This window comes from Vibrio sp. NC2, from assembly GCF_025195005.1.
In the GTDB taxonomy this organism is placed as follows: domain Bacteria; phylum Pseudomonadota; class Gammaproteobacteria; order Enterobacterales; family Vibrionaceae; genus Vibrio; species Vibrio splendidus.
In genome coordinates, this window is the sequence record NZ_JANVFC010000016.1 from 1 (window position 1) to 57,671 (window position 57,671).

A 57,671-nucleotide genomic window follows, 5' to 3' on the forward strand; every position below is an offset into this window, starting at 1 on the left:
GAGTGCGCTTAATGTAGTGTTTATTTGGAATGGTCATCATTAGTCCTCAATGTGTAAACACATTTCAGGACGGGACAGTTTAGGCAATAAAAAAGGCACTGTTATCAACAATGCCTTTGACGAAAATATATTTACTATTCAGTTAATTACGCTTTAAATCTCATGGATAGATCCATCGCTTTTAGATGCTTAGTCAGGGCACCTACCGAGATGTAATCAACACCTGTTTCTGCGAACTCTGCAATAGTGTCTAAAGTGACATTACCTGAGTTCTCTAATGCTGCGCGGCCAGCGTTGATTTTCACGGCTTCACGCATCATGTCAGTGGTGAAGTTGTCTAGCATGATGATGTCTGCGCCAGCGCTGATCGCTTGCTCTAGCTCTGCTAGGCTTTCCGTTTCAACTTCCACAGGTTTACCCGGGTTAAGTTCTTTTGCTGTCGAGATAGCTTTTTCAATACCACCACAGGCGATGATGTGGTTTTCTTTGATTAGGTAAGCATCGAAAACACCGATACGGTGGTTGAAACCGCCACCACAAGCGACAGCGTATTTTAATGCGCTGCGAAGGCCTGGAATTGTTTTACGAGTGTCTAACAGGCGGCATTCGGTGTGCTTAACTTTGTCTGCGTAGATCGCTGTTGTTGTCGCACAGCCAGATAGCGTTTGAATGAAGTTCATTGCATTACGCTCACCGGTTAATAGCGCACGTGCTGGGCCAGTTAAGCTACAAAGCGTTTGGTTTGGTTCAACCTTGTCGCCATCTTCTACGTTCCACTCGATAGTCACCTCACCGCCCAATTGGTTGAACACTTCATCAGCCCAAGCTTTACCACAGAACACACCGTGCTCACGGGTAATGATGGTAGCGCTGTTGATTGCGTCTGCTGGGATTAGACTTGCCGTAATATCAGCCGCTGGATCTAACGTCCCGCCTAGATCTTCTTTAATGGTCTCAGCCACTGAGCGAGCGATCTCTAGAGGCAGTTGCTCTTTTAAGTAGTCAAGGCGTTGGTGGCTGTTATGTGTGTTTTTCATCGCAAATCTAATCTTGAAAGGGAGTGGGAATGGAATGATACTCTTGCTTAACTTCAAATTAAAGAGGCTAGCGTGACTGCTCTATGGGTAAAGTCACATCTTATTGTGCTAGCAGAAAAGAAAGTGAGACCAAGATGACGATCAGCTTCAACGGATGGTATGACAACGCTCGGCATGTTCCTTCACCGTATTTTGATGTTAGACCTAGCGTCGACGATATCTCTCTGCTGGTGGTTCACAACATTAGTTTACCTCCGGGGCAATTTGGTGGGCCTTACATCGAACAGTTTTTTACGGGCAAACTTGACCCAGAAGAGCATCCATTTTTTCAGATGATTCACCAAATGGGTGTTTCTGCACACTGCTTGATTCGTCGTGATGGTGAGGTTGTGCAGTTTGTTTCGTTCCTTGATAGAGCTTGGCACGCTGGCCAGTCCAGCTTTGCCGGCCGTGAAAGGTGTAATGACTATTCGATTGGTATTGAACTGGAAGGCAGTGACTTTTTGGCTTACACCGAGCAGCAGTATCAAGCGCTTACCCAATTAACGGAAACACTGGTATCGAGCTTCCCTCAAATTACCACTGAACGAATCACAGGCCACCAATATATTGCGCCTTTGCGCAAAACCGATCCTGGCTTGGCTTTCGACTGGCAGAAATTTAAAGAAAAGCTCAAGGGCTAAGCCTCAACTTTAGATAGCCTTACTGCTGTTAGGCGTTGAATAGTCAACGCCTAGCATAATGACTTGTGAATTTTTGTTGTTGCTATGTAAAGAAAGTGGTGGAGAGGAGAGCATCAATAAATCGAGAGTGTGACGAGCTTATCAAACGCTAATTTATTAAAACTTATGAACAGAATTTCCATCCTAAATGTGCGCTTGGTTTGATTTTTAAACAAGTGGCACTAATCTTTCTGAAACAATTCATTTTTATCCTGAAACTTTCTAGCACGAAACCTCCCCAAAAGTATTACCCCTGTAAATGGTAAGACCAATTTGGTTGCTGTTTTAAATTTCATTTGTTAAATCATGGTTAATTCATGCTGTGTTCTATGATGCAGGTCAATTTTGCACTGGACAGTGGCGTTTTAATTATGTTAATTTCTGCCCAACTTAAAATTGGTATTACCAATTGTCAGCGAAAAAAAAGAAGAACAACAAACTATGGCTTATCAAAGGATTCGTCAGCCAAAACTCTCGGACGTTATCGAACAAGAGTTAGAAAGGTTGATAGTGGAAGGAACACTGGCTCCAGGGCAGCAGTTGCCGCCTGAGCGCGAACTAGCGAAACAGTTCGATGTGTCTCGTCCTTCAATCCGAGAAGCGATACAACGTTTAGAAGCAAAACGCTTGCTTACTCGCCGTCAAGGTGGAGGTACGTTTGTTAGCGAAAATATCTGGAAAAGCTTTTCAGATCCTTTGCTTAATTTGTTGTCGTCCCATTCTGAAACCCAACTAGACTTGTTGGAATCGCGTCATGCGATGGAAGGGATTTCGGCTTACTTTGCGGCATTGCGTGGCACTGATGAAGACTTTGCTCGAATTCAAGCATGCCAAGAAAAAATTCACGGCGCGCAAGATAAGGGTGATATTGAAGCCGAATCTGCAGCAGTGATGGCTTTTCTTATTGCTTTAACAGAGGCAGCGCACAATGTGGTGTTATTACACATTGTTCGTAGTTTGGCTCCGTTACTCGAACAAAATGTCTTAGAAAATTTAAAGCTGTTGCATCGTCGTAAAGACGTTGTGGAGAAAGTGAGTATACATCGAGCTAACATTGTAGATGCGATCGTTTCAGGGCAGCCAGAACAGGCGCGTGAAATGTCACATTCTCATTTAGCTTACATCGAAGAAACATTGATGGATTTGACCAAAGAAGAATCGCGCCGCGAACGTTCTTTACGTCGAATTCAACAGGGTAAATAGCCGTAATACTTCGGCTATTTACGTGTTTAGTAGAATCCAACTAACAAAAAGGATAGATCGCCATGTCTGACATGAAGCATGACGTTGATGCTCTGGAAACTCAAGATTGGTTAGAAGCTCTTGAGTCAGTAGTACGTGAAGAAGGTGTAGAACGTGCACAGTTTTTACTAGAACAAGTTCTAGATAAAGCGCGTTTAGATGGTGTTGATATGGCTACAGGCATCAACACAAACTACATCAACACAATTCCAGCAGCACAAGAGCCAGCTTACCCTGGTGACGTAACTCTTGAGCGTCGTATTCGTTCGATTATTCGCTGGAACGCAATCATGATTGTATTGCGTGCTTCTAAGAAAGACCTAGACCTTGGTGGTCACATGGCTTCTTACCAGTCAGCTGCAGCGTTCTACGAAGTATGTTTCAACCACTTCTTCCGTGCTCCAAACGAGACAGACGGTGGCGATCTAGTTTATTACCAAGGTCACATCTCTCCAGGTATCTACTCTCGTGCATTCGTTGAAGGTCGTCTAACTGAAGAACAGCTAGATAACTTCCGTCAAGAAGTTGATGGTAAAGGTATCCCTTCTTACCCGCACCCGAAACTGATGCCTGAGTTCTGGCAGTTCCCTACTGTATCTATGGGTCTTGGTCCGATCTCTGCGATCTACCAAGCGCGCTTCCTTAAGTACCTTGATGGCCGTGGCCTGAAAGAAACTTCAGCGCAACGCGTATACGCGTTCCTAGGTGACGGTGAGATGGATGAGCCAGAATCACGTGGTGCTATCTCTTTCGCTGCGCGTGAGAAGCTAGACAACCTATGTTTCCTAATCAACTGTAACCTACAGCGTCTAGACGGCCCTGTAATGGGTAACGGTAGCATCATCCAAGAACTTGAAGGCCTATTTAAAGGCGCAGGTTGGAACGTTGTTAAAGTTATCTGGGGTAGCAACTGGGATTCACTACTGGCTAAAGACACGACTGGTAAGCTTCTTCAACTAATGAACGAAACTATCGATGGTGACTACCAGACATTCAAATCTAAAGATGGCGCATACGTACGTGAGCACTTCTTTGGTAAGTACCCAGAAACAGCTGCACTAGTTGCAGACATGACTGATGACGAAATCTTCGCTCTTAAGCGTGGCGGTCATGATTCTTCTAAACTGTTTGCTGCATTTAACAATGCACAAGAGACAAACGGTAAGCCAACTGTAATCCTAGCTAAGACTGTTAAAGGTTACGGCATGGGTGATGCGGCTGAAGGTAAGAACATTGCACACGGTGTTAAGAAAATGGACATGACTCATGTTCAACACCTACGTGATCGCCTAGGCCTAGAAGACCTTCTTTCTGATGAGAAAATCACAGAGCTTCCTTACCTGAAGTTAGAAGAAGGCACGCCTGAGTACGAATACATGCACGCTCGTCGTAACGCTCTTCACGGTTACACGCCTGCTCGTCTTCCTAAGTTTACTCAAGAGTTCAAGGTTCCTGAGCTAGACGCATTCGCACCTCTACTAGGTGAACAGAAGCGTGATATCTCTACAACTATGGCTTATGTACGTACGCTAAACATCCTTCTTAAAGATAAGAACATTGGTAAGAACATTGTTCCTATCATCTGTGATGAAGCTCGTACATTCGGTATGGAAGGTCTATTCCGTCAGGTTGGTATCTACAACCCACACGGTCAAGAATACACACCTGAAGATAAAGGCATCGTTTCTTACTACAAAGAAGCAACGTCTGGTCAAGTTCTTCAAGAAGGTATCAACGAACTAGGTTCTATGGCTTCATGGGTTGCTGCTGCAACTTCATACAGCACAAACGATCTACCGATGATCCCGTTCTACATCTACTACTCAATGTTCGGTTTCCAACGTATTGGCGACATGGCTTGGTTAGCAGGCGACCAACAAGCTCGTGGCTTCCTACTAGGTGCTACTGCAGGTCGTACAACACTGAATGGTGAAGGTCTACAGCACGAAGATGGTCACTCGCACATTCAAGCGAACACGATCCCTAACTGTATCTCTTACGACCCAACGTTTGCTTACGAGCTAGCGGTTATCATGCAAGACGGTATCCGTCGCATGTACGGTGAGAACCAAGAGAACGTTTACTACTACCTAACAGTAATGAACGAGAACTACGCAATGCCAGCAATGCCAGAAGGCGCTGAAGAAGGCATTCGTAAGGGTATCTACAAGCTTGAATCTCACGCTGGTGCTAAGGGCAAAGTTCAACTAATGAGCTCTGGTACTATCATGAACGAAGCGCGTAAAGCCGCTGAAATTCTAAGCGAAGAGTACGGCGTAGCATCTGACGTATTCTCTGTAACGTCGTTCAACGAGCTAACTCGTGACGGCCAAGCGGTAGAGCGTGACAACATGCTTCACCCTGAAGCTGAAGAGAAAGTACCGTACATCACGACTGTTCTTGGTAAAGAACCTGCAATCGCAGTGACTGACTACATGAAGAACTACGCTGAGCAAGTACGTGCGTACATGCCAACTGAGTCTTACAAAGTACTTGGTACAGATGGTTTCGGCCGTTCTGACAGCCGTGCAAACCTACGTCGTCACTTCGAAGTTAACGCTGGCTACATCGTAGTTGCAGCTCTAACTGAACTGGCTAAACGTGGTGATATCGAGAAGTCTGTTGTTGCTGAAGCAATTGCTAAGTTCGATATCGACACTGAAAAAACTAACCCGCAATACGCATAAGACTGGCATTAAGGTAGGTAAATACAATGACAATCGAAATTAATGTACCAGACATCGGTGCTGACGAGGTTGAAGTAACTGAGATTCTTGTAAACGTTGGCGACAAGGTTGAAGAAGAGCAGTCACTGATCACTGTTGAAGGCGACAAAGCTTCAATGGAAGTTCCTGCGTCTCAAGCGGGTATCGTTAAAGAAATCAAGATTTCAGAAGGTGATTCTGTTTCTACTGGTTCTCTTATCATGATCTTCGAAGCGGAAGGTGCTGCAGCAGCACCGGCTGCGCCAGCAGTTGAAGCGGCGGCACCAGTTGCAGCTGCTCCTGTAGCGGCAGCTGAGCTTAAAGAAGTTCACGTTCCTGATATCGGCGGTGATGAAGTTGAAGTAACTGAAATCATGGTAGCTATCGGCGACGCAGTAGAAGAAGAGCAATCTCTTCTTACTGTTGAAGGTGACAAGGCTTCAATGGAAGTACCTGCACCATTCGCTGGTATCGTTAAAGAAATCAAGATCGCTTCTGGTGATTCAGTATCTACTGGTTCTCTAGTGATGGTATTTGAAGTGGCAGGTTCTGGCGCTCCAGTTGCAGCAGCTCCTGCTCCAGCGGCGGCACCAGTTGCAGCGGCTCCAGCAGCATCTGCTGAGAAAGAAGTGAACGTTCCTGATATCGGTGGCGACGAAGTAGAAGTTACTGAAATCATGGTAGCGGTTGGCGATACAGTAGAAGAAGAGCAATCTCTAATTACTGTTGAAGGCGACAAAGCTTCAATGGAAGTGCCTGCACCATTCGCTGGTACAGTGAAAGAAATCAAGATTGCAGCTGGTGATACAGTGTCAACTGGCTCTCTAATCATGACTTTCGTTGTTGAAGGCGCAGCTCCAGTAGCAGCTTCAGCTCCAGCACAAGCAGCAGCTCCAGCGGCGGCATCGGCTCCTAAGGCAGAAGCAGTAGCTCCAGCAGCTGGCGACTTCCAAGAGAACGGTGACTACGCGCACGCTTCTCCAGTTGTTCGTCGTCTTGCTCGCGAATTTGGCGTTAACCTTTCTAAGGTTAAAGGTACTGGTCGTAAGAGCCGTATCCTTAAAGAAGACGTTCAGTCTTACGTTAAAGATGCACTTAAGCGTCTAGAGTCTGGTGCTGCAGCATCTGGCAAAGGCGGCGACGGTTCTGCTCTTGGTCTACTACCGTGGCCAAAAGTTGACTTCAGCAAGTTCGGCGAAACAGAAGTTCAGAAGCTTTCTAAGATTAAGAAGATCTCTGGCGCTAACCTGCACCGTAACTGGGTAATGATCCCGCACGTTACACAGTGGGACAATGCAGACATCACTGAGCTAGAAGCATTCCGTAAAGAACAGAATGCAATCGAAGCGAAGAAAGACACTGGCATGAAGATCACTCCACTTGTGTTCATCATGAAAGCTGTTGCTAAAGCGCTAGAAGCATTCCCTGCATTCAACTCGTCTCTTTCTGACGATGGCGAAAGCATCATTCTTAAGAAGTACGTAAACGTGGGTATCGCAGTTGATACACCAAACGGCCTAGTTGTTCCTGTTTTCAAAGACGTGAACAAGAAAGGTATTTACGAGCTATCTGAAGAACTAATGGTTGTTTCTAAGAAAGCACGCTCTGGTAAGCTAACAGCAGCAGACATGCAAGGCGGTTGTTTCACAATCTCTAGCCTTGGTGGTATTGGCGGTACTGCATTTACTCCAATCGTAAATGCTCCAGAAGTAGGTATCCTAGGTGTATCTAAGTCTGAGATTAAGCCAGTTTGGAATGGTAAAGAGTTCCAACCACGTCTACAGCTTCCACTGTCTCTATCATACGATCACCGCGTGATCGATGGTGCTGAAGGTGCACGCTTCATTACTTTCCTAAACAGCGCACTATCTGACATTCGTCGTCTAGTACTGTAATTGAGAAAGTAATTATTAAGGTGACTTTCGGGTCACCTTAATTCTTTATATAAAGACTATTTTTAGAGAACAGTTTCCGGCATTTCTCATAAACTGCGGGGGAATTGTTGTCTAGCTCACAGGCTAACTTAAAGCTACTTTCACACTGTTAACATCTCTGTAAAATGTTTCCTGTTTGAAAGCCCAATAATTTTAAGAACATCTACTCAGCCTGTTAGGGATAATGACTACAAGAGGTCACAATGAGCAAAGAAATTAAAGCCCAAGTTGTTGTACTTGGTTCAGGTCCTGCTGGCTACTCAGCGGCATTCCGTTGTGCGGATTTAGGTCTAGAAACAGTACTAGTTGAACGTTACAGCACTCTTGGTGGTGTATGTCTAAACGTTGGTTGTATTCCATCAAAAGCACTTCTTCACGTATCTAAAGTAATTGAAGAAGCAAAAGCGATGGCAGAGCACGGCGTTGTATTCGGCGAGCCACAAACGGACATCAACAAAGTTCGTATCTGGAAAGACAAAGTAGTTGATCAACTGACTGGCGGTCTTGGCGGTATGGCTAAGATGCGTAATGTTACTGTTGTTAACGGTTTCGGTAAGTTTACTGGTCCTAACAGCATCGAAGTTGTTGGCGAAGAAACGACAACAATTAACTTTGATAATGCAATCATTGCAGCGGGTTCTCGCCCAATCAAACTTCCTTTCATCCCACATGAAGACCCACGTATTTGGGATTCTACGGATGCACTAGAACTAAACGAAGTACCAGAAAAATTGCTTATCATGGGCGGCGGTATCATCGGTCTTGAGATGGGTACGGTTTACCACTCTCTAGGTTCTAAAGTTGAAGTTGTTGAGATGTTCGATCAAGTTATCCCTGCTGCGGATAAAGACATCGTTAAAGTCTTCACTAAACGCATCAAGAACAAGTTCAAGCTAATGCTTGAAACTAAAGTGACTGCTGTTGAAGCGAAAGAAGACGGTATCTACGTTTCAATGGAAGGCAAAAAAGCACCAGCTGAAGCTGAGCGCTACGATGCTGTTCTTGTTGCTATCGGTCGTGTTCCAAACGGTGCACTTATCGACGCTGAAAAAGCGGGTATCGAAGTTGATGAGCGTGGCTTCATCAATGTTGATAAGCAAATGCGTACTAACGTTCCTCACATCCACGCGATCGGTGACGTTGTTGGTCAACCAATGCTTGCTCACAAAGGTGTGCATGAAGGTCACGTAGCTGCTGAAGTTATCTCTGGTAAGAAGCACTACTTCGATCCTAAAGTAATTCCATCAATTGCGTACACTGAGCCAGAAGTTGCTTGGGTAGGTAAGACTGAGAAAGAAGCGAAAGCGGAAGGCCTGAACTATGAAGTTGCTACTTTCCCTTGGGCTGCTTCTGGTCGTGCAATCGCTTCAGACTGTGCTGACGGTATGACTAAGATGATCTTCGATAAAGATACTCATCGCGTAATCGGTGGTGCTGTTGTTGGTACTAACGGTGGTGAACTTCTTGGCGAAATCGGCCTAGCAATCGAAATGGGTTGTGATGCAGAAGATATCGCACTTACTATCCACGCTCACCCAACTCTACACGAGTCTGTTGGTCTAGCTGCGGAAGTATTCGAAGGTTCAATCACTGACCTTCCAAACAAAAAAGCAGTAAAAAAGAAGAAATAATTCTTCTTTAGCCACTCGCTAATGTTTTTAAAAGCCGCTGATTCGTCAGCGGTTTTTTTATATCTGAAGTAAGGAACAGTAACGTTTCACTCCGAGATGCGAGTACGCTGCGCTTCGGGATGCGAAGAGCCATTCCATTCTACAAAAAAAGGGTTGACCGATTAGGCCAACCCTTAAATTATTTATCTCGAATCTACTTATAAATGCACAGCATGTTCAAGTAACTATCCGTTAAGCTTGAAAGCTCTTCTGGCGTTTCTACACGTTTCGCTTGAATGAACAGTGAGTAGCAGATGCCGTGGAATAGGTTCGCTAGATGTTTAGGATCGTGATCGTCGCAAACTTCGCCGCGTTCAATCGCTTTGCTAAACATGTTTTGTACTAACATTTGGTTAGTGCGGTTGGTGGTTACGAATAGAGGCCATACTTCATCACGAGTCGAAGCGCTCCATTCAAACCATACGTTCAACCAATGGCTATCGTGAGCCACTAACGTCACCATTTCAGTCGCAATATTATGTAGGTTTTGTTTTGCGTGAATATCCAGATCGATATTGTCTGAAAGGAAGTTAGAGAATTGTCGTACAACATGATTAAGCACTTCATCAACCAGATCTTCACGGGTAGGGAAGTAATTAAATACCGTTGCTACAGACACCTGAGCGATGTCTGCAATATCAGCGTGTCCACCACGACCAATACCGCGGCGAGAGAATACCTCAAGAGCGATTTCCATCAATTGAAGTTTTCTTTTTAAAGGTGAAAGCCTAGTTCTAGGTCTCTTAGATATTGAGTCCATTTTATTTTCCTTGCCAACGAAATTTTTATATTAATGATTTTATTATTATTTAAGCCAAGATGAGTGTAATGGTGCATATGCGAATGGTCAATCCTTTGAGCTTGTTTTATAGACAGTTACATCAAACTTGATACATAAAGCGTGATCAGGATTGATGTGAAAGGAAGCGAGTATTGGATAGGGCATCAGCGCACATTTAATTGAGAATCTCACAGTAAATTAGAACCATAAGGTGGTGTGGGTATTTGAGCAGTGCTAGACTTACTCACAAAATTGAGCGACACAACTGACGAAACTGTCAACATTCGTCGCAATCACCAAATAAAATGAGAGCAGTATGAAGCATACAGTTGAAGTCATGATCTCTGAGCAAGAAGTTCAGGATCGAGTGAACGTACTAGGCAAGCAGATCACGGAGCACTATAAAGGCAGTGAAGATCTAGTTTTAGTTGGCTTATTACGTGGATCTTTTGTCTTTATGGCGGATCTTGCTCGTGCTATCGATTTAACTCACCAAGTTGATTTCATGACCGCGTCTAGCTACGGCAACGGCATGGAAAGCTCACGTGACGTTCGTATTTTGAAAGACCTTGATGATGATATTCAAGGTAAAGATGTTCTGCTTGTAGAAGACATTATCGATACAGGTAACACACTGACTAAAGTGAAAGAGATTTTGAGCCTACGTGGCCCTAAATCTATCGAAATCTGTACGTTATTAGACAAGCCTTCTCGCCGTGAAGTGATTGTCGATACAAAGTGGATTGGTTTTGAAATTCCTGACGAGTTCGTTGTTGGTGTTGGTATCGACTACGCACAAAAATATCGTCACCTACCGTACATCGGTAAAGTAGTACCTCAAGAGTAATCACTGCTCTGTGAAGAAAAACAAAAAAGGCTCGCACAATGCGAGCCTTTCTTATATCTACTGGTTAGATGTTAAAGGTTAACCAAGAGTTGGAGACGATAGGATTTTTTCAAGCGCTTCTAAGTGACTATTTTCTAACGTGTCATTACTTGAACAACGAACGCCAAGGTCTTGTAGCTTGCCGTTACCAATACCATAAACTACGCCGTGGATTTCAATATCTTGTCCACGTTCCCATGCGGTTTGCATGATGGTTGAGTTGCCAAGGTTGTAGACTTGCTCTGCAACGTTAATTTCGCACAACTTGTCACCCCATTGTTCACGAGGTAGAGATTCAATTTGCTTACGGTACTTAAGGTAGTTATCGCGAATGTGGAGTAGCCAGTTGTTGATAAGGCCAAGTTTAGGGTTATCAATCGCTGCATTAACACCACCACAGCCATAGTGACCGCATACAATGATGTGTTTAACTTTGAGTACGTCAACGGCGTATTGCACAACGGATAAGCAGTTGAGATCGGTATGAACCACTTGGTTTGCTACATTTCGATGAACAAACAGTTCGCCAGAATACAAACCAGTGAGACGCTCGGCCGGTACTCGGCTATCAGAGCAGCCAATCCATAGAAAGCCAGGGCTTTGCCCTTCTTCAAGCGTTGTAAAATACTCAGGTCTTTGAGATCGAATTTCTTCAGACCATTTAGAGTTGTTTTCAAAAAGCTGTTTAATCTCTGGCATTTTGCGTCTTACATCCCTTCATTAAGAATTGTAACTATACACAATGTTACAAATTCAATCCCGTAAAAACTGCGTCAACACGTACTCATCTGACGTGTTCTAGTCGTTAAGATCATTAACTTAGCACAGAAACTACCATCTGGTTATAAGTCATGAATAATGTGATTGAATTAACACTTTCTGTCTGATTAACTCATTTGTTAAAGTGATAAGGTTTGTCATTTTCATCATCAGGAAGGTGTGTTTTGTTTGGAAGTCGTTTTGCGGATATCAGTCTCAAAGGAGACATGTTTGGCGGTGTCACCACAGCCATCATTTCATTGCCTTTAGCGTTGGCATTTGGTGTTGCGTCTGGTGCGGGCGCGGAAGCTGGCCTTTGGGGCGCCATCATGGTTGGCCTATTTGCCGCACTGTTTGGCGGCTCAAGCAGTTTGATATCAGAGCCTACCGGGCCGATGACGGTGATCATGACAGCAGTGATGACAAGCATGGTGGCCAAATATCCTGAAACCGGAATGGCAATGACCTTTACCGTGGTCATGATGGCGGGTGCTTTTCAGATACTACTTGGTACCTTAAAGCTCGGAAAATACGTTACTTTGATGCCATATAGCGTGATTTCTGGGTTTATGTCGGGTATCGGCGTTATTCTGATTATCTTGCAGTTATCACCATTGTTAGGACATGCGGCTCCATCTGGCGGGGTGATGGGCACGCTTTCCGCATTGCCTGATACGTTAGCCCATCTGAAAATAAGCGAACTGTTTTTAGGGGCATTAACACTCGGTATTCTGTTTGGTTTTCCGGCTAAATATCGTAAGTATGTGCCCGCTCAACTGGTTGCTTTGGTTGCTGTCACCCTTTTATCCGTCATTATTTTCGATACCGACTCTATTCGTCGTATCGGTGAGATCCCCGCTGGTTTGCCCTCTCTCGTTATTCCGACAATCAGTTCTGAACAATTTACGACCATGGTTATTGATGCCTTGGTGCTGGGTACGTTGGGTTGCATTGATACGCTTCTGACTGCGGTTATCGGAGATTCACTGACTCGTAAAGAACATGATTCAGATAAAGAACTTCGTGGCCAAGGCATCGCGAATATGATCTCTGGTTTGTTTGGTGCGCTACCCGGTGCGGGCGCAACCATGGGTACCGTAACCAATATTCAGGTGGGTGCTCGCTCTCCACTTTCTGGTGTTATTCGAGCCTTAGTTTTGGCATTGGTGGTATTGGTTGCTGGTGGCTTAACCGAACCGATCCCTATGGCGGTATTGGCTGGCATTGCGATGTATGTTGGTTTCAATATTCTTGACTGGAGCTTTATCCAGCGAGCACACAAGGTGAGTTATGCCGGCATGGGCGTAATGTACGGCGTGATGCTGTTGACTGTATTCGTGGACTTGATTATTGCTGTCGGACTGGGTGTTTTTATCTCGAATATCCTGATTATTGAAAGATTGAGCCGAGAGCAAGCCAGACAAGTTAAGGCGATCAGTGATGGTGATGATGAAGACGATATCCCATTGACCGATAGCGAACGTCAGCTACTGGATAGTGCCAATGGTAAAGTGCTGTTCTTTTACCTTTCTGGGCCAATGATATTCAGTGTTTCAAAGGCGATTTCACGTCAGCACTCTAGTATCTCTGATTACGAAGCGATGATTCTAGATCTGACAGATGTACCTATGATTGATGTGACGGTTGGGCTTGCACTAGAAAATGCGATTAAAGATGCGTTGGATGCGCAGTGTGAAGTGTACTTACTGTGTCCGAATGAGAATACTCGTCAGCAGCTAGAGAAATTCCACGTGCTTGATCTTGTGCCGGAATCCAACACTTACCGATTCAGATATGAAGCTCTGACAGCTGCAACAAGCTATGTTGATAGAGATGAACATCAATTTGAGTCAGTCTAATTTTCAGCAATAATCTGACATGAATCAGTTATAGACGCCAAATCTAGTATTGGTGATTAATGCCGTTAAGTGAATAACTTAACGGTATTTTTATGTTTGCTGAACACTGAATTGGTCTTTACGTAAGCTAATATTCTTGTTCGCTTTCGAAAGAAACCCTCACTCGGTATTTGTATTAATCGTTAATCAACGATAAACTTGTTTGCAAAATGGCCGAGTAAACAAGTTTGGGTTAGTTTTCTGCTAACTCGTTTTAAGCATTACTCTCTTCCTCAAGCCCGGTCATCAACATCTTATCTATAGCAAATGGCAGTCTATCTCTATGTATGCATTAGAAATTGAGCAATTAAGAAAAACTTATGCAGGGGGCTTTGAGGCTCTTAAAGGCGTTAGTTTACAAGTAGAAAAAGGCGATTTTTACGCTCTGCTTGGTCCAAATGGTGCAGGTAAATCAACCACCATTGGTGTTATCTCTTCACTGGTTAACAAAACTTCAGGCAAGGTTAAAGTGTTCGGCTACGACATTGATACCGATCTGGAGTTGGCGAAACAGAACTTAGGTCTAGTGCCTCAAGAGTTTAACTTTAACCCGTTCGAAACCGTTGAGCAGATCGTACTACAACAAGCGGGTTATTACGGTGTGCCAAAAGCACTGGCGAAAGAGCGAGCGAAAAAATACTTATCTCAGCTCGATTTGTGGGAAAAGCGTAGCGAACGTGCACGTAACTTGTCTGGTGGTATGAAGCGTCGCTTGATGATCGCACGTGCACTGATGCATGAGCCTCATTTGTTGATTCTTGATGAGCCAACGGCGGGCGTTGATATTGAACTGCGTCGTTCAATGTGGGGGTTCCTGAAAGAGATCAATGAGAAGCAGGGCATTACCATTATCTTGACGACGCACTACCTAGAAGAAGCGGAAATGCTGTGTCGTAATATCGGTATCATTAACCGTGGTGAGCTGATTGAGAATACAACAATGAAGTCGCTGCTGGGTAAGTTGAGTGCAGAGACCTTTATTCTTGATCTGGAAGAGGGCGCCACTGAACCTAAACTTGAAGGTGTGAATAGCCAAGTGATGGTTAATGGTTCGCTAGAAATCGAAATCGACAAGAACCTAGGTTTGAATACCATCTTTGCTCAATTGAGTGAACAGCAGGTGAAAGTCCTCTCTATGCGTAACAAAGCAAACCGTTTAGAAGAGCTATTTGTGAGTATTGTCCGTGAGGGGAGTAAATAATATGTACAGCCTATATTGGACCGCTTTCTGTAGCTTGTTGACCAAAGAGATCAATCGCTTTACTCGTATCTGGGTGCAAACGCTTGTCCCGCCAGCGATTACCATGACGCTGTATTTCATCATCTTTGGCAACTTGATTGGTGCGCGTATTGGTGAAATGAACGGCTTTAGTTACATGGAATACATTGTTCCCGGCCTGATCATGATGTCGGTGATCACTAACTCATATTCCAACGTTGCTTCGTCGTTTTTTAGTGCCAAATTCCAGAAGAACATTGAAGAGCTGCTTGTAGCGCCAGTCCCTAACTACGTGATCATTGCTGGTTTCGTAATGGGCGGTGTGGTGCGTGGCTTGTTAGTGGGTACCATAGTCACCTTCGTATCGCTTTTCTTTGTCGACCTGCAAGTTGACCATTGGGGCGTGATTATTGCGACAGTATTTCTAACGTCGGTTGTGTTCGCTCTGGGTGGCTTAATCAACGCTGTATTTGCACGCACGTTTGACGATATCTCTATTATCCCGACCTTTATTTTAACGCCGCTGACGTACCTTGGTGGTGTGTTTTACTCGATCAGTCTATTGCCTGAATTTTGGCAAGGTGTGTCGAAACTGAACCCAATTGTGTACATGGTTAACGCGTTCAGATATGGCTTCTTGGGCGTGTCTGATGTGGGTATTGTAACCTCGTTCGGTGTATTGGGTGTGTTTATCGTAGCGCTGTATGGCGTTGCACACTACCTAGTGACTAAGGGGATTGGCTTACGTAGTTAACCTTTGGTTAATCTAAGTAACAGGTAAAGAAAAGGTCGATATAACATCGACCTTTTTATGTTTTGCGTTTGGTGTTTTTGTTTTGCGTTAAGAGCAGAAGCCGACTATTCAGCCGTTTCTTCTTTTAATTCTTCTTTTGTTTCCGTAACCAAATCTAGAACTTGGTTATCGATAAGACGCGTCTTACCTAGGAAAGCTGACATCAGAATCACAGCTTGAGTCGTTTCTGACGTGATCGCTTGCAGCGTTTTCGCATCACAGATAAAGATCTCATCTGGTTGTAAGTCAGCTGCGCGTAGCTGGTCTGTCGCATCTTCAATCACTGACGCGTAATCATCGCGGCCACCACGAATAGCGCTGCTGATCCAACGCATAGTGCGCGCTAGAACTGGAGCTCGTTGACGCTCGTCAATAGTTAGGTTGCTATTGCGAGAGCTCATTGCCAAGCCATCCATTTCACGAACGGTCGCTACGCCGACAACTTCAATGTCTAACGCTAAATCTGTTGTCATCTGGCGAATAACAGCAAGTTGCTGAAAGTCTTTCTCACCGAAGCATGCAAAGTTTGGCTGAACGATATTAAACAGTTTAGCGACAATCGTTGATACGCCGCGGAAGTGACCTGGACGAGACGCGCCTTCAAGCATGTGAGATATGCCTGGAACTTCAACAAACGTCTGTTTATCTAATCCATCTGGATACATGACTTCTGGTGTTGGTGTAAACACGAGCTCAACACCTTCGGCTGTTAACCTACTTAAATCAGCTTCTAACGTACGAGGATAGTTGTTCAAGTCATCAGTACGATCAAACTGCATTGGGTTAACAAAGATGCTTACCACAACAATATCAGCCAGTTCACGAGCTTTCTTGACCAGAGTCAGGTGACCTTCATGCAGGTTTCCCATTGTCGGGACAAAAGCAACCGTACGTCCATCTCGCTTGAACTGTTTAATCTGCTCACGAAGAGCCGCTATTTCAGCAAAAGTTTGCATAGTTACTCCTAAGCGATTGTATGAGCATCATCAGGGAAACGTGCGCTCTCTACTTCTTCTTTGTATAGAGCGACGGCTTTACGCATATCACCTGTTTCAGCTAGGAAATTCTTAGAGAATTTCGGCATGTAGTTCGCAGAAATACCGAACATGTCATGCATAACCAAGATCTGACCATCGGTAACATTACCTGCGCCGATACCGATAACGGGTACGTCACAAGCTTCTGTAATTCGTTTTGCCAATGAAGCGGGCACACATTCAAGGAGAACGATTTGAGCACCTGCGTTTTGCAGTGCTAGAGCGTCAGCAACCATTTTGTCGGCTTGCTCGTCGTCACGACCTTGCACTTTGTAACCACCAAAAATGTTCACAGACTGAGGCGTTAAGCCTAAGTGTGCACATACTGGTACTGCACGTTCTGTTAGCATCTTCACAGTATCAACCAACCAGCTTCCGCCTTCGATTTTTACCATGTTCGCACCAGCACGCATCAAGGTTGCTGCGCTCTCACAGGCTTGCTCTGGCGTTGCGTAGCTCATGAAAGGCATGTCAGCCATAAGAAGACAGTTTGGGCTACCTGCGCGCACTGAGCGAGTATGGTAAGCAATGTCTTCAACGGTTACTGGTAATGTGTCGTTATGGCCTTGTAGAACCATACCCAGTGAGTCACCGACAAGCAGAACTGGCATTTCTTGGCTTTCGAATAACTGAGCAAAGCTCGCATCATAAGCTGTCGACGTCGCGAATTTACGGCCTTCACGTTTGCATTTGATCAGGTCGTTAATGGTTACTTTTTTCATTGGTTTTCCTTAATGCGCTTGGCTATTGTTGCCAAACATTGAGCCCGTTCTTATCAACTATTTTGAGTAGTTCTGTCAGCTCAGTCCCATCAGGGAGTTGTAAACTTGGTGCGATTTCAGCAAGCGGGTAAAGTACAAACTCTCGTTCTTTCATTCCGTAATGAGGAACGATTAAGCGCTCTGAATCGATCACCTCATTGCCGTATAACACAATGTCGAGATCCAAAGTTCTTGGCCCCCAACGCTCGTCTTTACGGACGCGCCCTTGCTCTAGCTCGATCTTTTGAGTGCAATCAAGCAGTTCAATTGGCGTTAATTCGGTTTGGATTGCTACTACCGCGTTGATGTAGTCAGGTTGGTTTTGCGGCCCCATTGGAGTGCTACTATATAGCTGAGAGGTCGCAATAAACGTTGTTCGCGGTAGGCTTTTTAGCGTTTCGATAGCCAAGTTTGCTTGGCTAACTGGGTCGGCAAGGTTGCTGCCGACCGCAATATAAGCCGTTATCATTCGGACTGCTTACTCTTTTTGTTTCGGTAAGTCTTACGGCGACGATGGCCTGACTTTGATGGTGCTGCAACGTCGTTAGCCATCGCTTGGCGCATGTTGCGGCCTGCGGTCTGATAACGCTCCCACCATTTTGCTAGTTCTTTGGTTTCGCCACCCTCAATCTCGCCACGCATTTCTAAGAAGTCGTAACCAGCACGGAACTTATTCAGTTCCATAAGACGAACAGCACGTTTACCGTTACGACGAGGCAGTCGCAATTGCAGTTGCCAAACTTCACGAACGGTCGCCGTGTGACGACGAGGAATAGCAATAGACTTAACTTGCTGGTCAAGAATGATGTTGCTCGCTTCCATGATCGCATCGTAATGCGCCATACCCTGTTCAGCGACAAGCTTGTCTGCGAGCTTGTTCATTGGGTACCAAAGAATCGCTGCAAACATGAATGCAGGGTTTACTCGCTTGCCATCTTCTATGCGAAGATCGGTTGAGTCGAGTACTAAGTCAAGCATCTGCTCTGTATGAGAGTCGTAACCTTCAGTGAAGTGCTCTGCAATTGCAGGGAACATCTGTTGGAACAGATTGTATTCACGCATTAGGTGATAGGTTTCTAAACCGTGACCTGATTGAAGTAATTTCAGAGACTCTTCGTAAAGGCGCGCTGCTGGGATATCTTTTAGCAGGTGTGCCAGTTCTTCGATAGGGTCTGCTGTGTCTTCTTCAATATCGAAATCCAGTTTAGCGGCGAAACGCATTGCGCGAAGCATACGTACCGGATCTTCACGGTAGCGAGTTTCTGGATCGCCAATTAAGCGGATCAGCTTGTCTTCTAAATCTTCCACACCACCCGCGTAATCGTGAATGCTGTAGTCTGCAATGTTGTAGTACATCGCATTAATAGTGAAGTCACGACGCTCTGCATCTTCATCAACATTGCCGTACACGTTATCGCGTAGCAGCATGCCTTCATCAGATTGCGCAGATACGTTTTTCGATGGCTCTTGGTGGTGGCCACGGAAAGTTGCCACTTCAATGATGTCACGACCAAACATGATATGTGCTAAGCGGAAACGGCGACCGATAAGGCGACAGTTTCTGAAGAGGTTTTTGATTTGCTCTGGTGTTGCGTTGGTCGCAATATCAAAATCTTTTGGCTGTGAGCCTAATAAGATATCGCGAACACCACCACCGACTAGAAATGCGTCAAAACCCGCACCATTCAGGCGATATAGCACTTTTAGTGCGTTGTCGCTGATCTGCTTGCGTGAAATATTGTGCTCTTGACGAGTATATATATTCAGAGCTAATTCGTGGAATCCGCGTTGTTCGCTTGGGGTATTGTCGTTTGTATTCATTAGTTTAGAACAAAGTAGGTATCGCCAACTTTGTTTTTCTCTTAGTCCAAAGTGGTAGTGCAGAGTTTAATTGCGGCTAATGATAGCTTAGCGCGAGCCATTTGAGAACATCGTCTGCTTAACCACTGCTGTTGGTTATGGCATTTTTATGTGTCGTTTTTGCTATTTGCCGTTAGTTTTGAGCTAATCGCTGTGCTCTTTTTGTAAACTATCAGGTAACTGACTGACGTTCCATTGCTGAGTTCCCCATAACAAAATCTCATCCATTGAAGCCTCACAGAGGGCATGCGGGATACCAAAACCTAAGAATCGCATAGCGTCGAGCAGCGTTGGTTTTGGGTTGTCGAGATCGATCGCGGTGGCATGGTTCTGTTTTGACAGTTTATTCCCCAAGCCATCGGTTGCCAATGGTAAGTGCAAGTAACTCACGGTTTTTTGCTTGAGTGTCTTATACAAACTGATTTGTCGACCTGTAGGTTCTATCAGGTCTGCGCCTCTTACGACTTCTGTTACCCCTTGCTCGATGTCATCAAGGACAACCGCCAAGTTATAGGCAAACAATCCATCTCTGCGTTTGATAATAAAATCTTCTTCAGCCAATGCTTTAGGGATTTGAATCGTGCCGTGACGAACATCGTCAAAAGACTCGACTGGAAAGTCCATGCACAAGCGCACGGCTTGTTCGCCTGAATCAATCAAACCTGCGTTTCGGCAGTGACCATTATAAAACCCACCCAGAGACTTTATCTGCTTGCGTGTGCATTGACAGTAATAGGCTTGCTTGTCAGCGACCCATTGATCAATTTGAGCTTGGTAAAGGTCATGGCGTTGGCTTTGGTAGACGACTTCGCCATCCCAAAATAGGTGGTAAGCCTCAAGCGTCTTAAGAATGAGGTCTGCAGCGCCGGCCATTTCTCTTGGTGGGTCGAGGTCTTCCATGCGAACTAACCATTGTCCTTGGTTTGATTTCGCTTGAAAGTAGCTACCAAGAGCTGCAACTAGTGATCCAAAATGAAGAGGACCTGACGGTGATGGTGCAAAGCGCCCGATATAATTCATAAGTGAAAAACCTAATCTTGATGGTACCGCAGTAGCCGATTCTTAAGACGTTTATCTATTGCTTTGGTTCGTTTAGTCATCGTATTAATACGTACAAACAAGCCAAAGCTGTTGATTTTCTAGCAAAATATTGAAATATTCAGCTTGGATAACAAACAAAAAAGGGAGCCAAAGCTCCCTTTTTTACATCCGCAAGAATTAACCTTGCATCTGTTTCTCTTTGATCTCTGCAAGTGTTTTACAGTCAATACAAAGGTCAGCAGTTGGACGAGCTTCAAGACGACGAATGCCAATCTCGACACCGCAAGAGTCACAGAAGCCGAAATCGTCTTCTTCGATCTTGTCTAGTGTCTTCTCAATTTTCTTGATAAGACGGCGCTCACGGTCACGGTTACGTAACTCTAGGCTGAATTCTTCTTCTTGAGAAGCACGGTCAACTGGGTCTGGGAAATTTGCTGCTTCGTCCTGCATGTGGTGCACAGTACGATCAACTTCTTCCCTGAGCTGGTTGCGCCAAGCTGCTAAAATTTTTGTAAAATGTTCCGTTTGCTCAGGTGACATGTATTCTTCACCTGGCTTTGCTTGGTACGGTTCAACACCTGCGATGGCTAGGATGCCTAGCGCTTTTTTCTTAGATTCTGGCATACAGCATCTCCTATTTACACCTAGTCAACTGCAAAGCAGCTAATTTTAAGGCGGGTATCTATAGCAGAAAGAACGAATGGTGGCAAATACTCTTGTTCAAACTTGCAATCAATGTGAATAGTTCAGCATTTTTGCTTAGCTATTGATAAATTCAACAGCTTGTTTTAGTTGTATTTGAGTACTGCTGAGCTCTGCTTTATAGCAAAGCACTTCAACACCAGCGTCTTGTGCTTGTTTAAGTAATAACGAATATTTGGCGTCTATATGGTGTGCCGCAGACACTTTTTCAATACCTGAATGCAAAACAGTGAATAAAAGTACGGCTCTATTTCCAGATTCGACCATTTCTGTGAGTTCACGCAGATGTTTCTGGCCTCTAGTGGTGACCGCATCAGGGAAAAAGCCTTGTCCTTTGGTTGACGTTTTTTGCTTAGTGGACGTTTGTTGTTCGTCGAGCAAAGTGACGCTTTTTACTTCGATATAGCAAGGCGGCTTTTCGTTATCTTCAAGCAGAATATCAATTCGACTATTCTCACTGCCATATTTCACTTCGGTTCGTAACGCGTTATAGCCTAAGAGTTCAACTATAGTATTATTTTCAATTGCTTCCACTGCCAACTGGTTTGCTCGCGCAGTATTTACACAAATACGGTGACCTTTGTCTGTTTCTGAGATCTCCCAGCTGTTTGGGTATTTTCTTTTTACATTATCTGAGGTTGAGTACCACACCGTATTGCCAGGGGTCGCACATCCCGTCATTGCTCCAGTGTTAGCGCAATGAATAGTACGTTCGCTGCCGTCTGGAAGTTGGATGTCAGTGAGAAAACGTTTATAGCGTTTAATAAGAGTCGCTGGCTCTAATGGAGGATTGAAGTGCATATTACTTATTTAGACAGGTAGGTTTTTATGTACAATGTTGCCAACATTACACCACAAGGTTCTCCCATTGCCACAACTGCCCATAGAAGCTGTGATGCCAGATCTGCTCGCTGGCGTAGAAACACACACTCAACTTATTCTAAAGGCCGCTCCCGGTGCGGGTAAGTCAACATTCTTCCCTTTACAGTTAGTTAAGACCAACGCCGTTCAAGGCAAAATCATTATGCTTGAACCGAGGCGTTTGGCGGCAAGGAATATCGCAACTTACTTAGCCAGCCAATTGGGAGAAAAAGTGGGAGAGAGCATAGGTTTTAGAGTTCGTGGTGAATCTAAAACCAGCAATGCGACTCGCTTGGAAATCGTAACCGAAGGGATTATGACGAGAATGATCCAAACCGACCCTGAATTGACTGGGGTTGATATGGTGATCTTTGATGAGTTCCACGAGCGCAGTATCCATGCAGATACCGCGCTGGCCTTTAGTTTGGAGATCCAAGAAGCACTGCGTGATGATCTAAAAGTGGTGGTGATGTCGGCAACCTTAGATCAACACGCGCTGCAATCTTTGTTGCCTGATGCCAAGTATGTTGAATCACAAGGGCGAACTTTCCCGGTCGACTTCCGTTATCAGCCATTAGGCTCGAATGAATATTTAGCTCCTAAGATGGCCAACGTAATTCGTTCTCTGATGGAGAAACAGTCAGGCTCACTTTTGGCTTTCTTGCCGGGTGTCTCGGCGATAAAACAAGTCGAATCTCAACTAGAACAACTCGCCAGCGATATCGATGTGTGTCCTTTGTACGGTCAGCTCAGCTTTCCTCAACAACAAAAAGCGATTGCGCCATCAGAGAAAGGGCGTCGAAAAGTGGTGTTAGCGACCAATATTGCTGAGACTTCTTTAACGATTGAGGGCATTCGACTGGTGGTCGATTCCGGGCTTGAACGTGTGGCAAAGTTCGATCTGAAAACCGGTATTACTAAGCTGGAGCAAGTGAAAATCTCGCAATCTTCAGCTGAACAAAGAGCGGGTCGTGCTGGGCGAATCGAAGAGGGCTTGTGTGTTCGCTTGTACAGTGAAACACAGTTGATGCAGCAACCTGCTGTGCCAGAACCTGAGATTCTTCATTCTGATTTGTCTTCGTTGGTGTCTGAATTGACACAATGGGGAGCCGCAAGTGCTGATGAATTGCAATGGTTAGACATTCCACCGAAAGCTTCAACAGAACAAGCTAAGCAACTCTTACAAAACCTGGAACTGTTAGACGGTAATGGTCAATTTACGGCACTAGGAAAACAGGCTCAACGCTTAGGAATTGAACCTCGCATCGCCAGTATGTTGGTTAAAGCGCAGCAAAGCAGCCAAGAGCTACTGAATGTCGCGATTGTTGCTGCCGCTTTACTTGAAGAGCCAGAGCGCAATGTGACGGATATTCAGCATTCGTTGCATCGACTGAAGCAAAGAAAACACTCAAAAAATAGCGTTGTGATGCAGCGAGCGAAAAGTCTCGCGAGCAAACTCAAACATCACTTAGATTTGTCACAAGTTGACGAATCATTGCTACCATTAGTGCTTTGTTTTGCCTTCCCAGACCGAATTGCACAAGTGAGAAGCGCAACCAGCAGTGCTTTCCTTCTTGCGAATGGCCACGGGGCTGAGGTTCGTGACGATGATTCATTGGCGAACAATGACTATATCGTAGTGATTGATTTGATGCGCAGCACAGGGCGAGCCAGTCAGATTTTCTTAGCCACCGCCGTTGATATTTCGCAGCTAGAAGTTGAATTCCCAAAACTGCTTGTGCGTTCAGATTACGCCGATTGGGATGAAAAACGTGGCCGCTTAGTGGCCGAGCAGCGAGTGTCTTTGGGCAAGTTGATTATCAGCACCAAAGCTTTACCAGAGCCTGATGCGAATCAGGCGAGCCAAGCGCTACTCAATTATATCGCTCGATGCGGGTTGGATCGCTTACATTGGACCCCTTCGGCTAAACAACTGGTTGAGCGGGTACGCTGTGCAGAACTTTGGATGCCTGAGCATGATTGGCCAGCGATGGATGAGGCGAGTTTAGTTGAACATCTTGATGAGTGGCTGTCGCCGTATTTAAATGGCATTAAGTCTGCTAAAGGGTTGTCGAATGTATCGATTGAACAAGCACTGTCGGCATACCTTGGTTGGCCGTTGAATCAAGAAATTGATCAATGGCTGCCTACCGACTATCTGATGCCGACGGGCAGTAAAAAAGCAATTCGCTACCAGTATCAGTCTGAGCCAGTGATCTCAGTACGAATGCAGGAAGTCTTTGGTGAACGAGACTCGCCATTGATCGCGCAAGGGCGTAAAAAAGTGGTGCTTGAGCTACTTTCTCCAGCACAACGACCACTACAAATTACTCAAGATTTAGCTGGCTTTTGGGCTGGCGCGTACAAAGAAGTACAAAAAGAAATGAAAGGCCGTTACCCAAAACATCCTTGGCCAGATGACCCTGCTAACCATGTAGCAACCACTAAAACCAAACGACAGTTGAATCGATGATGACCAAAATGTTAACGCCCAAAAAGGCACCACCTAAAAAAGCGCCAGCAAAGAAGTCACCAGCGACCAAAGCCAAGCCTAGAAAGCCAAGAGCAGCAGCAAAAAAGACTAAACCTAAAGCTAAGCCGTCTGGCAAGAGAGGTTGGTTGAAGATCCTGTGGGGCATTTCTTGGAAAGCAGGCTTGGCACTTGCTGCATTGCTGTTGTTCGTCGGTATTTATCTTGATTCCGTGGTCAAGCAGCGTTTTGAAGGTCAGTTGTTTGATTTGCCAACCGTGGTTTATGCGCGAGTGCTGGACCTGTCTCCGGGAACTCAGGTGAGTTTGGTGCAGGTTAAGAATGAGCTGGATGTACTCAATTATCGTAAGGTGAACGCTCCTCGTCACCCAGGCGAATACTCTTCTTCTTCAACCAAGATTGAAATGATTCGTCGCCCGTTCGAGTTTGTCGATGGACCGGAAGCGGATCGTCATGTGATGCTGCATTTCAACGGTAACGAGTTAACTCGTATTCAGTCGCTAGAGAAGAAAGGCGACATGGGGTATCTGCGTGTTGAACCGAAAATGCTTGGCATGCTTGAAAAAAGCAGCGATGAGCAGCGTCTGTTCTTAAAACGTAATCAGTTCCCTGAGGTGATGGTTGATGCATTGCTGGCAACCGAAGACCGAAATTTCTATCAGCACGATGGGGTATCGCCACTGGCAATCGCTCGTGCGATGGTGGTCAATGTAAAAGCAGGGCGAACCGTACAAGGTGGCAGTACGTTGACGCAACAATTGGCAAAAAACCTGTTCTTATCTAGCGAGCGCACATTATGGCGTAAGGTTCGCGAAGCCTATATTGCACTTATCTTGGATCATCGTTACAGCAAAGACCGCATCTTAGAAGCCTACTTAAACGAGGTTTATCTTGGGCAAAATGGTGGGCAAGCGATTCATGGCTTTGGGTTAGCATCTCGCTTGTACTTCGGGCAACCGATTCAAGAACTCCGAATCGATCAACTAGCACTGCTGGTCGGCATGGTCAAAGGACCTTCGTATTACAACCCGGTTCGTTACCCTGAGCGAGCTAAGACTCGACGTGATTTGGTTCTACGTTTGCTGATGCAACAAGACATATTGACGCCGAAACAGTACGAAGAAGCCGCAAGCCGAGACTTGGATATTCAAGATAACCCACGTATAGCGAGCCGTCAGCCCGCTTACTTCCAGCAAGTAAACATTGAGCTTAAGAGATATGTCGGTGACCGATTTGAAGCACAGAAAGGCATTCGAGTCTTTACCTCTCTGGATCCGGTGTCCCAAGACAAGCTAGAGAAGTCGATTGCTCGTAAGGTGCCTGATTTATCTAAAACGGCAGGTAACAAGCTCGAGGCTGCTGCTATTGCCGTGGATAGAAATACTGGTGAAATTCGTGCGATGGTTGGTGGTAAGCGTACTGGCTACGATGGCTTTAACCGTGCTTTGAATGCGAGTCGTCCTATTGGTTCCTTGGTTAAGCCTGCAATCTACTTAACCGCACTAGATCAACCCCAGAAGTACACGTTGGCGACAACATTGAAGGACACGCCACTGAGCTTGAAAGGCAGTAAAGGCAGCGTGTGGAGCCCAAGAAACTTCGATCGTAAGTTCCGTGGCGATGTGCCCTTGTATGTGGCGCTTTCTAAGTCTTACAACGTACCAACGGTTCGTTTGGGCATGCAGTTAGGTATTGATAGCGTTTCGGATACGATTGGAAAACTGGGTGTCGATAAAAACGAAATTCGTCCAGTGCCATCGATGTTTTTGGGTTCATTCTCATTGACCCCATTTCAGGTAGCGCAGATGTACCAAACCATCACCAACTCTGGCCGTATCGCACCTTTGTCTGCGCTTCGTTCAGTTGTTGATAACGATGGTGAGGTTCTATATCAGTCGATCCCTCGTGTATCACAAAGCGTTGACCAGCAAGCAGCTTGGTTGACAACTTATGCCATGAAACGTGGTGTGTCTGAAGGTACGGGGCGTTTCCTGCAAGGTCAGTTTGCATGGGCAGGATTAGCGGGTAAAACGGGAACCAGTAATGACAGCCGAGACAGTTGGTTCGTGGGTGTTGATGGTCGCGAAGTCACTACCATCTGGCTAGGGCGCGATGATAATAAGCCGACTAAACTCACGGGCTCTAGTGGTGCGCTACGTGTCTATGCCGATTATCTGAAACATCGAACTCCAGAGCAGTTACTGTTGCCTTGGCCGAATGGCATTACGACGGCAAGTTTTACTCGAACTTCTCAAGGGGCTTTAGAGTTTGACTGTGACGGTACGGTTAAACTGCCGGTATGGGATGAGAATGGAAACATTAAAAAGGGTTGTGAAAGTCAACCAAAACAGTGGCTAAAAAAGCTTTTTCAGTGGTAAAGTCGTAAAAGAAAAGAATGACAAGGATAGTTTAAAGAATGATTTCTCGTTGGATAGTGAGCAGCTTAGGCATTGTCGGTACTGTGATCAGTTTTCAGCTGTTTGCATCTACTGTGACACCGGTGGAACAATCTCAGCAAGCTGGACAAGCTCATAAAAGACCAACCGTTGCTGTTGTGCTTGCTGGTGGAGGAGCCAAAGGAGCGGCTCACATTGGTGTACTTAAAGCGCTAGAAGAGATGCAAATTCCGGTCGATTACATTACTGGTACTAGCATGGGTTCTTACGTTGGTGGGCTTTATGCGACAGGGATGAGTGCTGATGAGATTGAAAGTTTTATTTATACGGTTGATTGGAATCGCGGCTACCGTGATCGTGTTAACCGTAGTGATCGCCGAGTACGTGACAAAGAATATGAAGACCGTTACCAACTGAACACCGATCTCGGTTTAGGTTGGGGCGAAATCAAAGCTAGGAAAGGTGTGGTTCAAGGTCAGAACATGTTGCGTATTCTGCGTGAGACCACAGGTAACCTATCTCCACTCGACTCTTTTGACCATCTTGCTATTCCCTACCGTTCAGTCGCAACCGACATTATTGAGCTTGAAGAAGTGGTCATCGACCATGGTCACCTTGTTGATGCGATGATGGCCAGTATGTCAGTTCCCGGCGCGCTTCCCCCTTATGAATTAGATGGCCGAATGCTGGTTGATGGTGGTGTCACCAATAATATGCCAGTCGACGTTGCCAGAGCGATGGGCGCGGACATTGTCATTGCGGTGGATATCAGTACCAATTACAAAGGCAAAGAAGATTTCACGAATTTTCTAGCGGCAGCTGATCAACTCTCTAATTATCTGGTCCAACGCAGCACTCAAGAGCAAGCTGAAACACTGACGGATGATGATGTTTTCCTACGTCCTGATGTTGGGCAAATGGAGACGACTGACTTTGATAAAATGCCATCGGCTTTCCTCGCGGGCTATGAAGCCGCTAAGCAGCATACTGATGAGCTTTCTAAGCTGTCACTTTCTAACGCGGACTATCAGAAGTATATCGAGCATAAGCAACAAGCTCGAAAGCAGCTGAAACATGGCGATCAAACTGTCGTCGATAGGGTGGTCATCAACAACAACACCCACTATTCAGATAAGTTGATCGAAAACCGCTTAAACCTTGATTCTGGTGAGGTTTTGAAAACCAGTGAAATCGAATCTAAAGTGAAAGATCTCTATGCACTGGATAGATTTGAGTTGGTCACTTATGAATTTGACAACGTTGACGGTGAAGACCAACTTCAAGTCGATGTGAACGAAAAGTCTTGGGGCCCAAACTACCTCAACTTTCGATTCTTTCTTGAAGATGATTTCTCTACTACTAGTCAGTACTCGATCGGTGTCTCAGCCAACTTTACCGATATTAATAAGCATGGTGCAGAGCTAAGAACTAACGTCGAGATGGGTACTGACAAACGAATTGAAGCGGAACTTTACTCGCCCTTCTTTTCGAGTCAAAAACTGTTCACTTCTGCATCGATTGTTTACAGTAAGGAAAATAGAAACTTGTCCGTGGTTGAGGGGGAGATTGGAGAGCCGACATTAGAGGCGACTACAGACTATGTCCCACTGACTTATAGTGAATATGTCGGTGAATTGGCATTAGGCTATCAACCGACGTTGTGGCAAGAACTGAAATTTGGTGCTCGTTATACTGATGGGGGTTTGGAGGTTTCTTCGCTACCATCTTTTGGTAACGGAGCGTATACACGTATAGGCGGGTTTATTAGTTATCGGCTCGATACTTTAGATAATTTTAGTTTGCCAACGGAAGGTTACTTTGTCGATTTAGAATATCTTGTTTCCCATGATGACTTTGAGGACAACACGTCTGGAGATACCCCGGATCTAGGGGCTGAAAGCGATACGGTTTATGAGTTTTCGGCTAATTTCATGGCAGCAAAGAGTATTGAGAAGCATACTTTAGTCGCAAAGCTTGATTACGGTATTGTAGAGAGTAAGAACTCGATTTTTCCTATTGATCCCAAAGAGCTTGGCGGTTTCTTAAACCTGTCAGGTATTCCAAGGAATAGTATGATAGGTCAGAACTTGGCCTATACCAGCCTTATCTATCGTTATAAGTGGTTTGAAAATGACTTCGGCCTCTTTAAATCACCGTTCTACGTAGGTGCATCCATAGAACATGGTGGTGTTTGGTCAAACAATGATTTAACCATTGATGAAGCACCAATGTACACCGCAGGTTCTGTTTTTGCTGGTGTCGATTCGCCAATAGGACCGATCATTTTGGCTTATGGCCGAACTGAAGATAACTATGATTCGGTCTATTTGATTGTCGGTACTTCCTACAAATAATCATGCGTAGAGTAGCCGTTTAACTGCGTAATTAGGCAAAAATAGTGGGACTTTCGTCTTAACTTGCTATGTTGGTCAAAATGATAAGATTTTAATTTAACGTTAAATTTGCTATTCTATCGCCCACAGTTTGGCCTCTATGACGCCGCTCATCAATACAAATTGAATGACAAAAATGGCAATGGAGAGCCAAGTTTCCAAGGATGTTCACTTCTTTATTTTACTAACAATTATGAAGGTAAGAAGTGAACCGCAATGAGAGGAAAAAAGTCGTGCTTGAAGCCTACCGTAAACACGTCGAAGAACGTGCTGCCGAGGGAGTTGTTCCAAAACCACTAGATGCTGAGCAGGTAGCTGGCCTAGTTGAACTTCTGAAGAATCCACCTCAAGGTGAAGAAGAAATCATTCTTGACCTACTAGAAAACCGCATTCCACCGGGTGTAGATGAAGCTGCTTATGTAAAAGCGGGCTTTCTTACGGCTATCACTAAAGGTGAAGTGACATCTCCACTAGTAAGCAAAGCAAAAGCTGCACAACTGCTTGGTACTATGCAAGGCGGTTACAACATCGAATCTCTAGTATCTCTACTAGATGACGCTGAACTTGCTCCAATCGCTGTTAAAGCCCTTTCTCATACTCTACTGATGTTCGATGCGTTTTACGATGTCGAAGAGAAAGCGAAAGCAGGTAATGCTTCTGCACAACAAGTGCTTCAATCTTGGGCTGATGCTGAATGGTTCACAGCTAAAGACAAAGTAGCGGAAAAAATCACCGTTAAAGTATTTAAAGTCACTGGTGAAACGAACACCGATGACCTATCTCCAGCGCCTGATGCATGGTCACGTCCTGATATCCCAGTACATGCGAAAGCGATGCTGAAAATGGAACGTGATGGCATTACTCCTGACGAACAGGGTAACGTTGGTCCAATCAAACAGATTGAAGAAATGCAAAAAGACGGCATTCAACTGGCTTACGTTGGTGATGTTGTTGGTACAGGTTCTTCACGTAAATCGGCAACGAACTCAGTGCTTTGGTTTATGGGCGAAGATATCCCATTCGTACCAAACAAGCGTACTGGCGGTGTTTGTCTTGGTGGTAAAATTGCACCAATCTTCTACAACACAATGGAAGATTCAGGCGCACTACCCATTGAACTGAACGTACAAGACATGAACATGGGCGATATCATTGATATCTACCCGTACGAAGGTGTTGTTCATAAGAACGGTTCTGTGATTTCAAACTTTGAACTAGGCAAAGTTTTGCTAGACGAAGTTCGTGCTGGTGGCCGCATTCCACTGATCATTGGTCGTGGCCTAACAGGTCGTGCTCGTGATGCTCTAGGCCTAGCTGAAACAGACCTATTTGCTAAACCAATCGATCCATTAGCTTCTGATAAAGGCTACACGCTAGCTCAGAAGATGGTAGGTAAAGCGTGTGGTGTTGAAGGTGTACGTGCTGGTCAGTACTGTGAACCTAAAATGACGACAGTGGGTTCTCAAGATACTACGGGTCCTATGACTCGTGATGAACTTAAAGATCTGGCGTGTCTTGGTTTCTCAGCAGACCTTGTAATGCAGTCTTTCTGTCACACATCTGCATACCCTAAACCGGTTGATGTAAACACTCACCATACGCTACCTGATTTCATCATGAACCGTGCGGGTGTTTCACTTCGTCCGGGTGATGGTGTTATTCACTCATGGCTAAACCGTATGCTTCTTCCTGATACTGTAGGTACAGGTGGTGACTCGCATACTCGTTTCCCTCTTGGTATTTCATTCCCTGCGGGTTCTGGCTTGGTCGCATTTGCGGCGGCAACAGGTGTTATGCCTCTTGATATGCCTGAATCTATCTTGGTTCGCTTTAAAGGCGAAATGCAACCGGGTATCACACTACGTGACCTAGTACATGCAATTCCGCTTTACGGTATCAAGCAAGGTCTACTAACGGTAGAGAAAGCAGGTAAGATCAACGAATTCTCTGGTCGTGTACTAGAAATTGAAGGTGTTGAACACCTGTCTGTAGAGCAAGCATTTGAGCTTTCTGATGCATCTGCTGAGCGTTCAGCTGCAGGTTGTACCGTTAAGCTATCTCAAGAGTCTATCGATGAGTACCTGAACTCGAATATCGTTATGCTTAAGTGGATGATTGCTGAAGGTTACGGTGATGTTCGTACGATTGAGCGTCGTATTACGGCAATGGAAGAGTGGGTAGCGAATCCTGAGTTGCTATCTGCTGATTCAGATGCGGAATACGCGCATGTTATCGAGATTGATCTTGCTGATATTGACCAACCAATCCTATGTGCGCCAAACGATCCAGATGATGCTCGTCTTCTTTCTGATGTTCAAGGGACAGAGATTCAAGAAGTGTTCATCGGTTCTTGTATGACCAACATTGGGCACTTCCGTGCTGCAGGTAAGATGTTAGAAGAGTTTAACGGCTCACTAAATACTCGCCTATGGGTTGCTCCGCCAACGAAGATGGATAAAGACCAACTGACAGAAGAAGGCTACTACGGCATCTTCGGTCGTGCTGGGGTACGTATCGAAACTCCTGGCTGTTCACTATGTATGGGTAACCAAGCTCGTGTTGCTGATGCTTCGACGGTTATGTCGACGTCAACACGTAACTTCCCGAACCGTTTGGGTAATGGTGCGAACGTTTACCTAGCTTCTGCTGAGCTTTCTGCTGTTGGTGCGATTCTTGGTCGTATTCCAACGAAAGAAGAGTACTTAGAGTACGCAGAGAAGATCAATGCAACCGCTGCTGATACATATCGTTACCTGAACTTCCATAAAATGGGTCAGTACACGGAAAAAGCAGACACAGTTATCTTTCAAGAGCCTGCATAAGCGCTTTATAGATAATCAGTCAGTCGCTACTGCATTGCAGTAACGTACTCGCTGCTAATACAACGCCTTCTCTATACGAGAGGGCGTTTTTGTTTGTGTGCGTTCTTGGTGATTTGCTCTTGCTGATTTTTTATTGGTGGTTTAGTGCAGCATTAAACGCACTCGATCTCTCGTAGACTTCGCTATATACTCTCGCCTCATTTTTTACCCTATCTGTCATTAGTGCGCGGAGCCTTTATGGAATTTGAATTTACACGAAACACTTTAATGAGCGAGTACTATGTAAAGTGCAGCATGGGTCATGAAATTGTTGGCCGCTGGCTTCAAGAAGAGATCGGGAAAGATAAGCAGAAACTGGATCACGTGATGGCGTTGATTGAACAATCTCGACAGGATCTGAGTAATGAAGTGACGCTGCTTGGCAAAGAGATCAGCCTTGCTATCAATGAAGATGACGTAACGATTCAGGAAAACGTGTTAGCGCATGAGCAAGAGATGGAAGAGGGCAGTGAATTTGACTTCTACAACTGTGAAAGCCAAGCAAGCTGTGGAATCGATGATTTCGAGCGACTTATCGAACGCTGGATGGACTTTTTAGGCTATTAAGGTTTAACTTTCTACTCGCTAGTTAGCCCCTATTCTTGAGTCATTTAGAGCTTTGAAGGCTTGGTTGCCCAAAACTGGAGCAACAATAGCGCAACGCATTAAGATAGTGAAAAGGCCGCACCATATTGGTGCGGCCTTTTTCGTTATTACGAACTTATTATCTTCATGTTGTTTAAAATCAATGATTTAACTTTTTGGCACGCTACTTGGATTGTAATAAGAGAATTAACGGATTAAGTAAGAATTTAAGGAACGAATATGAAATTAATAAATGCCATTGTTAAGCCATTCAAATTAGACGATGTACGCGAAGCGCTCTCTGATGTGGGTATTGAAGGTATGACTGTTTCTGAAGTGAAAGGCTTTGGTCGTCAGAAGGGACACACTGAATTGTATCGTGGTGCGGAGTACCAAGTGGATTTCCTACCAAAAGTGAAGCTAGAGATTGCTACCCAAGCTGAAAATGTTGACCGAGTTGTTGAAGCGATTAGCCAAGCAGCACATACCGGAAAAATCGGTGATGGCAAAATTTTTGTGTATGACCTAAGCCAAGCCGTACGTATTCGTACTGGTGAAATGGATGCTGAAGCACTTTAAAGAATTACAAGGACTGGAGACTTTAATATGGAACTTACGACAACAGTAATGGAACTACGTTACGCACTAGACACTTTTTTCTTCCTCATTTCAGGTGCGTTGGTCATGTGGATGGCAGCAGGCTTCGCAATGCTTGAAGCTGGTCTAGTTCGTTCAAAGAACACCACAGAAATTTTAACTAAGAACATCTGTTTATACGCTATTGCTTGTACGACTTTCTTAGTGGTTGGCTACAACATTATGTACGTAGATAACGGTGAAGGTGGTTGGTTACCTTCATTTGGTACTTTAATTGGTACTCAAGGTGAAGGCGCAGACCATTCACTAGAATCTGACTTCTTCTTCCAAGTTGTGTTCGTTGCAACGGCAATGTCGGTCGTTTCGGGCGCAGTGGCTGAGCGTATGAAGCTTTGGTCATTCCTTATCTTCTCTGTGGTTCTAACAGCGTTTATCTATCCAATGGAAGGTTACTGGACTTGGGGTGGTGGCTTCCTATCAGAAGCAGGCTTCAGTGATTTCGCAGGTTCAGGTATCGTACATATGGCTGGTGCTTCGGCTGCGCTTGCTGGCGTATTGTTACTCGGTGCTCGTCGAGGTAAATACGGTAAAAATGGTGAAATCTACCCAATCCCTGGTTCAAACATGCCGTTAGCAACATTAGGTACGTTCATCTTATGGTTTGGTTGGTTCGGCTTCAACGGCGGTTCTCAGCTAATGGTTTCAGATTTTGAAAACGCGACAGCGGTTGGTCAGATCTTCCTTAACACCAACGCAGCAGCAGCAGCAGGCGCAATCGCAGCATTACTAGTATGTAAAACAACTTGGGGTAAAGCAGACTTAACAATGATTCTTAACGGTGCGTTAGCTGGCCTAGTAGCAATCACTGCAGACCCTCTATCACCATCACCTTTATTTTCTGTAGCGATTGGTTCGGTATCTGGTGCCTTGGTTGTATTTAGCATCATTGCTCTAGATAAAGTGAAGATTGATGATCCAGTGGGTGCTATCTCAGTTCACGGTGTATGTGGCTTCTTCGGTCTAATGGCTGTGCCTCTAAGCAACGCGGATGCAACGTTTGGTGCTCAACTATTGGGTGCAGCAGTAATCTTTGCATGGGTATTCGGAGCTAGCCTAGCGGTATGGGCAGTGCTTAAAGCAACAATTGGTATCCGTGTAACCGAAGATGAAGAACTAGAAGGTATGGACATGCACGATTGTGGTGTTGGCGCTTACCCTGAATTTGTATCAGTCAAGTAATCAAAGAATAAAGCTTAATGTAGACAAAGAGTAAGCTAGTTTAAGAAACCCCATAACCATTGGTTATGGGGTTTCTTGTTATTTATGTCTAAGCAACAATGATCTTTCAAGAGAGAGTGAGCGAGTATTTTGAATAGGAGATGATATGAATATCTCTTGAAATACATTGTTACAAAAGTGCGAGCTTGATGGTGCTGAGTAGACGAATTTTTTGTCGGACATCATTGTAATTATGTTACTGATGAATATAATAACGCAACTGATATAGATTATCATTTCGATATAAAGGATTTTACAATGAAAAAACTGCTAACACTTTCAGCTCTAGCGTGTAGTGTGATTGCCCCGACAGCAATGGCTGCGGAAGAAGTGAACGTATACTCTTACCGTCAACCTTTCCTAGTTGAGCCTATGTTCAAGGAATTCACGAAAGAGACTGGCATTAAAGTAAACGTTAAGTTTGCTAAAAAAGGTTTAGCAGAGAAGTTAGCTCAAGAGGGTGAATACAGCCCAGCTGACGTTGTATTAACTGTCGATATCAGTCGTTTATCTGAACTAACGAAACAAGGTCTAGTTCAGTCTGTTGAAAGTGATGTACTTGAAAAGAACATCCCTGCTCAGTACCAAGATACTGCTAACGAGTGGTTTGCTCTAACAACTCGTACACGTAGCGTTTATTCTTCACGTGACCGTGTTGGTCGTCTAGGTGAAGAGTTCACTTACGAAGATCTAACTAAGCCTGAATTTAAAGGCAAAATCTGTACTCGTAGCGGTAAGCACCCATACAATGTTTCTCTAGTATCTTCGATGATCGCTCACAAAGGTGAAGCTGAAACGAAAGAGTGGCTAGAAGGCGTAAAAGCAAACCTAGCACGTAAGCCTCAAGGTAACGATCGCGCACAAGTTAAAGCGATTAAAGAAGGTCTATGTGATGTTGCTCTTGGCAACAGCTACTACCTAGGTAAGATGGTTAACGATAAAGAGCAAAAAGCTTGGGCTGACTCTGTTTACATTAACTTCCCTAACCAAGAGACAACAGGTACTCACGTGAATATCTCTGGTATGGCAATGGCTAAATACTCTCCAAATGAAGAGAATGCCGTTAAGCTAATGGAATTCCTATCTGGTAACACAGCGCAAAGCATGTACGCAGAAGTAAACTACGAATACCCAGTGAAAGCAGACGTTAAACCTTCTGAGCTTGTTGCTTCATGGGGTGAATTCAAAGCTGATACAATTTCTCTAGACCAGATCGCTGACCACCACGCAGCAGCAATCAAGTTATTAGATGAAGTTAAGTTCGATCTTTAATTTATTACTGTAGGCTTCGGCCCAAGTAAAATGACAACCTCAAGTCACCATTTTCGGTCACTTGGGGTTGTTTGTTTTTGGAAAATCACTTTTTGATACAAAGCTCGTCGTTGATCCCTTGAGTTATTAGCATCTCACCTTGAAGTCGTTACAGTATATGGGTATAAATAACCCCACCATTAAAAGGATATGAGATGTATTTGCAAATGCATTTGTGTTTCATTAAGCCTCGTTGTAGTTAGGCGATGAAAGAAAAGAATTATTTATGGAACACCAGTAGCGGCATTATTGCAGTATTGCTGGTTTTACCGATCTTAGCGATTTTTACGACGGCTGTTGGAGAAACAGATGAGCTATTTTCTCATCTGATGTCCACAGTGATGCCCACCTATGCTTACAATACGGTGGTTTTAGTCATAGGAACCATGTTCCTGTCTTTAGTTTTTGGTATTCCGTCTGCTTGGATTATGGCAATGTGCCGTGTGCCGGGTGAGCGTGTTTTACAGTGGGCACTGGTACTGCCATTAGCTATGCCAGGTTATATTGTCGGGTATATCTTTACCGATTGGTTCGACTTTGCAGGCCCTGTTCAAGTGCTACTGCGAGATCTGACTGGGTGGGGACCCGGTGAGTATTGGTTCCCGGACATTAGAACCTTATCGGGTGCCATTATTGTTTTGTCCCTCGTTCTTTATCCGTATGTTTACTTGTTGTGCCGCGCGGCATTTATGGAGCAAAACGTCTCCTTATTGCAATCCGCTCGGTTGCTAAAATGTTCACCTTGGGAAAGCTTTCGTCGTATTTCTTTACCGCTTGTTCGTCCTTCTATGGCGGTAGGTCTATCGCTTGTCGCAATGGAAACCATCGGTGACTTTGGTACCGTGAGTTACTTTGCAGTCAACACCTTAACGACAGCGGTTTACGATACCTGGTTAGGTTATTCAAGTTTAACGGCTGCAGCGAAAATATCGGCAATTATGCTGGTTATCGTGATCCTACTGTTGAGTTCAGAGCGCTATAGCCGTCGTAAACAGAAACTGTTCCAGAATCAATTCAGCAGTCGTGAAGACTTTCGCTACGACTTGTCCGGTTGGAAAAAATGGTTGGCACTGTTCTGGTGCTGGGGATTAGTGTGTGTTGCATTCTTGTTCCCTCTTGGCCAGTTGATGATCTATGCCTACAAATACTTTGCGCAAAGTTGGACGCCTGAATTCAGAGAGTATGCGATTAACAGCCTTTATGTGTCAGTAGTCGCGGCGATTATTGGCGTTATCATTGCGATGATTGTGAATTTTAATCAGCGTGTTAGCCCAAGTAAGAAAAATCAGGCTTACATGCGTATTGCTTCGATGGGCTATGCCGTTCCAGGCACCGTGTTAGCGATTGGCGTGATGGTACCCGTGTTGTTTATGGATCACTTGGTCAATGACATCGCTAAAGTGATGGAGTGGGGACGACCTGGTTTGATCTTCTCTGGTTCCATGTTTGCGCTTATCTTTGCAATGGTCGTGCGTTTTTCTGCAGTGGCGATCGGCAGTATCGAAAGTAGCTTGAGTAAAGTATCTCCTTCATTGGATATGGCTTCTAAAACCATGGGTTGTAATACCAACCAGATGTTACGTCGTGTCCATTTGCCTTTGATTAAACGCGGCGCGTTGATCGCAGGTTTACTGGTGTTTATCGAATCAATGAAAGAGCTAAATGCGGCATTGCTGTTACGTCCTTTCAACTTCGAAACATTGGCGACCTATGTTTATAACTATGCCTCAGATGAGCACCTAGAGTTGGCGGCAATGCCTGCTGTATTATTGGTGTTGGTGGGTTTAATTCCTCTGATCATCGTTAACCGTTCTTTGGAGCAGAAACACTAATGAGTTGTGCATTATCAATTAAAGATCTGACTTGTAAATATGAGTCGCAAACCATCTTGGAATCGCTCTCGTTAGAAGTTGAGCATGGTGAAATTGTTTGTCTTCTTGGTGCCAGTGGCTGCGGAAAAACGACTTTGCTTAAGGCGGTTGCAGGCCTGCTTCCATTAAGTAGCGGAATCATGAGCTTGAACTGTCAAACCATTGATGATGGTGATAATTGGTTGCCACCAGAGCAACGAAACATCGGTATGATTTTCCAAGATTACGCCCTGTTTCCGCACCTGACGGTAAACCAGAATGTCGGTTTTGGCCTTAGAGATCTCTCTGATCAGCAAAAGAAAGAGAAAGTCCAAGAGATGTTGGAGCTGGTTCATTTAGATGAATTCGGTGACCGATACCCACATCAACTTTCTGGTGGTCAACAGCAGCGCGTAGCGATTGCTCGTTCTTTAGCATACAAGCCAGATTTATTGTTATTGGATGAACCTTTCTCAAACATCGATACTCAGGTTCGCCATGAGTTGATCTCTCAGATTCGTAAGATCTTTAAAAAGCAGGGTGTGACAGCTATTTTTGTGACTCACAGTCGTGAAGAGGCGTTCGCGTTTGCAGATAAGATGGCAGTAATGAACCATGGTGTGATTGAACAGTATGGTTCGGCATCGGAGCTTTATTTCCATCCATCGAGTAAGTTCGTTGCAGACTTTTTGGGCGGCGGCAGTTACCTCAATGCACAGCGTATTTCAGAGCTGGAGTTTGAAACCAGCTTGGGTGTGGTTGAAGCTAAACCACAAACGGAGATTGAATTTGGCAGTGCGTGTGAGCTTCTTTTAAGACCACAGCATATCCAAGCTAGTTACGAACAAGACAGTGCTATTTCAGTGCTAGAACAGCAATTTATGGGCGACCACTGTCGTTATGTTATTGAAGCACATGGTCAAAAGCTATTGGCAACCTCGTCAGAAGCGCTTGAAGTTGGTATGCCGGTCAACGTAAAAGTGGATACCAAAGGCGTATTGGCTTTCTAATTAGGTACAACTCATAGTACCGATAATTCGTGATGAACCATAAAAAAGCCCAGCACTTTAATCGAAAGTACTGGGCAAAAGTTCTTCATCTATAGGGGTTAACAAGGCAGTGATTTGTTAAGTCCCATACAAGACTGCTGCGCTCTATAAGCCTATAGAGAGAGGAAGTCTTTCACTTTTTGAAGAACATGTTCTGCAGTGTCTTTATCTTCCATTTCAGCGAAGATTCGTAGCAATGGCTCAGTTCCTGAGAAACGAGCAATCACCCAGCCGCCATTCTTGAAGTACACCTTGGCGCCATCTTCATAGCTGACTTTTTCAATTTCGTATTCAAATTCAGGCAGTTGTTTCTCTACGTAAATCTTGGTGTAGAGCGCTTCCTTCTCTGAAGGTTTAAACTTGCAATCGCCTTCCGCCGTATACGCATAGCCATACTTAGAGTAAATCTCATCAAGCAGCTCAGACAGCTTCTTGCCTGTCACACTGATCATCTCAACCAGTAAGCTCGATGCGAACACGCCATCCTTACCTTTGATGTGACCTCGAATGGTTAAACCGCCAGAGCTTTCACCGCCAATTAGTGAATCATCGGCTTCCATTTGAGAGCTGATATGCTTAAAGCCTACAGGAACCTCAAAGCTCTTCTCACCATGATCTGCCGCTACTTTGTCGAGCAGATGTGTGGTGGCGATGTTACGCACGACAGAGCCTTTCCAGCCTTTGTATTTCAATAAGTAGTAGTAAAGAAGCAGTAACACTTCGTTAGGGTGAATGAAGTGACCTTTCTCATCGATGATGCCTAAACGGTCGGCATCGCCATCGGTACCAATACCAATGTCATAGCCTTCTGCTGCTACCAAATGCTTCAAGCGGTAGAGCGTAGCTGCATTAGGAGATGGCATTAGGCCCCCGAAATCTGGGTTCTTACCATCGTTGATCACGTCAACATCACAGCGACCATTGATCAGCACTGTTTGTAACGCGTTTTTCGCCACGCCAAACATTGGGTCAATCAGTACACGTAGGTTCGCTTTCTTAATCGATTCGATATCAATGGCGTTGATAATCGAGTCAACAAAGGCGTTCATTGGGTTGATGATCTCGATTTCTTTGTCGTTTAATGCTTGTTCGAAGTCGACTCGGATAACGTCTTCGCTGGTCAGTGTTGCGATTTGCTGTTCAATCTTCTCTGTGATGATCTCATCAGCATCACGGCCACCTTCAATGAAAACCTTGATTCCGTTGTAATCAGCAGGGTTGTGAGAAGCGGTAATACAGGCTGAGTAGACACACCCCATCTCTTTCGCTTGGAACATCACGATAGGAGTAGGAACGAATTTGTCGATAAAGCTTACTTTGATATTGTTAGCGGCCAACACTTCAGCAAACCAACACGCGGCTTTATCTGAAAGGAAGCGGCGGTCATAGCCGATCACAAATCCGTTCTTTGCCGCTCCTTCATTGTTGATGATGTTTGCTAGTGCTTGCGCTACTAAGCGTACGTTTTCTCTAGTGAACTCTTCACCAATAAACGCGCGCCAGCCACCTGTACCAAATTTAATCATTAGAAAATCCTTTTAGTCTCACTGTCTCAAACCGGAAGGCTTGAGACAGGAGCTGTTCGTCAAATTGAGTGACTAGCCTAGAACAACGATAACTTCGTTCACGCTGCCTTCCGCTTGTACTGGAATTGCACCTTCAACCTGTTCACCGTTGATAGTGATAGAGGCAACACCTTTGCTTACCGCATTCGGGTTCTGCACTGTGATGTTGTAAGTTGCGCCACGCCATTGACGAGTAACCTCGAACTCTGGCCAATCAGTCGGGATACATGGATCAACTGTTAAGCCTTCAAAGCCTGTACGAACACCAAGAATGAAGTTGGTTACCGCGAAGTAAGCCCAACCAGAGGTACCTGTTAACCAAGGGTGGTTTGCACGGCCGTGGTCTTGGTGATCTTTACCCATGATGAACTGCACGTACGAGTATGGTTCTGCGTAACGTGTTTCAATCATGTCGTTTTGGTTGTACGGGTTAAGTGCGTCGTAGAACTTCATAGCACGGTCACCACGACCTAGCTTCGCTTCTGCTACCCAAGCCCATGGATTCGGGTGAGAGAAGATTGCACCATTCTCTTTAACGCCTTGGTAAACGCGAGTTACGAAACCGATATCGTCGTTTGGTGTTGCGAATGAAGGAGAGTTTAGGTGCAGGCCGTATTCAGAGAAAAGGTTCTCATCGACAGCGTCCATCGCTTTCTCGCCACGCTCTTGAGATACCGCGCCAGATAGAACCGCTAGCGTGTTTGACTCAAGGTGCACACGACCTTCAGCTTGTTGAGCGGTACCGATCTTGTCGCCATTTTTAGTCAGACCACGGATGTACCAGCCACCCTCGTCATCCCAAAGGTGCGTTTCACACGCTTCGCGAACGTTCGCTGCCATTTCAGTGTATTTAGTAACGTCAGCATCGTTATTACGGAACTTAGCTAGGTCTAAGAATTCTTGTAGCGCCCAGAAGTGTAGGAATGAAACCATTGAAGATTCACCACCACCTAGGTTCAAACAGTCATTCCAGTCTGCGCGAAGACCTTTACAGATACCGGTTTGCCCTACGTATTCTGCAGAGAAATTCAGTGCGGCTTTCATGTGCTCGTAAACCGTTGCTTCGCCACCATCTGCGTATGGAATCACTTCATCAAAGAAATCGTGTTCACCCGTTTCCATTACGTATTTGATGATGGTTGGAACGATCCATAGGTGATCATCAGAACAGGTATCGTCAATGCCGTGGATCTTGTCGTCATCTGACGGTGTTGGAACAACCGTTGGTGATTTTGAAGGTTCAACGTCAGCTTTCTCGGGATCAAACCAGTCTGGATCGAACAAGTGTAGACCGTAGCCTGCTTTCACTTGGCCACGAAGCAGGTCGATAATGCGCTTCTTGGTCATTTGTGGGTTGGCATGAGGCACTGAGATCGCGTCTTGCGCCGTATCACGGTAACCAAGGCCAGTACGGCCACCGACTTCAATGAAGGATGCAAAGCGCGACCAAACCACACAGGTTTCCGCTTGGTATAGCGTCCACGTGTTGATCATGGTGTCTAAGCCTTCGTTTGGCGACTTAACTTGGAATTTGTTGCAACGCTCGTCCCAGTGATCTTTTATTCCTTGGAAAGCCGCATCTACGTTGGCTGTATCTTGGTACTTCTCGCGTAGGCGTTCACCGTTGCCTTTACCGATACCTAATACATACGCAAAGCGAACTTCTTCACCCGGTTGAATCGTAAATTGCTTGTGTAGAGAACCACAATGGTTGTAACAGGTTTGAGCGCTGTTAGAACACTTGCCATTTTCAACCGCAATTGGGTTTGCTTCATCTCGGTACATACCAAGGAAGTTGTCACGTTGGCCATCGTAGCTGTCTGGCGAGAAAGTTGAAGCTAGGTAGTAGAAGCCTTCAAAGTCGTTAGTGTTGTAGTACAAGTCATATTCCAGAACACCTTCTTGGTAAGACGTGCCCGCAGAGTACAAGGACATCTGATGGTTTTGATTGTCTGATTGAATATGGCTGAAAGAGAACTCAACAAACGAGAAAGTGCTGATAGTACGTGGCTTGTCAGTGTTGTTCTTCAGTACGACATCCCAAACTTCCGCATCTTCACCCTTAGGAACGAATAGCGTCTTCGTTGCGGTAATGCCGCTGTATTCACATTTGAATTTTGAGTATGACAGGCCGTGACGAACTTCGTAGTTCGCTTCATCTAGGCTCTTTGCCACTGGCTGCCAAGAGATAGACCAGTAATCACCTGTCTCATCATCACGCAGGTAAACATAGTGTCCTGGACGGTCGAATGTGCCGTTTGGACGGAACTTAGTAACACGGTTGTATTCCGGAGAATTGTAGAACGAGTAACCGCCCGCATTGTGCGAAATTACGGTACAAAACTTTTCAGTACCTAGGTAGTTGGTCCAAGGTGCTGGTACATCAGGGCGAGTGATGACGTATTCGCGATTGTCGTTATCGAAATAGCCGTATTTCATTGTCATTTCCTTTTTAACAAACTGCATCTATGCAGCTAATTTTTAAATAGTGATGCTGAGTCTTATCTGACTGAGCACCTTAATTTGAGTTAGCAACTTAATTTGAGTCAGCATCCACTCGATATGAGTGTCGCTTTGATTTTGTTTTATTGAGCTTTCCAAGGGCTGCGATAATCAACATTGAGTCTGTCGAGTAATGGCAGATGCCCCTTTAGGCGAGATAGGTAATCTAGCCAGTTTCGGTTGTTTTTATGTGTCCAACATCCTTCAGCTAAAGCGCTAATTCTTGGGAATACCATGTAATCCATACGCTTTTGGTTGGTGACGATCTCACACCATAGAGCACACTGAATTCCGCGGATCCGCTTACGAATTGGGTCGGTGTCGGATATTTCAGCAAGCGCTTCGTAGGTATAAGCTTGTTCTAATGGGATAACGGCAGCCCAATCTACGCCCGGTTCTTCCGGTGCATAATCTTGGGTCATGTCGAGATAGGTAAATTGTGCCGGTTGCAGCACCACATCAAAGCCTTGGCGAGCGCAATTCACTGCAGCTTCTTCACTGAGCCACGAGTAGATGATGGTCTCTTTACTGACTTTGTCGCCGTGTTGCGCTTCTTCCCAGCCCACCATGCGCTTGCCAAGTTGCTTGAGTTTGTTCTCGGCATAACGGAATAGGTGGCCTTGTAAGTCTTTGCTGTCTTGATATTGATGCTCTTTCATCAAAGCTTGAGCAGCAGGGCTGTTGGTCCACACGCCCGGTGGCACTTCATCTGCGCCCATGTGGATCAATTCGCTAGGGAAAAGCTCTGCCACTTCTTCAATAACGGCATCTAGGAATTGGTAAGTACCCGGTAAACCTGGATTTAGCACGTTGTCGTTGTAGTGCTGAATGCTCTTGTATTGTGTGGTGTCTGCTTGCTCAACTAGCATGTCTGGCAGTGATTTGATTGCGGCGCGACAGTGTCCCGGGATATCGATCTCTGGGATCACCGTGATGCTGCGTTGCTCTGCATATTCAATGACTTCGCGAATCTGTTGTTGTGTGTAGAAGCCGCCATAGTTGTCAGCAATGTGGGTGTATTGCGGTTCTAATGCATGATCAGGACCACGCCAAGCGCCAATTTCTGTTAGCTGAGGCAGGCTCTTGATCTCAATTCTCCAGCCTTCATCATCGGTTAGATGCCAATGAAAAACGTTGAATTTGTACTGCGCCAGTTGGTTGATCAAACGCTTCACTTGATCGACTGAGTGGAAGTGACGAGCGCAATCCAACATCATGCCGCGGTACTTAAATCGAGGTTGATCGGCGATTTTGCAACATGGTAGAGAGAAGTTCTCTGCGTCCAGTTGTTGAACTAATTGGATCAAGCTTGCCACAGCGTGTGTAAAGCCCGATTGGTTGCCTGATTCAGCAGTAATCTGTTGCGCAGTGATGGTCAGCTTGTATTCGGCTTCATCTAACGTCGGGTTGCTGCGAAATAGAATGCCGCCGCTTTCTTCTTTTGAAAGTTCAGTTGAAAGCGTGGTCGAAAGAGACAACTCAAAGGTCGAGAGCAATTCTTGTTGCAGCCAAGAGACAGCCTTATCAGCAAGATGAGATTGAACCTCAATTCTGCAGTCGTTATTTAGCGCGAAGCTACTTAGCGCGAAACTACCTTGCTGAAATTCGATCTGATTCGGCTGAGGAATCAATGCCACTTGAGCTGCGCTCACTTCAGGAATTTGATTGCGTTCACGGTATGGCGAAGCCAAAACAATGGGTGATATCGCGACAGGCAGTACCGATGTTTCTCCTTGGTGATGTGACTGGATAAAGGCATCGTTAAGGCCATCAGAATAGAAGCGGAATGGTGCGCTTTGAATACTGAATTCAAGGTAGAAATGGTTATTGGCTTTTAACACTGGCGAATTTGGTTTGAACGAGCAAAAGCTTCCTACTTGAGTCAATTCACCTTGCGACAAACTCTCAGGAAGGATGAATCGGTCAAAGGCAAAATGCAGTGACCAATCTTGTACGTCGAGGTCACTTAAGTTATGTACCGTAAGGCCGAATCGGCAGTTATTTTTTTGTTCAGAAAGAACAGCTAAGTCGATGCGATAATTCATATAACTTCCCTGCTAAGCCTGTTGATACAAGTTGTGTTGTGATTTTCCGGCAAACATCAATGCGCCTTCGATAGCGTCGAATTGAGGTTTAACGATCCATTGTTGTACTGGTGGTGATAGCCAGTTGAGAATACGCTCAGCGATACTTCCCATTAAGCACACCTTGTCAGCGCCTTTTCGGTGTAGTGCTAAGACAAACATTTCGATATCAGCAGCGGTTTGCTTGAGCATCTCGATAGCCAGTTCATCACCTTCATTTGCCAGTTGAAAAATAACTGGAGAAAATTGGCCGTAATCTTTTGGAATCGCGCCTTTTGACCACGCCACGATCGCATCAACATCATTATTGAAATGATTCATAACGTGTTTGGTCAGCGCGGTTTTGTTGCGAATACCATCTTCAGCGAGTAGAACTTGCTGAATTAAACGAAGGCCCATCACTGCGCCTCCGCCTTGGTCCGAAATTGGGAATTCACGACCGCCAACCACATGTTGCTCGCCGTTGTTCAGGTAGATACCACATGAACCGGTGCCACCGATCATGATTGCACCGTCTTGGCCATTGTGAGCACCAATGCAAGCGCCGTAAGCGTCGGTATTTAGTGTCATGCTTGCGAAAGGGTGTGTCTGTGCCATGAAGTCGAGCCATGCTGATTTTTGCTCTGCGCCAGCTAGCGCCAAACCAACATGCATATTAGAAAAATCGTTAGAGTCGAGTTGGCTTTGTTGTGCGGCTTTGGTGATGGCGTCAACGATAGAGTTCATTGCAACATCAACACCCAATAAAATGTTGGCACTACCACTCTTTGCTTCACCAACCAGCTTGCCTTGGTCATCGCGAATTCGAGCTCGACAAGAAGTGCCTCCACCATCAATACCTACGTAGTAAAGAGTCATGATTATTGCTCCTTACTTTGTGCTAGGAAGTTGAATTGCGCAGCCGTTGCCAATAGGAACCAAGCGCCGTGAGGGATCCATTGCTCACCCCAGCGCCAGTTTTGAAGCATGTCGTCTTTTTGAGCTGATGGATTGAATGCGATGTCTTGTTCGTCTTCGAAACCAGCCGTGATGCCGTTGCAGATCCCGCCTTTCGCATTGAAGAAACCAAGCTGTGGTAGATAGTCTGGGTTGTTATGACCGTGACCATCGAGCATGCACATGTGGTAAGGATTCAATCCTAAAATCCAATCAAGGCTGTTTTGTGAAAGCTGGATTAGACGCTGTTGAAGGTCATTATCTTTAATGTGCGGTTGAACTAGGTAAGCCATGGTTGCGAGTGAACCAAGGCGAGCATTTTCGCCTTGCCACCAGTAACCTGTCTCATTCTGTTGAGCGACGAAGAAGGCATCACGTTTATCACCATCGACAGATTTAACGTACTGTCTTGGGTAGCCGAATGGGTTGGTGACTTTGTCGGTAATGTTGATTTCGAACTGGCAAGCTTGCTCAACAGCTGTGCGAGCCTGTTCTTTTAATTCAGCATTGGTTTCGTTGTCGATGTATTCGCATAGCGCAATCACCGGAAGGCCAGCTTCTGCTGCATGAAAGTATGGGCGAGAGCCATCAGAATTTGCAGACCAGAAGTGCTCAAATGAATTATCTGACTGTTGGCGAGAGATTAAGCGAGTCGCCCAAGCTCTTGCTTCTGTTAGGTATTGCTGGTCTTGAGTTACGCGATACAGCTCATTGGCTGCGAGTAGGGCGCAATACTCATCGATGATGTTCTCTTCGCCATCGTTTAGGTACTGAAGGTTGTGTTCTTTAAGGTGCCAATAGCCTTTCGCAGCTGTATCAAGGTAGGTTTGGCTAGAGTAACTGCCAGAGGTTTCAAGCTCAGATGCAGCAGCCAGTGCTGCAATAGCAACGCCTGCACCTTGTCGGTAGCCCGCCTGTAAGTCTGTTGATTTATGACCTTCTTGAGTCGCATAAGCGCAGATGTCGCGCTGATTGATATCTTTGCTCCATTTGTCGAATACCGTCATATAGAAGTATCCGTCGGCGTCTTGCATACGCACTAAGAAGTCGGCACCGAACAAAGCCTCTTCCGTTAGACGAGTCATGGAGAATTTAGGGAAGTCTGGATTATGGCTAGTCAAGCGCACGCTTTTTAGCATGTTCCAAACGACCATTGGAATTTGTTGTGGGTTTAGGTAGTTACCATAAGACAGGTGGCTAAAATACTTACTGACATCACCTGATGCGTCATACCATCCACCGTGGACATCGACGTATCTGTCGGTACCTAGAATTTGTGCTTGTCGATCTTTTTTGTCGAAAATACCGCCACAGCGTTGTGACTTAAAGTAATGAAGCACATCAGAGAATGTGTGGTTCATTAATAGGTTGCTACCAATCTCAAATACTTCTGAACGCAGGTTGTCAAAACGTAGGTAGTAGCGACCAGATTCAGTAACTGAACTGAAATCGATAGTGAAGAATTGTCCTTGATGCCAATTTGCTACGCGGCCTTGTTTAACCACATCAAAGCTTCCGACAGTCATATGATTGTCTGCACAGACGAGTAAAGCCGTAGTGCTCGATAGACGAGCTTTCTTTGTTTGTAAGATAGCTTGCTTTGGGCCTGTGGACTCATAGCCAATATGGTTGGTCAATAACAGCATCAATACTCTCCGACAGTCCTAGTTTCTATTGGCTAGGTACTTGAATGTTTTGGATATAAATAGTTAGGGTCCGCAGACCCTAACTTGGACTTTATTGCTTAGCTTTCGTGTAGGTAACAACGTACAAAGTGGTTATCAGCTAATTGTGTAACTCCTGGAAGCTGTTCTTTACACTTGTCCATCGCGTGAGTACAACGGCCTGCAAATGGGCAACCTGCTGATACTGGTGTCCAAAGTGGGATCTCCCCTTTGTTACCTGCTAGTTGGTCGTGGATCGATTTCTTGGGATCTGGAACTGCCGAAACCAATAGCTGAGTGTAAGGGTGTTGAGGGTTAGCAATAACGTCATCGGTATCGCCCCATTCCACCATGTGTCCAACGTACATTACGGAAAGATCTTCAGCGATGTAGCGAGCCGTTGCGATGTCGTGAGTGATGTAAAGTAGAGACATTTGCTTCTCAAACTTCATCTCTTCCATCAGGTTCAAAACACCAGCACGAATCGATACATCAAGCATTGAGGTTGGCTCATCGGCTAGAACAACTTCCGCCCCTACCGCGATGTTACGTGCAAGGTTGACACGTTGACGCTGGCCACCTGAGAGTTGGTGAGGGTACTTTTCTGCCGTCGCTTGCGGTGGTACTAACCCCACTTGCTCTAGAAGATCGTATACACGTTCCTGTAACTCTTTCTTGTTGCCCGGAGATACTTTTTTGTGGATCAACAAAGGGCGAGCGATGTGGTGGAAGATATTGTGTGTTGGGTTCAGTGAACCAAACGGGTCTTGCCATACCATCTGCACACCTTCGCGGTAGTGCATGAGATCTTTTCTGCTTGAGATCTCTTGGATATCGCGACCTTTGTATTCGATCGTACCGCCCGAAGGCGCGTACATTTTTGCGATCATTTTTGCTGTTGTTGATTTGCCGGAACCAGACTCACCAACCACCGCTAGGCCACGGCTTTTGTACATCTTGAATGACACGTCGTTAATCGCACGCATCATTGGGGTTTGAATGGTGGTACTGCTTATTGGGAAGTCTTTTACGACATTCTTGCCTTCTACCAATAATTGACCGTAATCTTTGCTCATAATTGTCTCCAGAATCCTTGTTCGCTTTGCTTGCTTTTCGACGGTCGAGCCGCCTTATTCGTTATCCACGCTGATTCAGCGTGCAAGCTATAGCTTTCTTTGTACTATTGGGTCACCGTACAGGTGGCAGTTAGACAAGTGTCCCGGGTCGATAGAGCGCAGCTTGGTTGGCACCTTAGTACAAGCTTCATGTACACGGTCACATCGAGCTTGGAAACGACACCCTTCAGGGATCTCTAAGAGGTTCAGAGGGTTGCCCGGAATACCCGCTAGTTTTGTCTTTGGCCCTGTTAGTGGAGGGAAAGAACTACCCAGCCCTTTGGTGTAAGGGTGGTAAGGGTTTTCTAGAATATCTTGAGAGTTCGCGACCTCGATAAGTTCACCGGAGTACATGATGCCGATACGGTCAGAGAACTCGACCATCAATGACAAGTCATGGGTGATGAACAGAATTGAGAAACCAAACTCTTCTTTTAGTGCATAGATCTTTTGTAGGATTTCGCGTTGAACAACCACATCAAGCGCGGTCGTTGGCTCATCCATAATGATCAGCTTTGGATTCAATGCTAAAGCGATAGCAATAACTAAGCGTTGACGCATGCCGCCAGAGAATTGGTGAGGGTAGTCACTCAATCTGCTTGGGTGAATATCGACAATTTCAAGTAGACCTTCAGCACGTTGCTTAGCTTGTTCACGAGTCATGTTGGTGTGATGCATAATCACATCACAGAACTGTTCTTCCATTGGAAGTACAGGATTGAGTGCGTTCATTGCACTCTGGAATACCATCGACATCTCGCTCCAGCGGAACGCTTGCATGCGTTCGTCACTGTATTCAAGGATGTTCTCACCATTGAAGATGACTTCACCACCACTGATGTAAGCGGGCGGCTTATGAAGACGCATAAGAGAGAAAGCAACGGTTGATTTACCACAGCCAGATTCACCAGCTAAGCCGAATACTTCACCCGGAGCGATGTCAAAACTTACGTTATTACACGCGCGAACATCGCCAGACTCTGTGATGTAATCCACGCATAAGTTGCGGATTGAAATTAGTGGTTCAGACATGATTATTTATCTCCGCTCCAAAGTGCATTTTGTGGTGGTAGTTCTGGTTCACGTTCTTCTTTATCTTGAGCCGCTAGTTTTTTCCAACGCTTCATGCCTTTGTGAGAACGCAGTTGCGGGTTGGCAATCTCATCGACCGCGAAGTTAAGCAGAGCAAGGCCAGTTACAAGTAGTGTTAATGCGATACAAGGAGCCAACAGTTCCCACCAAGCGCCAATCAGCATTGATGAAGAGGTTTGAACGTTGTAAAGCATGATGCCCCAGCTGATTGTGTTCGGGTCACCAAGACCTAGGAACGAAATCGTAGCTTCCATCATGATTGCGTACATCACCGAACCGATGAAGCTCGCGCCAACGATAGAGATAAGGTTTGGAAGAATCTCTACGAAGATGATACGGAATGAAGATTCACCCAAAACTTCAGCGGCTTTTACAAACTCTTTTTCACGCAGTGCTAACGTTTGGGAACGAACAACACGCGCGCCCCAAGCCCAGGACATAAAGCCGATAACCAAGGTTATGGTGAGTGGCCCTGCCTCACCGATAAAGGCTGCAACTACGAACAGTAATGGGTATTGAGGAATAACCAACATGATGTTCATTGCGGCTGTCAGAATGTCATCGACACGTCCACCGAAGTAGCCCGCGGAAACACCGATAACCGTTGCTAGTAAACATACGGTAAGGCCCGCACCAAAACCTACAGCCAGAGATACACGTGCGCCGTATACTACTTGTGACCAAACATCACGACCCATACGAGTTGTCCCCAGTACGTGATCTGCCTTTTTAGACATGATAAGTGTGCGACGGTCGTCTGCTAGGTTTTGAGCAACCCAGCCATCAGGATTCGTTTGTGCAGACTTAACGACGAAGCCAGGGTACTCGTGTGGGTTACCTGTACGCTTGTCTGGTACATGTTTGGTGATCAATGGAGCCGCAATAGCACCAAGAATAAAAATACTTAGGATGATGACACCGGTTAGGGCCATCGGATTGCGCCAAATGAGTTTTAGAATATCTTTCATGATTATTTACCACCCTTACGAAGACGAGGGTCAAGAACAACGTAAAGCATGTCTGCAACAAGGTTAAAGAACAGCATGAATAGCGTCATGATAAGCAGTTGGCCTTGCAATACTTGGTAGTCACGAGCGTTAATTGCGTTGAAAAGTACGCTACCAAGACCTGGGTAGTTAAAGATGATTTCGATAATTAACTGACCGCCGATTGCCATACCTAGAGACATCGAAAGTGCTGTCACACTTGGCAGCATCGCGTTACGAGCTGCGTAATTGAATACCACTCGGTTTTCGCTAAGGCCTTTGCCTTTCGCCATGGTGATGTAGTCTTCTGCGAGTAGGTTGATCATGTTGTTACGCATGTTTACTAGGAAGCCACCAATTTGAACAACCGAAGCACATACCAGAGGCAAGAAAGCGTGGTAAGCAACGTCTTTGATGAATGCCCAACTTGTCCAATCAGGTATCGTACCAGCGGTATAGGCGTAGCCAGTTGGGAACCACTTCAAACCAATTGCGAAGGTAAATAGCGCAAGCATTGCAATAACAACTTGAGGAACGGCTTGTAGAATAAGCATCCCTGGAGTAACAAAGGCATCGTATTTACTGCCACGTTTCCACGCTGCAAAAATACCTAGGATTGAGCCAATCGAGAAAGAAAGAATAACGGCAGTGCCTGCTAAGAATAGCGACCAACCGAATGCGCCACCTAACAGTGTATTTACTGAAAGTGGGTAGAATTGAATTGATGTACCAAGCTCCCAGCTTAGAATGTTCTTCATGTATGCGCCGTATTGAACCAGTAAGCCGCCATCAACGAAGCCTAATAGTTCTTTCATTGCCGCAATACGCTCAGGAGTAACTTGAACAGAAGCGTTCGCAAACATCATGGTAACTGGGTCACCAGGCATTGCTCTTGGAATAATAAAGTTTAACGTCGCTGCAACTAATAGCGCGACAAAATAAAATGACAAACGTCTTAAAAAATAACCCATAACTCACACCTTACTCACCCAGATTGTTTCCCTGTTTCTGGATTCAGGTCGCTCCTAGCGAAATTTGGAACGAAAAACCCCCTGACGACTAGCGCCATACTTTCAATTGATAGTGTGGGGATTTTTATAAGCGGCGTAAGAAGTTACGCCGCAAAGATTGAACGATTACTTATTTAACTGGTTTTAGGTCCAGTACATGAAGTAGACGCTCTGGAATACCAGCCCAAATGTTTGGACGGCCTTTTGGATTTTCTTCGTTCCACCAACCAGTGAAGCGAGTCGTGTTGTATTGGTACATGTAAGCACCAGACATCACTGGGATTGTCACTTGGTCTGCAGCGATGATTTGCTGGATACCGTGTGCAATATCTAGCTGCTCGTTCTTGTCAGCTGTTTTGTAGAAGCTGTTTAGAAGACCATCTAGCTTGTCGTTTTGGTAGAAGTGCATCGCGAAACGAGGCATACCATCACCAGATTGTAGTGATGAGTTGTAAGCACTGTTCCAGTACGTGTATGGATCCGCACCGTGGAAGTAGTTTGTGTATGCTACGTCGTATGTACCTTCAAGCATTGCTTGGTTGTAAACAGAGAAGTCAGGTGTACGAGCTTTCGCTTTAATACCGATTTCGTTTAGCTGTTCTACCGCTAGTTGAACTGTGTTGTTGAAGTCAGTCCAGCCGTTTGGCGATTGAATCATTAGTTCGAAAGACTTGCCTGATGGAGTATCAACAAAACCATCTTTGTTTACATCTTTGAAGCCAGCGTCAGCAAGAAGCTTCTTCGCGCCTTCAGCGTTGTAAGTGTTGAAGCCTTTGTACTTGTCATGAGTTTTTTCATCAGACCAAGCTTCAAATGCGTAGCCAAGACCCGATGCGAAATCGTTCACAGTACCGCCACCGTAGAATGCGATATCGATGATAGTTTGACGGTCAAGAGCCATAGAGAAAGCACGACGGAATTCAACGTTGCTCAATGCTTCATGCTTCGCAGCATCAGGGTGCTTGAAGTTAACGATGAATGCCTGTGTACCTGCTGGCGGGTACCAGTAGTGGTGTTTAGGGCTAGCTGCAGCGTATGTACGATCGATATCTGGAACGAAAGAAGACGTCCAGTCCATTTCACTGTTTACAACTTTACCTAGGAACTGGTCGTTGTTCGCAATTTGTGGAACACGTAGACAGTCAACATCTAGGTTGTCTGCATCCCAGTAGTTCGGGTTAGCACACTGGATGTATAGCTGAGCTGTAAACGTATCGATTTCTGTAAACGGACCAGAACCTACTGGGTTCTCATTGGTAAACGTTGATGGATCTTTCACGTCTTTCCAGATGTGCTTAGGTACTACTGGTACTTTAGCAATCTCGTAAGGTACGTTCGAGTTAGCTTCTGTTAGGCTGAACTTAACTTGGTAGTCGTTCAGTTTTTCTACAGAAGTTACCCAAGAGTTGATGCCAGATTGGTCAAGCTCTGGTTTCTCTTTTACAAGGTTGAAAGAAAAAACAACATCATCAGCAGAGAAAGTTTCTCCGTCAGACCATTTAACACCCTTACGAATGTCGAAAACTACGCTCATCAGATCATCTGACATTGTGAAGTTTTCAGCTAGACGGAACACAGGAGTGTTACCGTGCATTTCGTTAAATACTACTAGCGGCTCATAAAGGAAGTCGGTTGTAGTATGTAGGTTGGTAGCACCAAGGTACGGGTTAAAGTTACGTACGAATGTAGTGTACTCTTTCGGGTGAATAGTCAACTCACTGCGTTCTGCAGCTGTTGCTACTGATGCAAAACCTGTTGTAGCAGTTGCAATAATTGCTGTTGCTATTGCTGTTTTTTTTATATTGGCAAGCATAGCTGTTCCTTACTATTTGCTTTCATTTCACTAATGGATTGAATGTTATCTGTCGCTAAATTGTTTAGTAGATACACACTCTAGTTAAAGGCCTACCTCTTCTTCATTGCTCCAGATTCATCGTTGATTCTGAGAAGTGGTAAGAGTGGCCTGTAGGCCTTTGGCAGGAGTAAGAAAACACCTTATCGATGAATTAATCAAACTCGTTTCCCGTCAAAAACGTTAAAAACACACAATCCCACGTCATTAACGTCAAAACGGGGTGCTTTGGTGGTTTTTTGTGCGCAATTGTTAAGGTGATGTGACTCGCATTTGGTTTTGCTGTATCGGTTGGATGTAAGTGGTCACTAACTACCTGAGCTTTTTATTATAAAGCTTTAGGCTAAGGTTTTGTGATTGTAGATCTTGGTCACTTGCCGCTTTTACGTTAAATTTCCCTAGAAAATTAAATCTGCCGTTCTGTTGTGACTCGCTTCTCAAACTGCAACAAAGAGTAAGATAACGGTCAGATATGATTGAGAATAGAACGAAAAGTACTGATGGTTACGAGTACGCACTATGCGTAATTGGCGTGAATTCCTCCTTGTTTAAAGACGTAAAAAAAGTGCGTTGCAAGCGTTGGGATTCTACTTTTTGTGATTATTAGGCGTACAAAAAAGCCCACGCTAAGTGGGCTCCATTATTTACAGTATCGTGATCTTACTTCAGGGTTAGCTGGTCAGTAGTTTCTGTAGTTTATCCCTTAGCATCTCGATATGAGTTCTTTCTGGTGTTTGTTCTTTACAGTGCTCAAGTATGAATTCGATAGAGCTCAGTACCGTTCGCCAGCGAGGTGTTTTCGGTAGAGTTTCTACTCGTAGGTATTTGTCTAGCGTTCTAGTTTGTAGGGTACTGCGGTCTAAGTAGACTCTCCATAAGCCACTCTTTTCTGCGAAAGCAAACTTGGTCTCCCCAGTAACAGACTCCCAGTAGATAATGGCATTGGTCATGACATCGACTAGTACTTCACGCATCAGCTCTTGCTTGTTTTTACCCTCACCGGTTGCCTTATCAGCAAGGCGAGTAAATTCACCGCCAAGCTCCTTCAGTTGTTGAAGCTTATCTTTGTCACCTTCAAAGGCGTAGCTTGAAAGTGCCTCAACCGCTGTTTCGAGGTTATTGACTCGGTTTGAGTTAACGCCACCACCGACATTGAAGATATACATGGTGTCGAGCCCTGAGCCTTCAGGTAGTTTAAGGATATCACTTGGAATGCGCTGACGTGTGTCGTCTATATAGATATCAATATCACCACAGTAGTGAGCTTGTTCCACCTTCAGGTATTTAGGCGCGATGATCTCGTCGGCCATTGAGCGCTTGAGTTGTTCTTGCCCACGTCTAAACAGCTTAGCAGCCGCTTCGTTGGCGAAGCGAATACGTTGGTCATCACGAATACAGATGATGGCCTCAGGGGCTGATTCCAACTGCTCCAACAAGCGGCCTTGAGTTTCTAGTAGGTTAGCTTCAACCATAGCTCGGTGTTTAAGCTCTAGTTGCAATTGATCATTCTCAAGACGTCTTTGCTCAGCTTTGCTTGCTGATAGGTGCGCAGTAATTCGCGCCGCCAGTTCTTGTTTGTTGAAAGGCTTGGATAAATAGTCATTGGCACCCGCTTCGAAACCGCGAACCCGGTCTTCCGCTTGGTTGAGTGCCGTTAGCATGATGATTGGCAATTGTGCATGATCGTATTGTTTACGCAGTGCTTCACAAACCTGATAGCCGCTCATACCTGGCATCATGATGTCGAGCAGAAGTAACTCGGGTTTCTCTTTTTCAATCAGTTCAATGGTCTCAGGGCCGTCACAGGCGGTGCGAACTCGATAACCTTCTAGCTTCAAGAAGCTGTCTAATACGCGCAGGTTCACCGGCTCATCATCGGCGATAACCAATAACGGGCCATTTGGGTTTTCACTGATAGCGCTGTTTTCTTGCTGAGTGTTATCAATTAAATCCGGCGCTTGGAAGTGTGAGTAGCTCCCTGACTCACTGTAGCTATCCAGTTCTTCTTGGGTAGCTAAAGGTAATGTGAAGCTGAATGTAGTGCCAAGCATCGGCTGGCTACTTACATACAGCGAACCACCCATCAACTCGATTAACTGACGACTGATGGATAACCCAAGGCCGGCACCTTGGCGATAGTTACTTGCGTCTTGGCCAGCTTGAATCAATGGCTCAAAGATGTGTTCAAGATATTCAGCAGGTATACCTTGGCCGGTATCAACAACTTGTACTCGTATGTTGTCGTCGATGACGCTTGCTGAGATAACAATCTTACCTTCTGATGTGTACTTGATAGCATTGCCAACCAAGTTATACATCACTTGCTCAAGTCGTTGAGGATCCGATGAAACGAGACCTAAATCACTTGGCACTTGGTTAATGATGCGGATTGGCTTGTTACCTAACAGGTGATGAGATAACTCAAGTACTAAGCTGGTGGCTGCAGATAAATCAACAGCAGACTTCTTAATATCCAAGCTGCCATAGCGCATCTTGTGATAATCAAGCAGGTCATCAACCAGTGTCGCCAACCTCTGGCCACTATTGATGATGATATCCAGTTGGTACTTCTGGTTGGCCGGAATAGGACCGTTAGCACCAGATATTAGCGCTTCAGCGATACCAACCATGCCATGCAATGGCGTTCTCAATTCATGTGAGGTGGTGGCTAAGAATTCATCTTTAAGTTTGTTCGCCAGTTGCAACTCTTCGTTTTGCTTTTGAATGGTCTTAAGGTTGTCCTCAAGCTCACCGTTTTGGCTCTTGATGAGCTGCATTTTTTCACGGATCGATCGCTGCATTCTTTCGAAGCTAACCGCGAGTCGGCCTATTTCATCTTTGCGTTCGGTATTGATCATGGTTTCATCAAGATCACCTGCAGAGACTTTCTCGGCAGCCCATGTGAGCTTGAGGAGAGGAGAAGTGATGAAATTGGACAGATAATGCGATGCAACAAACACAAGAATGATCGCTGTGAGCATCACGATCACGAAGATCTTCTCTAACTGATGAATACGGGCAAACGCCTCTTTTTCTGGCAGCTCTACGACAAGAGCCCATGTTGCGTATTTCAGCTCAATTGGGGTATATGCTGCGATGATCGCTTGATCTTGAGTGTTGTTGAACGTACCAACGGCTGTTTCGCCAGCCAATGCTTTGTCGACAACGTCTAAGCTTAAATTAATCGACTCTTGCGAATGGGCGAGGCTGCGTGGCAGGTGATCATCCCCCACAAGCAGTGTTTGAATATTTGAACTCTTGTTGAGATCCGCAATTAGCTTCGTAATCCCATTGATTGGCAGCCTAAACATGGCGTAACTGTGCAGGTAGCCTTGTTGAACAATAGGCGCACCTAACCAAGCCGTCTGCTTACCGTTCTCATCTTTAAAGTCAGAAACGATAACCGGTGTATAGTCCTCGTTGGATTTACGTTTGTCTTTTACGTCTTTTGCTAAGCGTTGAAAGGTAACGCCTAGGTTTGAATCTTTGTACTTACCTGTTAGCAAGTTAGTGCCGTAATCATCACGCTTAAAGATTGAGTAAGCGACGTTACCGTTAATGTCGACTAATAGAATGTCATCAAAGTCTGAACGCTTAAGCAATTCTTGATATGAGTTATGGTAGCGCTTGTGAAGCAGTCGATAACGTTCGCTGCCAATAAAGCTACTAGATTCTGGAAGAATCGATGTCTTGATTTGATCGCCAGAGCCTTGAATGTAACGCTGCTGCGCATTACTGCGCGCTTCATCAATATCTAACCCTAAGCGTTGGAACGCATTAATTAAACCATAGAATCGCCCGCCACTGGCATTGGCAAGTTCTGAGCGAACAAAGCCCATGACTTGGGACTCTTGAGCTTGTAGGTAATCGACAATTTGCTGTTGCTTAGTATCACGGACCGAAACAAGGTGCGAAGTACTTTGTTCCTGAAGATCCTGACTGTGCGACTGGAGGAAAAATATCGCGATAAGTGTCACTGGGGTAATACTGAGGACAAGAAATGCCAGCATTAGGGTATTTTGAAGGCGCTTAAACTTCTGCTTACGATAGAATCTAAACATAAATTGGGTACTACTTTCCTTTGATGTACTGCTAAAAGGGCTGAAAACAAGTACAGAGAATAGAATTAACGGGTTCCAATTTAAC

At 45.2% G+C, this 57,671-nt stretch carries 40 protein-coding genes; 19 read left to right on the plus strand and 21 right to left on the minus strand.

What is annotated here, in order from left to right:
* Positions 1–146 precede the first annotated feature (146 nt).
* Positions 147–1,037 carry a carboxylating nicotinate-nucleotide diphosphorylase gene (gene nadC, locus NX845_RS17515; protein ID WP_065682539.1) on the minus strand — a complete coding sequence of 297 codons (891 nt, stop codon included), beginning with the start codon at positions 1,035–1,037 and terminating at the stop codon, positions 147–149.
* An 83-nt stretch (positions 1,038–1,120) separates the two neighbouring features.
* On the opposite strand from nadC, the gene ampD reads away from it, so the two are divergent.
* From ampD to lpdA, 5 genes are all read left to right on the plus strand, one after another.
* A complete protein-coding gene (gene ampD, locus NX845_RS17520) occupies positions 1,121–1,720 on the plus strand; it encodes a 1,6-anhydro-N-acetylmuramyl-L-alanine amidase AmpD (protein WP_065682538.1) in 600 nt (199 codons plus the stop codon).
* 480 nt (positions 1,721–2,200) lie between these two features.
* Complete coding sequence (gene pdhR, locus NX845_RS17525) at positions 2,201–2,962, plus strand: pyruvate dehydrogenase complex transcriptional repressor PdhR (RefSeq protein WP_004735446.1); 762 nt, start codon at positions 2,201–2,203, stop codon at positions 2,960–2,962.
* A 62-nt stretch (positions 2,963–3,024) separates the two neighbouring features.
* On the plus strand, positions 3,025–5,688 hold the full coding sequence (gene aceE, locus NX845_RS17530; RefSeq protein WP_004735447.1) for a pyruvate dehydrogenase (acetyl-transferring), homodimeric type: 2,664 nt from the start codon (positions 3,025–3,027) through the stop codon (positions 5,686–5,688).
* 26 nt (positions 5,689–5,714) lie between these two features.
* Positions 5,715–7,601 (plus strand): pyruvate dehydrogenase complex dihydrolipoyllysine-residue acetyltransferase, encoded by a 1,887-nt coding sequence (gene aceF / locus NX845_RS17535; protein WP_065682537.1) that lies wholly within the window; start codon positions 5,715–5,717, stop codon positions 7,599–7,601.
* 242 nt (positions 7,602–7,843) lie between these two features.
* On the plus strand, positions 7,844–9,271 hold the full coding sequence (gene lpdA / locus NX845_RS17540; RefSeq protein ID WP_004735450.1) for a dihydrolipoyl dehydrogenase: 1,428 nt from the start codon (positions 7,844–7,846) through the stop codon (positions 9,269–9,271).
* A gap of 193 nt (positions 9,272–9,464) precedes the next feature.
* On the opposite strand, the gene NX845_RS17545 is transcribed toward lpdA, so the two are convergent.
* Positions 9,465–10,070, minus strand: coding sequence for a LuxR/HapR/OpaR family quorum-sensing transcriptional regulator (locus tag NX845_RS17545; protein WP_017079965.1), 606 nt, complete (start codon positions 10,068–10,070; stop codon positions 9,465–9,467).
* 337 nt (positions 10,071–10,407) lie between these two features.
* Here NX845_RS17545 and hpt point away from each other — a divergent pair, with 337 nt between their 5' ends.
* On the plus strand, positions 10,408–10,938 hold the full coding sequence (gene hpt / locus NX845_RS17550; protein WP_004735452.1) for a hypoxanthine phosphoribosyltransferase: 531 nt from the start codon (positions 10,408–10,410) through the stop codon (positions 10,936–10,938).
* A 78-nt stretch (positions 10,939–11,016) separates the two neighbouring features.
* On the opposite strand, the gene can is transcribed toward hpt, so the two are convergent.
* On the minus strand, positions 11,017–11,676 hold the full coding sequence (gene can, locus NX845_RS17555) for a carbonate dehydratase (RefSeq protein WP_004735453.1): 660 nt from the start codon (positions 11,674–11,676) through the stop codon (positions 11,017–11,019).
* A 287-nt stretch (positions 11,677–11,963) separates the two neighbouring features.
* Between can and NX845_RS17560 the strand changes: the two genes are divergently transcribed.
* From NX845_RS17560 to NX845_RS17570, 3 genes are all read left to right on the plus strand, one after another.
* Positions 11,964–13,595 (plus strand): SulP family inorganic anion transporter, encoded by a 1,632-nt coding sequence (locus tag NX845_RS17560; RefSeq protein WP_029222729.1) that lies wholly within the window; start codon positions 11,964–11,966, stop codon positions 13,593–13,595.
* A gap of 322 nt (positions 13,596–13,917) precedes the next feature.
* On the plus strand, positions 13,918–14,835 hold the full coding sequence (locus tag NX845_RS17565; RefSeq protein ID WP_017093872.1) for an ABC transporter ATP-binding protein: 918 nt from the start codon (positions 13,918–13,920) through the stop codon (positions 14,833–14,835).
* A gap of 1 nt (position 14,836) precedes the next feature.
* On the plus strand, positions 14,837–15,607 hold the full coding sequence (locus tag NX845_RS17570) for an ABC transporter permease (protein WP_004735456.1): 771 nt from the start codon (positions 14,837–14,839) through the stop codon (positions 15,605–15,607).
* Positions 15,608–15,711: 104 nt separating this feature from the next.
* Here NX845_RS17570 and panC read toward each other — a convergent pair whose 3' ends face one another.
* The 7 genes from panC to sfsA all read right to left on the minus strand — a co-directional run bounded on the left by panC (position 15,712) and on the right by sfsA (position 21,848).
* Entirely contained in the window at positions 15,712–16,602 is an 891-nt protein-coding gene (gene panC, locus NX845_RS17575) for a pantoate--beta-alanine ligase (protein WP_108092809.1), read from the minus strand.
* An 8-nt stretch (positions 16,603–16,610) separates the two neighbouring features.
* The gene (gene panB / locus NX845_RS17580; RefSeq protein WP_004735458.1) at positions 16,611–17,405 is read right to left on the minus strand and encodes a 3-methyl-2-oxobutanoate hydroxymethyltransferase; all 795 of its coding nucleotides are present in this window, start codon (positions 17,403–17,405) and stop codon (positions 16,611–16,613) included.
* 22 nt (positions 17,406–17,427) lie between these two features.
* On the minus strand, positions 17,428–17,913 hold the full coding sequence (folK, locus tag NX845_RS17585) for a 2-amino-4-hydroxy-6-hydroxymethyldihydropteridine diphosphokinase (RefSeq protein WP_108214326.1): 486 nt from the start codon (positions 17,911–17,913) through the stop codon (positions 17,428–17,430).
* A complete protein-coding gene (gene pcnB / locus NX845_RS17590; RefSeq protein WP_004735460.1) occupies positions 17,910–19,265 on the minus strand; it encodes a polynucleotide adenylyltransferase PcnB in 1,356 nt (451 codons plus the stop codon). The genes folK and pcnB overlap by 4 nt, the downstream gene beginning before the upstream one ends.
* A 183-nt stretch (positions 19,266–19,448) precedes the next feature.
* On the minus strand, positions 19,449–20,324 hold the full coding sequence (gene gluQRS / locus NX845_RS17595) for a tRNA glutamyl-Q(34) synthetase GluQRS (protein ID WP_102448392.1): 876 nt from the start codon (positions 20,322–20,324) through the stop codon (positions 19,449–19,451).
* Between the two features lie 198 nt (positions 20,325–20,522).
* The gene (dksA, locus tag NX845_RS17600; RefSeq protein WP_017073117.1) at positions 20,523–20,969 is read right to left on the minus strand and encodes an RNA polymerase-binding protein DksA; all 447 of its coding nucleotides are present in this window, start codon (positions 20,967–20,969) and stop codon (positions 20,523–20,525) included.
* Between the two features lie 135 nt (positions 20,970–21,104).
* On the minus strand, positions 21,105–21,848 hold the full coding sequence (gene sfsA, locus NX845_RS17605; RefSeq protein WP_065682531.1) for a DNA/RNA nuclease SfsA: 744 nt from the start codon (positions 21,846–21,848) through the stop codon (positions 21,105–21,107).
* Positions 21,849–21,882: 34 nt separating this feature from the next.
* Here sfsA and hrpB point away from each other — a divergent pair, with 34 nt between their 5' ends.
* From hrpB to NX845_RS17655, 10 genes are all read left to right on the plus strand, one after another.
* A complete protein-coding gene (gene hrpB / locus NX845_RS17610; RefSeq protein ID WP_083994938.1) occupies positions 21,883–24,381 on the plus strand; it encodes an ATP-dependent helicase HrpB in 2,499 nt (832 codons plus the stop codon).
* Positions 24,378–26,777 carry a penicillin-binding protein 1B gene (gene mrcB / locus NX845_RS17615; protein ID WP_017087413.1) on the plus strand — a complete coding sequence of 800 codons (2,400 nt, stop codon included), beginning with the start codon at positions 24,378–24,380 and terminating at the stop codon, positions 26,775–26,777. Before hrpB ends, mrcB begins: the two co-directional genes overlap by 4 nt.
* Positions 26,778–26,815: 38 nt before the next feature.
* Positions 26,816–29,149, plus strand: a complete 2,334-nt coding sequence (locus tag NX845_RS17620; RefSeq protein WP_017093876.1) for a patatin-like phospholipase family protein — start codon at positions 26,816–26,818, stop codon at positions 29,147–29,149.
* A 272-nt stretch (positions 29,150–29,421) separates the two neighbouring features.
* Positions 29,422–32,010: a bifunctional aconitate hydratase 2/2-methylisocitrate dehydratase gene (gene acnB / locus NX845_RS17625; protein ID WP_026012369.1), complete on the plus strand. Its 2,589-nt coding sequence runs from the start codon at positions 29,422–29,424 to the stop codon at positions 32,008–32,010.
* A gap of 237 nt (positions 32,011–32,247) precedes the next feature.
* A complete protein-coding gene (locus NX845_RS17630; protein ID WP_065682529.1) occupies positions 32,248–32,616 on the plus strand; it encodes a YacL family protein in 369 nt (122 codons plus the stop codon).
* A 258-nt stretch (positions 32,617–32,874) separates the two neighbouring features.
* Positions 32,875–33,213 (plus strand): P-II family nitrogen regulator, encoded by a 339-nt coding sequence (gene glnK, locus NX845_RS17635; protein ID WP_004738200.1) that lies wholly within the window; start codon positions 32,875–32,877, stop codon positions 33,211–33,213.
* Positions 33,214–33,240: 27 nt separating this feature from the next.
* Complete coding sequence (locus NX845_RS17640) at positions 33,241–34,470, plus strand: ammonium transporter (protein ID WP_017088370.1); 1,230 nt, start codon at positions 33,241–33,243, stop codon at positions 34,468–34,470.
* A 297-nt stretch (positions 34,471–34,767) separates the two neighbouring features.
* Positions 34,768–35,781, plus strand: coding sequence for a Fe(3+) ABC transporter substrate-binding protein (locus NX845_RS17645; protein ID WP_017093921.1), 1,014 nt, complete (start codon positions 34,768–34,770; stop codon positions 35,779–35,781).
* Positions 35,782–36,026: 245 nt separating this feature from the next.
* Entirely contained in the window at positions 36,027–37,652 is a 1,626-nt protein-coding gene (locus NX845_RS17650; protein WP_017091574.1) for an iron ABC transporter permease, read from the plus strand.
* Entirely contained in the window at positions 37,652–38,680 is a 1,029-nt protein-coding gene (locus tag NX845_RS17655) for an ABC transporter ATP-binding protein (RefSeq protein ID WP_017093920.1), read from the plus strand. The genes NX845_RS17650 and NX845_RS17655 overlap by 1 nt, the downstream gene beginning before the upstream one ends.
* Before the next feature lie 152 nt (positions 38,681–38,832).
* Here NX845_RS17655 and NX845_RS17660 read toward each other — a convergent pair whose 3' ends face one another.
* From NX845_RS17660 to NX845_RS17710, 11 genes are all read right to left on the minus strand, one after another.
* Positions 38,833–40,245, minus strand: a complete 1,413-nt coding sequence (locus tag NX845_RS17660) for a phosphoglucomutase/phosphomannomutase family protein (RefSeq protein WP_102463116.1) — start codon at positions 40,243–40,245, stop codon at positions 38,833–38,835.
* 72 nt (positions 40,246–40,317) lie between these two features.
* Entirely contained in the window at positions 40,318–42,723 is a 2,406-nt protein-coding gene (locus NX845_RS17665) for a GH36-type glycosyl hydrolase domain-containing protein (RefSeq protein ID WP_054547505.1), read from the minus strand.
* A gap of 146 nt (positions 42,724–42,869) precedes the next feature.
* Entirely contained in the window at positions 42,870–44,831 is a 1,962-nt protein-coding gene (locus tag NX845_RS17670) for a beta-N-acetylhexosaminidase (RefSeq protein ID WP_102500711.1), read from the minus strand.
* Between the two features lie 12 nt (positions 44,832–44,843).
* The gene (locus NX845_RS17675) at positions 44,844–45,728 is read right to left on the minus strand and encodes an N-acetylglucosamine kinase (protein ID WP_017088374.1); all 885 of its coding nucleotides are present in this window, start codon (positions 45,726–45,728) and stop codon (positions 44,844–44,846) included.
* A 2-nt stretch (positions 45,729–45,730) separates the two neighbouring features.
* The gene (locus tag NX845_RS17680; RefSeq protein ID WP_017093916.1) at positions 45,731–47,452 is read right to left on the minus strand and encodes a glycoside hydrolase family 9 protein; all 1,722 of its coding nucleotides are present in this window, start codon (positions 47,450–47,452) and stop codon (positions 45,731–45,733) included.
* Between the two features lie 98 nt (positions 47,453–47,550).
* Positions 47,551–48,546 carry an ABC transporter ATP-binding protein gene (locus NX845_RS17685; protein WP_017088376.1) on the minus strand — a complete coding sequence of 332 codons (996 nt, stop codon included), beginning with the start codon at positions 48,544–48,546 and terminating at the stop codon, positions 47,551–47,553.
* Positions 48,547–48,633: 87 nt separating this feature from the next.
* Positions 48,634–49,617 (minus strand): ABC transporter ATP-binding protein, encoded by a 984-nt coding sequence (locus NX845_RS17690; RefSeq protein WP_004734530.1) that lies wholly within the window; start codon positions 49,615–49,617, stop codon positions 48,634–48,636.
* A 2-nt stretch (positions 49,618–49,619) separates the two neighbouring features.
* Entirely contained in the window at positions 49,620–50,645 is a 1,026-nt protein-coding gene (locus tag NX845_RS17695; RefSeq protein ID WP_004734531.1) for an ABC transporter permease, read from the minus strand.
* A gap of 2 nt (positions 50,646–50,647) precedes the next feature.
* On the minus strand, positions 50,648–51,634 hold the full coding sequence (locus NX845_RS17700) for an ABC transporter permease (RefSeq protein WP_004734532.1): 987 nt from the start codon (positions 51,632–51,634) through the stop codon (positions 50,648–50,650).
* Between the two features lie 169 nt (positions 51,635–51,803).
* On the minus strand, positions 51,804–53,486 hold the full coding sequence (locus tag NX845_RS17705; protein WP_004734533.1) for an ABC transporter substrate-binding protein: 1,683 nt from the start codon (positions 53,484–53,486) through the stop codon (positions 51,804–51,806).
* A 710-nt stretch (positions 53,487–54,196) separates the two neighbouring features.
* Entirely contained in the window at positions 54,197–57,586 is a 3,390-nt protein-coding gene (locus NX845_RS17710) for a response regulator (RefSeq protein ID WP_017093915.1), read from the minus strand.
* Positions 57,587–57,671 lie beyond the last annotated feature (85 nt).

Coding starts and splice junctions, on each gene's coding strand:
- panB (WP_004735458.1), bottom strand. CDS start 17,405: ATGAAAAAAGTAACCATTAACGACCTGATCAAATGCAAACGTGAAGGC.
- NX845_RS17670 (WP_102500711.1), bottom strand. CDS start 44,831: ATGAATTATCGCATCGACTTAGCTGTTCTTTCTGAACAAAAAAATAAC.
- aceF (WP_065682537.1), top strand. CDS start 5,715: ATGACAATCGAAATTAATGTACCAGACATCGGTGCTGACGAGGTTGAA.
- lpdA (WP_004735450.1), top strand. CDS start 7,844: ATGAGCAAAGAAATTAAAGCCCAAGTTGTTGTACTTGGTTCAGGTCCT.
- glnK (WP_004738200.1), top strand. CDS start 32,875: ATGAAATTAATAAATGCCATTGTTAAGCCATTCAAATTAGACGATGTA.
- hpt (WP_004735452.1), top strand. CDS start 10,408: ATGAAGCATACAGTTGAAGTCATGATCTCTGAGCAAGAAGTTCAGGAT.
- NX845_RS17680 (WP_017093916.1), bottom strand. CDS start 47,452: ATGCTGTTATTGACCAACCATATTGGCTATGAGTCCACAGGCCCAAAG.
- NX845_RS17560 (WP_029222729.1), top strand. CDS start 11,964: ATGTTTGGCGGTGTCACCACAGCCATCATTTCATTGCCTTTAGCGTTG.
- NX845_RS17710 (WP_017093915.1), bottom strand. CDS start 57,586: ATGTTTAGATTCTATCGTAAGCAGAAGTTTAAGCGCCTTCAAAATACC.
- NX845_RS17685 (WP_017088376.1), bottom strand. CDS start 48,546: ATGAGCAAAGATTACGGTCAATTATTGGTAGAAGGCAAGAATGTCGTA.
- NX845_RS17640 (WP_017088370.1), top strand. CDS start 33,241: ATGGAACTTACGACAACAGTAATGGAACTACGTTACGCACTAGACACT.
- NX845_RS17675 (WP_017088374.1), bottom strand. CDS start 45,728: ATGACTCTTTACTACGTAGGTATTGATGGTGGAGGCACTTCTTGTCGA.
- NX845_RS17655 (WP_017093920.1), top strand. CDS start 37,652: ATGAGTTGTGCATTATCAATTAAAGATCTGACTTGTAAATATGAGTCG.
- gluQRS (WP_102448392.1), bottom strand. CDS start 20,324: ATGAATTATATCGGGCGCTTTGCACCATCACCGTCAGGTCCTCTTCAT.
- NX845_RS17545 (WP_017079965.1), bottom strand. CDS start 10,070: ATGGACTCAATATCTAAGAGACCTAGAACTAGGCTTTCACCTTTAAAA.
- aceE (WP_004735447.1), top strand. CDS start 3,025: ATGTCTGACATGAAGCATGACGTTGATGCTCTGGAAACTCAAGATTGG.
- NX845_RS17700 (WP_004734532.1), bottom strand. CDS start 51,634: ATGGGTTATTTTTTAAGACGTTTGTCATTTTATTTTGTCGCGCTATTA.
- NX845_RS17570 (WP_004735456.1), top strand. CDS start 14,837: ATGTACAGCCTATATTGGACCGCTTTCTGTAGCTTGTTGACCAAAGAG.
- folK (WP_108214326.1), bottom strand. CDS start 17,913: ATGATAACGGCTTATATTGCGGTCGGCAGCAACCTTGCCGACCCAGTT.
- NX845_RS17565 (WP_017093872.1), top strand. CDS start 13,918: ATGTATGCATTAGAAATTGAGCAATTAAGAAAAACTTATGCAGGGGGC.
- NX845_RS17690 (WP_004734530.1), bottom strand. CDS start 49,617: ATGTCTGAACCACTAATTTCAATCCGCAACTTATGCGTGGATTACATC.
- hrpB (WP_083994938.1), top strand. CDS start 21,883: ATGTTGCCAACATTACACCACAAGGTTCTCCCATTGCCACAACTGCCC.
- ampD (WP_065682538.1), top strand. CDS start 1,121: ATGGGTAAAGTCACATCTTATTGTGCTAGCAGAAAAGAAAGTGAGACC.
- NX845_RS17645 (WP_017093921.1), top strand. CDS start 34,768: ATGAAAAAACTGCTAACACTTTCAGCTCTAGCGTGTAGTGTGATTGCC.
- nadC (WP_065682539.1), bottom strand. CDS start 1,037: ATGAAAAACACACATAACAGCCACCAACGCCTTGACTACTTAAAAGAG.
- NX845_RS17665 (WP_054547505.1), bottom strand. CDS start 42,723: ATGAAATACGGCTATTTCGATAACGACAATCGCGAATACGTCATCACT.
- dksA (WP_017073117.1), bottom strand. CDS start 20,969: ATGCCAGAATCTAAGAAAAAAGCGCTAGGCATCCTAGCCATCGCAGGT.
- NX845_RS17660 (WP_102463116.1), bottom strand. CDS start 40,245: ATGATTAAATTTGGTACAGGTGGCTGGCGCGCGTTTATTGGTGAAGAG.
- NX845_RS17620 (WP_017093876.1), top strand. CDS start 26,816: ATGATTTCTCGTTGGATAGTGAGCAGCTTAGGCATTGTCGGTACTGTG.
- NX845_RS17630 (WP_065682529.1), top strand. CDS start 32,248: ATGGAATTTGAATTTACACGAAACACTTTAATGAGCGAGTACTATGTA.
- panC (WP_108092809.1), bottom strand. CDS start 16,602: ATGCAAACTTTTGCTGAAATAGCGGCTCTTCGTGAGCAGATTAAACAG.
- pcnB (WP_004735460.1), bottom strand. CDS start 19,265: ATGAATACAAACGACAATACCCCAAGCGAACAACGCGGATTCCACGAA.
- pdhR (WP_004735446.1), top strand. CDS start 2,201: ATGGCTTATCAAAGGATTCGTCAGCCAAAACTCTCGGACGTTATCGAA.
- NX845_RS17695 (WP_004734531.1), bottom strand. CDS start 50,645: ATGAAAGATATTCTAAAACTCATTTGGCGCAATCCGATGGCCCTAACC.
- NX845_RS17650 (WP_017091574.1), top strand. CDS start 36,027: ATGAAAGAAAAGAATTATTTATGGAACACCAGTAGCGGCATTATTGCA.
- mrcB (WP_017087413.1), top strand. CDS start 24,378: ATGATGACCAAAATGTTAACGCCCAAAAAGGCACCACCTAAAAAAGCG.
- sfsA (WP_065682531.1), bottom strand. CDS start 21,848: ATGCACTTCAATCCTCCATTAGAGCCAGCGACTCTTATTAAACGCTAT.
- can (WP_004735453.1), bottom strand. CDS start 11,676: ATGCCAGAGATTAAACAGCTTTTTGAAAACAACTCTAAATGGTCTGAA.
- NX845_RS17705 (WP_004734533.1), bottom strand. CDS start 53,486: ATGCTTGCCAATATAAAAAAAACAGCAATAGCAACAGCAATTATTGCA.